This window comes from Pseudomonas sp. P4795, assembly GCF_048822895.1.
Lineage (GTDB): Bacteria > Pseudomonadota > Gammaproteobacteria > Pseudomonadales > Pseudomonadaceae > Aquipseudomonas.
Genome location: NZ_JBMFBT010000010.1, coordinates 1 through 56197, shown reverse-complemented (window position 1 = coordinate 56197; position 56197 = coordinate 1). Strand labels below are relative to the sequence as shown.

Annotated in this window: 52 protein-coding genes and 4 tRNA genes (1 of these 56 cut by a window edge); 25 read left to right on the top strand and 31 right to left on the bottom strand. The window is 59.4% G+C overall.

The annotated features are described in order from the left end of the window. On the bottom strand, window positions 1–486 hold the start of the coding sequence (locus tag ACOI8A_RS24420) for an outer membrane protein assembly factor BamD (protein ID WP_420648430.1). 531 nt of this gene lie to the left of the window's left edge; only the first 486 of its 1017 coding nucleotides appear in the window; its start codon is at window positions 484–486; the stop codon falls past the left edge of the window. A 151-nt stretch (window positions 487–637) separates the two neighbouring features. Between ACOI8A_RS24420 and rluD the strand changes: the two genes are divergently transcribed. From rluD to ACOI8A_RS24385, 7 genes are all read left to right on the top strand, one after another. Next, a complete protein-coding gene (gene rluD / locus ACOI8A_RS24415; RefSeq protein ID WP_420648429.1) occupies window positions 638–1600 on the top strand; it encodes a 23S rRNA pseudouridine(1911/1915/1917) synthase RluD in 963 nt (320 codons plus the stop codon). Further along, a complete protein-coding gene (gene pgeF, locus ACOI8A_RS24410; protein ID WP_420648428.1) occupies window positions 1597–2319 on the top strand; it encodes a peptidoglycan editing factor PgeF in 723 nt (240 codons plus the stop codon). The genes rluD and pgeF overlap by 4 nt, the downstream gene beginning before the upstream one ends. Window positions 2320–2450: 131 nt before the next feature. After that, on the top strand, window positions 2451–5015 hold the full coding sequence (clpB, locus tag ACOI8A_RS24405; RefSeq protein ID WP_420648427.1) for an ATP-dependent chaperone ClpB: 2565 nt from the start codon (window positions 2451–2453) through the stop codon (window positions 5013–5015). A gap of 298 nt (window positions 5016–5313) precedes the next feature. Next, window positions 5314–5389 (top strand) — tRNA-Asn (locus ACOI8A_RS24400). A gap of 9 nt (window positions 5390–5398) precedes the next feature. Beyond that, window positions 5399–5475: transfer RNA gene (locus ACOI8A_RS24395), tRNA-Pro, on the top strand. A 5-nt stretch (window positions 5476–5480) separates the two neighbouring features. Next, window positions 5481–5556 (top strand) — tRNA-Lys (locus ACOI8A_RS24390). Between the two features lie 94 nt (window positions 5557–5650). Further along, window positions 5651–5727: transfer RNA gene (locus ACOI8A_RS24385), tRNA-Pro, on the top strand. 142 nt (window positions 5728–5869) lie between these two features. Here the strand turns inward: ACOI8A_RS24385 and ACOI8A_RS24380 are convergent. The 4 genes from ACOI8A_RS24380 to ACOI8A_RS24365 form a co-directional block, all read right to left on the bottom strand. After that, window positions 5870–7168 carry an NAD(P)/FAD-dependent oxidoreductase gene (locus ACOI8A_RS24380; RefSeq protein ID WP_420648426.1) on the bottom strand — a complete coding sequence of 433 codons (1299 nt, stop codon included), beginning with the start codon at window positions 7166–7168 and terminating at the stop codon, window positions 5870–5872. Between the two features lie 63 nt (window positions 7169–7231). Next, entirely contained in the window at window positions 7232–7405 is a 174-nt protein-coding gene (locus ACOI8A_RS24375) for a DUF3094 domain-containing protein (protein WP_060543358.1), read from the bottom strand. A gap of 51 nt (window positions 7406–7456) precedes the next feature. Beyond that, complete coding sequence (locus ACOI8A_RS24370) at window positions 7457–7984, bottom strand: MOSC domain-containing protein (RefSeq protein WP_420648425.1); 528 nt, start codon at window positions 7982–7984, stop codon at window positions 7457–7459. Then, window positions 7981–8607 carry a DUF1780 domain-containing protein gene (locus ACOI8A_RS24365; RefSeq protein WP_008078503.1) on the bottom strand — a complete coding sequence of 209 codons (627 nt, stop codon included), beginning with the start codon at window positions 8605–8607 and terminating at the stop codon, window positions 7981–7983. Before ACOI8A_RS24365 ends, ACOI8A_RS24370 begins: the two co-directional genes overlap by 4 nt. Before the next feature lie 153 nt (window positions 8608–8760). Between ACOI8A_RS24365 and ACOI8A_RS24360 the strand changes: the two genes are divergently transcribed. Beyond that, window positions 8761–9450 (top strand): energy-coupling factor ABC transporter permease, encoded by a 690-nt coding sequence (locus ACOI8A_RS24360; RefSeq protein ID WP_420648424.1) that lies wholly within the window; start codon window positions 8761–8763, stop codon window positions 9448–9450. Between the two features lie 7 nt (window positions 9451–9457). On the opposite strand, the gene yacG is transcribed toward ACOI8A_RS24360, so the two are convergent. Genes yacG through pilB form a run of 5 tightly spaced genes read right to left on the bottom strand, consistent with a single transcriptional unit; the run spans window position 9458 to window position 14069 of the window. Beyond that, window positions 9458–9658: a DNA gyrase inhibitor YacG gene (yacG, locus tag ACOI8A_RS24355; protein ID WP_420648423.1), complete on the bottom strand. Its 201-nt coding sequence runs from the start codon at window positions 9656–9658 to the stop codon at window positions 9458–9460. After that, on the bottom strand, window positions 9655–10278 hold the full coding sequence (gene coaE, locus ACOI8A_RS24350) for a dephospho-CoA kinase (RefSeq protein WP_420648422.1): 624 nt from the start codon (window positions 10276–10278) through the stop codon (window positions 9655–9657). Before coaE ends, yacG begins: the two co-directional genes overlap by 4 nt. After that, window positions 10275–11147, bottom strand: coding sequence for a prepilin peptidase (locus ACOI8A_RS24345; protein ID WP_420648421.1), 873 nt, complete (start codon window positions 11145–11147; stop codon window positions 10275–10277). Before ACOI8A_RS24345 ends, coaE begins: the two co-directional genes overlap by 4 nt. A 1-nt stretch (window position 11148) precedes the next feature. Beyond that, window positions 11149–12366 (bottom strand): type II secretion system F family protein, encoded by a 1218-nt coding sequence (locus tag ACOI8A_RS24340; protein WP_420648420.1) that lies wholly within the window; start codon window positions 12364–12366, stop codon window positions 11149–11151. A 2-nt stretch (window positions 12367–12368) separates the two neighbouring features. Continuing rightward, the gene (gene pilB / locus ACOI8A_RS24335; RefSeq protein WP_420648419.1) at window positions 12369–14069 is read right to left on the bottom strand and encodes a type IV-A pilus assembly ATPase PilB; all 1701 of its coding nucleotides are present in this window, start codon (window positions 14067–14069) and stop codon (window positions 12369–12371) included. A gap of 228 nt (window positions 14070–14297) precedes the next feature. Here pilB and ACOI8A_RS24330 point away from each other — a divergent pair, with 228 nt between their 5' ends. Both ACOI8A_RS24330 and ACOI8A_RS24325 read left to right on the top strand, forming a co-directional pair. Continuing rightward, the gene (locus tag ACOI8A_RS24330) at window positions 14298–14738 is read left to right on the top strand and encodes a pilin (protein WP_420648418.1); all 441 of its coding nucleotides are present in this window, start codon (window positions 14298–14300) and stop codon (window positions 14736–14738) included. 298 nt (window positions 14739–15036) lie between these two features. Next, on the top strand, window positions 15037–15390 hold the full coding sequence (locus ACOI8A_RS24325; RefSeq protein ID WP_420648417.1) for a BON domain-containing protein: 354 nt from the start codon (window positions 15037–15039) through the stop codon (window positions 15388–15390). A gap of 179 nt (window positions 15391–15569) precedes the next feature. Here ACOI8A_RS24325 and ACOI8A_RS24320 read toward each other — a convergent pair whose 3' ends face one another. The 15 genes from ACOI8A_RS24320 to dksA form a co-directional block, all read right to left on the bottom strand. Then, window positions 15570–15866 carry a DUF2845 domain-containing protein gene (locus ACOI8A_RS24320; RefSeq protein WP_420648416.1) on the bottom strand — a complete coding sequence of 99 codons (297 nt, stop codon included), beginning with the start codon at window positions 15864–15866 and terminating at the stop codon, window positions 15570–15572. Then, window positions 15866–18817: a DUF748 domain-containing protein gene (locus tag ACOI8A_RS24315; RefSeq protein ID WP_420648415.1), complete on the bottom strand. Its 2952-nt coding sequence runs from the start codon at window positions 18815–18817 to the stop codon at window positions 15866–15868. The genes ACOI8A_RS24320 and ACOI8A_RS24315 overlap by 1 nt, the downstream gene beginning before the upstream one ends. 109 nt (window positions 18818–18926) lie before the next feature. Then, window positions 18927–19943: a class I SAM-dependent rRNA methyltransferase gene (locus tag ACOI8A_RS24310; protein WP_420648414.1), complete on the bottom strand. Its 1017-nt coding sequence runs from the start codon at window positions 19941–19943 to the stop codon at window positions 18927–18929. A 54-nt stretch (window positions 19944–19997) separates the two neighbouring features. Continuing rightward, the gene (locus tag ACOI8A_RS24305) at window positions 19998–20867 is read right to left on the bottom strand and encodes an oxygenase MpaB family protein (RefSeq protein WP_420648413.1); all 870 of its coding nucleotides are present in this window, start codon (window positions 20865–20867) and stop codon (window positions 19998–20000) included. A 51-nt stretch (window positions 20868–20918) separates the two neighbouring features. Continuing rightward, window positions 20919–22856, bottom strand: a complete 1938-nt coding sequence (gene acs / locus ACOI8A_RS24300; protein ID WP_420648412.1) for an acetate--CoA ligase — start codon at window positions 22854–22856, stop codon at window positions 20919–20921. Between the two features lie 362 nt (window positions 22857–23218). Then, window positions 23219–24883: a glucose-6-phosphate isomerase gene (pgi, locus tag ACOI8A_RS24295; RefSeq protein ID WP_420648411.1), complete on the bottom strand. Its 1665-nt coding sequence runs from the start codon at window positions 24881–24883 to the stop codon at window positions 23219–23221. A gap of 206 nt (window positions 24884–25089) precedes the next feature. After that, window positions 25090–25950, bottom strand: coding sequence for a pantoate--beta-alanine ligase (panC, locus tag ACOI8A_RS24290; RefSeq protein WP_420648410.1), 861 nt, complete (start codon window positions 25948–25950; stop codon window positions 25090–25092). Next, window positions 25947–26747, bottom strand: coding sequence for a 3-methyl-2-oxobutanoate hydroxymethyltransferase (gene panB, locus ACOI8A_RS24285; RefSeq protein WP_420648409.1), 801 nt, complete (start codon window positions 26745–26747; stop codon window positions 25947–25949). Before panB ends, panC begins: the two co-directional genes overlap by 4 nt. 437 nt (window positions 26748–27184) lie before the next feature. Then, entirely contained in the window at window positions 27185–27670 is a 486-nt protein-coding gene (folK, locus tag ACOI8A_RS24280; protein WP_420648408.1) for a 2-amino-4-hydroxy-6-hydroxymethyldihydropteridine diphosphokinase, read from the bottom strand. 3 nt (window positions 27671–27673) lie between these two features. After that, window positions 27674–29074 carry a polynucleotide adenylyltransferase PcnB gene (locus tag ACOI8A_RS24275; RefSeq protein WP_420648407.1) on the bottom strand — a complete coding sequence of 467 codons (1401 nt, stop codon included), beginning with the start codon at window positions 29072–29074 and terminating at the stop codon, window positions 27674–27676. A gap of 733 nt (window positions 29075–29807) precedes the next feature. Further along, window positions 29808–31244, bottom strand: a complete 1437-nt coding sequence (locus ACOI8A_RS24270; RefSeq protein WP_420648406.1) for a sigma-54-dependent transcriptional regulator — start codon at window positions 31242–31244, stop codon at window positions 29808–29810. A 22-nt stretch (window positions 31245–31266) separates the two neighbouring features. Then, window positions 31267–34221: a sensor histidine kinase gene (locus ACOI8A_RS24265; protein WP_420648405.1), complete on the bottom strand. Its 2955-nt coding sequence runs from the start codon at window positions 34219–34221 to the stop codon at window positions 31267–31269. Then, window positions 34205–34381: a hypothetical protein gene (locus ACOI8A_RS24260; protein ID WP_003176118.1), complete on the bottom strand. Its 177-nt coding sequence runs from the start codon at window positions 34379–34381 to the stop codon at window positions 34205–34207. The genes ACOI8A_RS24265 and ACOI8A_RS24260 overlap by 17 nt, the downstream gene beginning before the upstream one ends. Window positions 34382–34457: 76 nt before the next feature. Continuing rightward, complete coding sequence (gene gluQRS / locus ACOI8A_RS24255; RefSeq protein ID WP_420648404.1) at window positions 34458–35354, bottom strand: tRNA glutamyl-Q(34) synthetase GluQRS; 897 nt, start codon at window positions 35352–35354, stop codon at window positions 34458–34460. Window positions 35355–35457: 103 nt separating this feature from the next. After that, complete coding sequence (gene dksA / locus ACOI8A_RS24250) at window positions 35458–35901, bottom strand: RNA polymerase-binding protein DksA (RefSeq protein ID WP_420648403.1); 444 nt, start codon at window positions 35899–35901, stop codon at window positions 35458–35460. Between the two features lie 335 nt (window positions 35902–36236). Between dksA and ACOI8A_RS24245 the strand changes: the two genes are divergently transcribed. Next, a complete protein-coding gene (locus ACOI8A_RS24245) occupies window positions 36237–37409 on the top strand; it encodes a pyridoxal phosphate-dependent aminotransferase (protein WP_420648402.1) in 1173 nt (390 codons plus the stop codon). Then, on the top strand, window positions 37409–38122 hold the full coding sequence (gene sfsA / locus ACOI8A_RS24240; RefSeq protein ID WP_420648401.1) for a DNA/RNA nuclease SfsA: 714 nt from the start codon (window positions 37409–37411) through the stop codon (window positions 38120–38122). The genes ACOI8A_RS24245 and sfsA overlap by 1 nt, the downstream gene beginning before the upstream one ends. On the opposite strand, the gene ACOI8A_RS24235 is transcribed toward sfsA, so the two are convergent. Then, window positions 38119–38436: a Rieske (2Fe-2S) protein gene (locus ACOI8A_RS24235; protein WP_420648400.1), complete on the bottom strand. Its 318-nt coding sequence runs from the start codon at window positions 38434–38436 to the stop codon at window positions 38119–38121. The genes sfsA and ACOI8A_RS24235 overlap by 4 nt on opposite strands. A gap of 156 nt (window positions 38437–38592) precedes the next feature. Here ACOI8A_RS24235 and ACOI8A_RS24230 point away from each other — a divergent pair, with 156 nt between their 5' ends. From ACOI8A_RS24230 to ACOI8A_RS24215, 4 genes are read left to right on the top strand one after another with little or no spacing between them, the layout of a single operon-like run. Next, window positions 38593–39465, top strand: a complete 873-nt coding sequence (locus ACOI8A_RS24230) for a heme/hemin ABC transporter substrate-binding protein (protein WP_420648399.1) — start codon at window positions 38593–38595, stop codon at window positions 39463–39465. Further along, window positions 39462–40499 (top strand): FecCD family ABC transporter permease, encoded by a 1038-nt coding sequence (locus tag ACOI8A_RS24225; protein ID WP_420651534.1) that lies wholly within the window; start codon window positions 39462–39464, stop codon window positions 40497–40499. The genes ACOI8A_RS24230 and ACOI8A_RS24225 overlap by 4 nt, the downstream gene beginning before the upstream one ends. Continuing rightward, window positions 40499–41266 carry a heme ABC transporter ATP-binding protein gene (locus tag ACOI8A_RS24220; protein WP_420648398.1) on the top strand — a complete coding sequence of 256 codons (768 nt, stop codon included), beginning with the start codon at window positions 40499–40501 and terminating at the stop codon, window positions 41264–41266. The genes ACOI8A_RS24225 and ACOI8A_RS24220 overlap by 1 nt, the downstream gene beginning before the upstream one ends. Window positions 41267–41287: 21 nt before the next feature. Beyond that, window positions 41288–42136: a ChaN family lipoprotein gene (locus tag ACOI8A_RS24215; protein ID WP_420648397.1), complete on the top strand. Its 849-nt coding sequence runs from the start codon at window positions 41288–41290 to the stop codon at window positions 42134–42136. Window positions 42137–42363: 227 nt separating this feature from the next. Here the strand turns inward: ACOI8A_RS24215 and ACOI8A_RS24210 are convergent, their stop codons facing one another. The 4 genes from ACOI8A_RS24210 to ACOI8A_RS24195 form a co-directional block, all read right to left on the bottom strand. Next, entirely contained in the window at window positions 42364–43140 is a 777-nt protein-coding gene (locus ACOI8A_RS24210) for a Crp/Fnr family transcriptional regulator (protein ID WP_420648396.1), read from the bottom strand. Between the two features lie 15 nt (window positions 43141–43155). After that, window positions 43156–43428, bottom strand: coding sequence for a TfoX/Sxy family protein (locus ACOI8A_RS24205; protein WP_053123870.1), 273 nt, complete (start codon window positions 43426–43428; stop codon window positions 43156–43158). 221 nt (window positions 43429–43649) lie between these two features. Further along, complete coding sequence (locus ACOI8A_RS24200) at window positions 43650–43994, bottom strand: pentapeptide repeat-containing protein (RefSeq protein ID WP_420648395.1); 345 nt, start codon at window positions 43992–43994, stop codon at window positions 43650–43652. Window positions 43995–44085: 91 nt separating this feature from the next. Continuing rightward, complete coding sequence (locus ACOI8A_RS24195) at window positions 44086–45642, bottom strand: AAA family ATPase (RefSeq protein WP_420648394.1); 1557 nt, start codon at window positions 45640–45642, stop codon at window positions 44086–44088. A gap of 118 nt (window positions 45643–45760) precedes the next feature. Here ACOI8A_RS24195 and mrcB point away from each other — a divergent pair, with 118 nt between their 5' ends. From mrcB to ACOI8A_RS24180, 3 genes are read left to right on the top strand one after another with little or no spacing between them, the layout of a single operon-like run. Continuing rightward, the gene (gene mrcB, locus ACOI8A_RS24190; protein WP_420648393.1) at window positions 45761–48085 is read left to right on the top strand and encodes a penicillin-binding protein 1B; all 2325 of its coding nucleotides are present in this window, start codon (window positions 45761–45763) and stop codon (window positions 48083–48085) included. 16 nt (window positions 48086–48101) lie between these two features. Continuing rightward, window positions 48102–48851 carry a hypothetical protein gene (locus ACOI8A_RS24185; protein WP_420648392.1) on the top strand — a complete coding sequence of 250 codons (750 nt, stop codon included), beginning with the start codon at window positions 48102–48104 and terminating at the stop codon, window positions 48849–48851. Then, on the top strand, window positions 48851–49186 hold the full coding sequence (locus ACOI8A_RS24180; protein WP_420648391.1) for a YqcC family protein: 336 nt from the start codon (window positions 48851–48853) through the stop codon (window positions 49184–49186). Before ACOI8A_RS24185 ends, ACOI8A_RS24180 begins: the two co-directional genes overlap by 1 nt. Before the next feature lie 118 nt (window positions 49187–49304). Here ACOI8A_RS24180 and ACOI8A_RS24175 read toward each other — a convergent pair whose 3' ends face one another. Continuing rightward, a complete protein-coding gene (locus ACOI8A_RS24175) occupies window positions 49305–49721 on the bottom strand; it encodes a DUF4124 domain-containing protein (protein WP_420648390.1) in 417 nt (138 codons plus the stop codon). A gap of 400 nt (window positions 49722–50121) precedes the next feature. On the opposite strand from ACOI8A_RS24175, the gene ACOI8A_RS24170 reads away from it, so the two are divergent. From ACOI8A_RS24170 to msrQ, 6 genes are all read left to right on the top strand, one after another. After that, the gene (locus tag ACOI8A_RS24170) at window positions 50122–51846 is read left to right on the top strand and encodes an acetolactate synthase 3 large subunit (protein ID WP_420648389.1); all 1725 of its coding nucleotides are present in this window, start codon (window positions 50122–50124) and stop codon (window positions 51844–51846) included. 2 nt (window positions 51847–51848) lie between these two features. Next, the gene (gene ilvN / locus ACOI8A_RS24165) at window positions 51849–52340 is read left to right on the top strand and encodes an acetolactate synthase small subunit (protein ID WP_003176102.1); all 492 of its coding nucleotides are present in this window, start codon (window positions 51849–51851) and stop codon (window positions 52338–52340) included. Window positions 52341–52388: 48 nt separating this feature from the next. Next, window positions 52389–53405, top strand: coding sequence for a ketol-acid reductoisomerase (gene ilvC / locus ACOI8A_RS24160; RefSeq protein ID WP_007948647.1), 1017 nt, complete (start codon window positions 52389–52391; stop codon window positions 53403–53405). A gap of 138 nt (window positions 53406–53543) precedes the next feature. After that, a complete protein-coding gene (gene pssA / locus ACOI8A_RS24155; RefSeq protein WP_186546929.1) occupies window positions 53544–54401 on the top strand; it encodes a CDP-diacylglycerol--serine O-phosphatidyltransferase in 858 nt (285 codons plus the stop codon). A gap of 62 nt (window positions 54402–54463) precedes the next feature. Continuing rightward, a complete protein-coding gene (msrP, locus tag ACOI8A_RS24150; RefSeq protein WP_420648388.1) occupies window positions 54464–55477 on the top strand; it encodes a protein-methionine-sulfoxide reductase catalytic subunit MsrP in 1014 nt (337 codons plus the stop codon). After that, window positions 55477–56100 (top strand): protein-methionine-sulfoxide reductase heme-binding subunit MsrQ, encoded by a 624-nt coding sequence (msrQ, locus tag ACOI8A_RS24145; RefSeq protein ID WP_420648387.1) that lies wholly within the window; start codon window positions 55477–55479, stop codon window positions 56098–56100. The genes msrP and msrQ overlap by 1 nt, the downstream gene beginning before the upstream one ends. Window positions 56101–56197 lie beyond the last annotated feature (97 nt).

Genomic DNA, 56197 nt, shown 5'->3' with positions numbered 1-56197 from the left:
CTTGGCGTCCGGCGCGTAGCGGCTGTTCGGGTAGCGGCTGGTCAACTGGGCGAACTCGTTGTAAGAGTCGCGGGCAGCGCCCGGGTCACGCTTGGTCATGTCCAGCGGCAGGAAACGCGCCAACAGGCCGACGTCCTGGTCGAACGAGGTCAGACCCTTGAGGTAATACGCGTAATCCACGTTCGGATGCTGTGGGTGCAAACGAATGAAGCGCTCGGCGGCGGACTTGGCAGCTTCCGGCTCGGCGTTCTTGTAGTTGGCGTAGATCAGCTCGAGTTGTGCCTGGTCAGCGTAGCGACCGAACGGATAACGCGACTCCAGGGCCTTCAGCTTGGCTGTGGCACTGGTGTAGCTATTGTTGTCCAGGTCCTGCTGAGCCTGCTGGTACAGCTCGGCTTCACTCAGGTTCTCGTCTACGACTTCCTTCGATGAGCAAGCAGCGGTCAATGCGAGGATGGCGATCAGCAGCAGGTGTTTCACTTGCATGGCGGCTTGCGTCCCTATGACGGCCGCTGTCTTGGGCGGGGCCGTCCTGTTATGATGAGCGCCCCGTTGAAAAGCCTCGGGGCAAAAGACGCCGTATTTAACCACAAGCGCGCAGCCGAAACCAAAAGCTGTGCCGACGCACAGTCAGAGCATGTCCGATAAAATTGAACTTCGCGCAGAGGTGCCGTCCGATTTGGGCGGCCAACGCCTCGATCAAGTCGCCGCCCAACTCTTCGCTGAGCACTCGCGCTCGCGCCTTTCCGCCTGGATCAAAGACGGCCGCCTGACTGTGGATGGGGCGGTTATCCGCCCGCGAGACATCGTTCACGGTGGCGCCATTCTTGAGTTGACTGCCGAGCAGGAAGCTCAGGGCGAATGGATCGCTCAAGACATCGAACTCGACATCGTTTACGAAGATGACGACATTCTGGTGATCAACAAGCCTGCGGGCCTGGTGGTGCACCCGGCTGCCGGTCACGCCGATGGCACCTTGCTCAACGCCTTGCTGCACCACGTGCCGGACATCATCAATGTTCCGCGCGCCGGTATCGTGCATCGTCTGGACAAGGACACCACCGGTCTGATGGTGGTGGCCAAGACCATTCAGGCGCAGACCCAACTGGTCACCCAGTTGCAAAGTCGCAGCGTCAGCCGGATCTACGAGTGCATCGTGATTGGCGTGGTCACTGCTGGTGGCAAGATCAACGCCCCGATCGGTCGTCACGGCCAGCAGCGCCAGCGCATGGCGGTGATGGAAGGCGGCAAGCCTGCCGTCAGCCACTACCGCGTGCTGGAGCGTTTCCGTTCCCACACTCACGTGCGGGTCAAGCTGGAAACCGGTCGTACGCACCAGATTCGCGTACACATGGCGCACATCAACTTCCCGTTGGTCGGCGATCCGGCGTACGGCGGCCGTTTCCGCATTCCGCCAGCGGCCAACGTGAACATGGTTGAAACCCTGAAGGCATTCCCGCGCCAGGCACTGCACGCACGCTTCCTGGAGCTGGATCATCCGACGACCGGTAAGCGCATGAGCTGGGAATCGCCATTGCCAGAAGACCTGGTGTGGCTGCTGACCTTGCTCAAGCAGGATCGCGAGGCGTTCATCGGATGAACTGGCTGACGCCGGACTGGCCCGCGCCGGCCAGCGTCAAAGCCTGTGTCACCACCCGCGAGGGCGGCGTCAGTCTGGCGCCGTTCGACAGCCTCAATCTTGGCGATCATGTCGATGACAGCCCCGCAGCTGTCGCCGAAAACCGCCGACGCCTGACTGAGCACTTTTCGATCAAGCCTGCCTGGTTGCAGCAGGTCCACGGAATTGCCGTGGCCCATGCCGATCCGGGTGTGGTTGCGACCGCTGATGCCAGTTGGACGGATACGCCTGGAGTTGCCTGCACGGCGATGACGGCGGATTGCCTGCCTGCATTGTTCTGCAACCGTGCCGGCACTCGCGTTGCCGCAGCCCATGCCGGTTGGCGCGGTCTGGCGGCCGGAGTGCTGGAAGCCACGCTCGACAGTCTGGACGTTGCTCCCGAAGAAATTCTGGTCTGGCTTGGTCCGGCCATCGGTCCGCAAGCCTTTGAAGTCGGCCCGGAAGTCCGGGAAGTCTTCGTCAATCAATTGCCCGAAGCCGCGGCAGCTTTTGTCCCGAGCCACAACGCCGGCAAGTTCATGGCCGACATCTATATGCTGGCGCGTTTGCGTTTAGCTGTGCGTGGTGTCACAGCGGTTTATGGCGGCGGTTTCTGCACCGTCAGCGATCCGCGCTTCTTTTCCTATCGCCGTGCTTCGCGCACCGGTCGATTTGCCTCTCTGGTTTGGCTCACCCGCTAAGCTTGTCTGACTTGCATCAACTCTCCGACGCTTGAATCTTGCAGAATCGACCGCATCTACAGTGGTATCTGGCAGGTTTCTTTATTCAGGATGGTTTCTTAGGTCCGGCCTGCTCAAAAGGAAGGTGACCCATGCGTATAGACCGTTTAACCAGTAAATTGCAGTTAGCCTTGTCCGACGCCCAGTCTTTGGCGGTCGGTCATGATCATCCGGGCATTGAGCCAGCACATTTGATGCAGGCGATGCTCGAACAGCAGGGTGGTTCGATCAAACCCCTGCTGATGCAGGTGGGCTTCGACGTCAACAGCCTGCGCAAAGAGCTGACCAAAGAGCTCGACCAATTACCGAAAATCCAGAACCCGACTGGCGATGTGAACATGTCGCAGGATCTGGCGCGCCTGCTTAACCAGGCTGACCGTCTGGCGCAGCAGAAGGGCGACCAGTTCATTTCCAGCGAGCTGGTGTTGCTGGCGGCGATGGACGAGAACAGCAAGCTCGGCAAGTTGCTGCTCGGCCAAGGCGTGAGCAAGAAAGCTCTGGAAAACGCCATCAACAATCTGCGCGGTGGCGAGGCGGTGAATGACGCCAACCACGAAGAGTCGCGTCAGGCGTTGGATAAATACACTGTCGACCTGACCAAGCGCGCCGAAGAGGGCAAGCTTGATCCGGTAATCGGCCGTGACGACGAAATCCGCCGCACGATTCAGGTTCTGCAACGCCGCACCAAAAACAACCCGGTGCTGATCGGTGAGCCTGGCGTGGGTAAAACCGCGATTGCCGAAGGTCTGGCCCAGCGCATCATCAACGGCGAAGTGCCGGATGGCCTCAAGGGCAAGCGTCTGCTGTCGCTTGATATGGGCGCGCTGATTGCCGGTGCCAAGTATCGCGGCGAGTTCGAAGAGCGCCTGAAATCCTTGCTCAACGAGCTGTCGAAGCAGGAAGGGCAGATCATTCTGTTCATCGACGAGCTGCACACCATGGTCGGCGCCGGTAAAGGCGAAGGCTCGATGGATGCCGGCAACATGCTTAAACCGGCACTGGCGCGCGGCGAGCTGCACTGCGTCGGCGCGACCACGCTCAACGAGTACCGCCAATATATAGAGAAGGACGCGGCCCTCGAGCGGCGTTTCCAGAAAGTACTGGTGGAAGAACCTAGTGAAGAAGACACCATCGCGATCCTGCGTGGCCTCAAAGAGCGTTACGAGGTTCACCACAAGGTGGCTATCACCGACGGCGCGATCATAGCGGCAGCCAAGCTCAGCCATCGCTATATCACTGATCGGCAGCTGCCGGACAAGGCCATCGACCTCATCGACGAAGCCGCCAGCCGCATCCGCATGGAGATCGACTCCAAGCCGGAAGTGCTCGATCGTCTGGAACGACGTCTGATTCAGTTGAAGGTGGAATCCCAGGCGCTGAAGAAAGAAAGCGACGAAGCGGCGATGAAACGTCTGGAAAAACTCCAGGAAGAAATCGTCCGGCTTGAGCGCGAGTACTCCGATCTGGAAGAGATCTGGAACTCGGAGAAAGCCGAGGTGCAGGGTTCTGCGCAGATTCAGCAGAAGATCGAACAGTCGCGTCAGGAGCTGGAAGCGGCTCGGCGTAAAGGCGACCTGAACCGCATGGCCGAGTTGCAGTACGGGGTGATCCCGGATCTGGAGCGCAGCCTGCAAATGGTCGATCAGCACGGCAAAAGCGAAAACCAGTTACTGCGCAGCAAGGTGACCGAAGAGGAAATCGCTGAAGTCGTTTCGAAGTGGACCGGCATTCCGGTATCGAAAATGCTCGAAGGCGAGCGCGACAAGCTGATGAAGATGGAAAGCCTGTTGCACAAGCGCGTGATCGGTCAGGAAGAAGCGGTCGTCGCCGTTTCCAATGCGGTGCGGCGGTCGCGCGCCGGGTTGTCCGACCCGAATCGCCCGAGCGGCTCGTTCATGTTCCTCGGCCCGACCGGTGTCGGTAAAACCGAGCTGTGCAAGGCGCTGGCCGAATTCCTCTTTGATACCGAAGAGGCGATGGTGCGGATCGATATGTCCGAGTTCATGGAGAAACATTCCGTGGCTCGCTTGATCGGTGCGCCACCGGGATACGTTGGCTATGAAGAAGGCGGTTACCTGACCGAAGCGGTACGCCGCAAGCCTTACTCGGTGATCTTGCTGGACGAAGTCGAGAAGGCGCATCCGGATGTGTTCAACATTCTGCTGCAAGTGCTCGAGGATGGTCGCCTGACTGACAGCCACGGTCGTACAGTGGACTTCCGCAATACCGTGATCGTCATGACCTCGAACCTGGGTTCGGTGCAGATCCAGGAACTGGTGGGGGATCGGGAAGCGCAACGTGCGGCGGTAATGGACGCACTGACCACGCACTTCCGCCCGGAATTCATCAACCGGGTTGACGAAGTAGTGATCTTCGAGCCGCTGGCGCGGGATCAGATCGCGGGCATTACCGAGATCCAGTTGGGCCGTCTGCGCAGTCGTCTGGCCGAGCGTGAGCTGAAGCTGGAACTGAGCCCGGAGGCGATGGACAAGCTGATCGCCGTCGGTTACGACCCGGTGTACGGCGCGCGTCCTTTGAAGCGCGCGATTCAACGCTGGATCGAGAACCCGTTGGCGCAACTGATCCTGTCGGGTCGGTTCATGCCGGGCGAGACCGCTACCGGCATCGTGACCAACGACGAGATCACCTTCGACTGACGCTTTATGCTGTCGATGTAACCAAGGCCTCGCATTGCGAGGCCTTTTTTTCGCCAGGCTGTTGAACTCTAAGGAAAAGGCTTGTAAAGTGCGCCCCGCAGTCAGTCACCCACAAGGGTTTCAGCTCACCGAGCAGGAATCTGAAATAAGTTGCAAATCATTAACTTGAAAGCGATTTAGGGGGTTGACAGAGGTGTTCTAGGTTGTAGAATAGCGCGCCTCAGACACACTAACGCAGCGATGCGAAAGCGGTGTCGAGAAGCTGCAAGTTTCACCGTTGTAAATTGAAATATGTAGTTCCGTGATAGCTCAGTCGGTAGAGCAAATGACTGTTAATCATTGGGTCCCAGGTTCGAGTCCTGGTCACGGAGCCAATTTCAAACCGGGGTATAGCGCAGTCCGGTAGCGCGCCTGCTTTGGGAGCAGGATGTCAGGAGTTCGAATCCCCTTACCCCGACCATTTTTGGGTCGTTAGCTCAGTTGGTAGAGCAGTTGGCTTTTAACCAATTGGTCGTAGGTTCGAATCCCACACGACCCACCATTTTTGAAACCAGTTAACACTGGGATCGAATCTTAAGATCAGGCGCCAAAAGCGCTGATCGAAGAAGGCGATCGAAAGGTCGCCTTTTTTTTACCGGGGTATAGCGCAGTCCGGTAGCGCGCCTGCTTTGGGAGCAGGATGTCAGGAGTTCGAATCCCCTTACCCCGACCATATTAAAAATCCTCGTATCGAAAGATACGGGGATTTTTTTTGTGTTTCGTTTATGAACAGACCATGGCGCTGTTCTACAGACATGAAAAAAGCCGCGCTTTTCAAAAGGAAAGCGCGGCTTTTTTATACAGCTGGTTTTACATCAATGCAGTTTCAAACGTGGCTCGGTGCCGCGTCCGATCTTGCTGCCAAGCATCAGCATCGCCGTGCGGAACGGCCCATACAGCGCCACCTGGTGCATGCGGTACAGCGACACGTAAAACATCCGCGCCAGCCAGCCCTCGAGCATCACGCTGCCGGTCAGGTTGCCCATCAAGTTACCCACAGCGGAAAAACGCGACAGCGAAATCAGCGAGCCGTAGTCGGTGTACTTGTACTCCGGCAGTGTCTTGCCTTCGATGCGCAGTTTCAGCGATTTGGCCAGCAACGACGCCTGTTGGTGCGCAGCCTGAGCGCGCGGCGGCACGTTGCGGTCGGTGCCCGGTTGCGGGCAAGCGGCGCAGTCACCGAAGGCGAAAATATTTTCATCACGGGTGGTCTGCAAAGTCGGCAGCACTTGCAGCTGATTGATGCGATTGGTTTCCAGACCGTCGATGTCCTTGAGGAAGCCCGGCGCACGAATACCGGCCGCCCAGACTTTCAGGCTGGCCTTGATCTCGTTGCCATCGGCGGTGATCAGGCTGTCGGCGGTGACTTCGCTGACCGAAGCGTTGGTCATCACGTTGACGCCCAGCTTCTCCAGGGTTTTGTGCACTGGCCCGCCGATACGTTCCGGCAGGGCAGGCAGCACCCGTGGCCCGGCTTCGATCAGGGTGATGTGCATGTTTTCCGGTTTGATCCGGTCCAGACCGTAAGCCGCCAGTTCATGCGCAGCGTTGTGCAGTTCGGCTGCCAGCTCCACGCCCGTGGCGCCAGCGCCGACGATGGCCACGCTGATCTGCTCGACCGTATCGGTCTGCCCGGCATGCGCGCGCAGGTAGTGATTCAGCAACTGCTGATGGAAACGCTCGGCCTGTTTGCGCGTGTCGAGGAACAGGCAATGCTGCGCCGCGCCCTGGGTGCCGAAATCGTTGGTGGTGCTGCCGACTGCGATCACCAGCGAGTCGTAGGCCACTTCGCGCGCGGGCACCAGTTCGACGCCGTTTTCGTCGTAAGTGGCCGCTAGCTGAATTTTCTTCGAGGCGCGATCAAGCCCGCTCATGCGCCCCAGCTGAAACTCGAAGTGGTTCCATTTGGCCTGGGCAACATAGTTGAGTTCGTCTTCGGAAGAGTTCAGCGATCCGGCGGCTACTTCGTGCAGCAGCGGTTTCCAGATGTGCGTCAGGTTCGCGTCGACCAGCATCACGCTGGCCGTGCCGCGTTTGCCCAGAGTCTTACCCAGACGGGTAGCCAACTCCAGACCGCCGGCGCCGCCGCCGACAATAACAATACGATGGGACATAGGGATAACTCGCAAGGTTTTTAAAGGAAATCGGTGCGGTTACCCAAGCGAGCGCGAGGCAGCTCATAGCGTCAGGTAACTGATAAATCGGCTCAACAAGCCCAGACCAATGGTCACTGCCAGCACCAGCACCAGGAGCATCCACGGCCGGAAAGGCCGGCGCTCGACTCGGTGTTGGGACAGATGCAGGTACTCTTCGACATGCTTTTGGTCATCGGGGTTCAGGCGGCTGGTCATAAAGGCCTCGTCAGGTAGACGTTGCTGAATGTGCAGAAGCTACAGCGGTTTTCAACCGGGGTTGAACGGAGCATAGCCGCTGTCCGGCAGCGGTTCGACGAGCACGTTATCGTCGAGGCGAATGATCCCGCTTTGTAACACTCGCGCGGTGATTCCGCCATGCCCGCGCACCGCTTGAAAGGTGCCGGGGCCGAGGTTGTTTTGCAGGCGCGCGCAGGGCTGGCACCAGCCGGTGGTTTCGAAAATCGCCTGACCAATGCGAAAGCGCCGGCCCTTGAGGCTGAACAGGTTGATGCCACTGATGACCAGATTGCGCCGCAGATCTTCAGGTTTGACGGGTTGCTCGCTCGGGCGGCCCATCAAAGCGCTGATCACTGCCAGGTGTTCCCACTGAATCAACGTCACCTGCCGCGCATTGCGTACGCCGGGACGCGCGTGGTCGCCGGTCAGTCCAGCCTCCAGCCGAGCTTCGACTGCATCGAGTTCGATCATTGGCCCACGCGATTCGGGACGCACGCCGATCCAGCGCACCCGGCCAGTCTGTGGAACATCCGCGATCAATTGTTGAAGTGGCGTCACAGGCTGATCCCGACATCGAACACGATGCTGCGCCCGAGGTTGCTGCGCAGAAAGTCCGGTGCATCCGGATGCGCGAACAGCACGCGGGCAAAAGTCGGCCCGACCAGCGACAGCGAGCGCCAGCCTTGGCGCAGATATTCGGTCGGCGGTGGAAAGTGGCTGTTCAAATCGAGCACTTCACGCTTGAGGCTGGCGAAAGCAATGATGTCCAGCTCGCCCAGATCCATCCCGCGTTCCTTGTAGTTGTGCGCCTTTTTACGCAAGGTCGGCGCCAGTCGCATGAGGAACTCGTTGGCCGGAATACGTTTGGGTTTGGCTTCGCGACGCACCAGTTGGCTGAGGGAAAACGCGCTACGCCGCCGTTGCAGTTCATCGCGCCATTCGTCGTTGAGCCGCCGGCCTTCATCCAGAACGAAGAACACTTCGAAGTTGGCGTCACGAAACAACACGTCCGGTGGCTCGCCAGCGGGGGCGAATTCGTCGGCGCGATACGGAATGTTCAAGCCTTGCAGCAGGCGTTGGCAGACCCAACGCTCACGCTCCCATTTGCGGGCATTGGACAGGAACGCGTTGGCTTGCTCGGCCGCGATGGTCAGCAGGCGTAGGTAATCTGAGTCATCCATAGGCCCAAGCTTAGCGTTCAAATGCGACAAGCAGAAAGCTTTGCTTGGGCTGATGCACTCCGAGTAGCGGTGTAGACTTCGACATCACGGACTATCGGCACGATGAAATACCTCCTACACGGGTGTGGGATGTTGTTACGAGGCGAGGGAGTCATGATTGGCGCGGAACTGCTTTCGACGATGAGCCTGACGCTCGGCTGGCTGATTTATCTGCCGGTGCTGCTGTGGGCGATCTGGCGTGCGCCGTGGGTCGAGCTGTTCAGCGACAGTCGCCGGCAGCATTTGCTGTTCGGCACGGTGTTCGCGTTGTTTCTGCTGTGGCTGGTGCGCAGGGATTTTGACACTGGCGTGTCGTATCACTTTATCGGCATGACCGCCGTGACGCTGCTGCTGGACTGGCCGTTGGCAATCATCGGCGGTCTGGTGGCGCAGATCGGTCTGGTGCTGCTCGGGCGTCAGGATCTGGCGGCGCTCGGGGTCAACGGTGCATTGTTTATTCTGCTGCCGGTGCTGATCACCGAGTGCGTGGCGATCCTCGTCGAGCGCGCTCAGCCGCGCAATCCGTTTGTGTATATCTTCTGCTCGGGGTTTCTCGCCGCCGCGCTATCGGCGCTGCTGTGCCTGTTGCTCAGCCTGACATTGCTCTGGTACGACGGCATCTTCGCCATGCCGGAGTGGCTGGAAGATTTCATCGGCTACCTGTGGCTGATCATATTTCCCGAGGCCTTCATCAATGGCATGGTGGTCAGCGCGCTGGTGGTGTTCAGCCCGGAATGGCTGGAAACCTTCAACCGCACGCGCTACCTGTCGGCGCCGTGGAAGGATGACGATCCGAAGTCTTGATCCGCGCTCAGTGACGCGGATCGAAGTCGCCGGAAAACAGTTCATCTTCGGCATCCGGCGCAACCGGAATCTTGTGCTCTTCCGACGCCCAGGCGCCGAGGTCGATCAGCTTGCAGCGATCCGAGCAGAACGGGCGGGCTTTGTTCGCTGGAGTGAATTCCACGGGGGCGCCACAGGTCGGGCATTCTACGGTTGGGATCTGGCTCATGCTTGGCCTCCGGATAAAGTCAGGTAAAAGTGATGCAGGCGTTCGACCTCGCTGTGCAGCCAGGCGAGGTCGCGGTCGTTGACCACCACGTCGTCGGCACGGTTCACTCGGTCTTCGCGGCTGGATTGGGCCTTGAGGATTGCCTGAACCTGCTGCTCGCTGGTCTGGTCACGCTGCAAGGTGCGTTCGATCTGCAGTTGTTGCGGGGCGTCGATCACCAGGATGCGCTGAGTCATCGCGTATTGCCCGGACTCGATCAGCAGCGGCGATACCAGAATCGCGTAGGGCGATTTTGCCAGCGCCAGATGATGGGCGATCTCTTCGCCGATCAGCGGATGCAGCAAGGCTTCGAGCCAGCGCCGTTCCTCGGGGACTTCAAAGATCAGTTTGCGTAGCGCCGCGCGATCAAGCGTGCCGTCGGCCTGTAATACGCCAGCGCTGAAATGCTCGGCTATCTTCGCCAGTGCCGGACGCCCCGGTTCGACTACCCAGCGCGCCGCGTGATCGGCATCCACTACATGGATGCCGAGGTCGATGAAGTGCTGGGCCGCCGCGCTTTTGCCGCTGCCGATGCCGCCGGTCAGGCCGAGAATCCAGGGTTGTTTCACAGAGGTGTTCATTGCAAACCGACAAACTGCCAATAGAAGCCGGTTATTTGACCACCCCAGAGCAAAGCGATCCAGCCGGCAATTGCCAGAAACGGCCCGAAGGGGATCGGCGTTGAGGTTTTTTGCTCGCGCAGGCGCAGAAAAATCACGCCGATCACCGCGCCGACCAGCGATGACAGGAGGATGGTCAGCGGCAGAATCTGCCAGCCACCCCAAGCGCCAATCAACGCCAGCAACTTGAAATCGCCATGACCGATGCCGTCCTTGCCAGTAATCAGTTTGAACAGCCAGAACACCGACCACAGCGCCATGTAACCGGCCACCGCGCCCCACAGCGCGTCATGCAGCGAAGCGAACAGCCCGAAGCTGTTGACGATCAAACCCAGCCACAGCAGCGGCAGCACCAGCACATCCGGTAGCAGCTGATGCTCGGTGTCGATCAGACTCATCGCCAGCAAGCCCCAAGTGAGCACGATCAACCAACCTGCCGGCCAGCCAAACCCCAAGTGCCAGGCGATGAAGGCCGAGAGCAGGCCGCAAGCCAGTTCGGTCAGTGGATAACGCTTGCTGATCGGTGCTGCGCAACTTGAGCAGCGTCCACGCAACAACACGTAACTGAGCACAGGAATATTTTCCCAGGCGCGGATGCGGTGGCCGCAGTGCGGGCATTGTGAATGCGGCAGCATCAGGTTGTAGGTCGGCAGCGGTGTTTCGCCGGGCAAGCCGAGTACGTCCTGTGCCTGCTGGCGCCATTCGCGCTCAAGCATTTTCGGCAGGCGCCAGATCACCACGTTGAGGAAGCTGCCGACCACCAGCCCCAGCACCAGTGCAGTGAGGGTGAAGGCCAGCGGATACAGGCTGAGGAATTCGTCGATGGGCATGTCAGATCGCTGAACCGAGCTGGAAGATCGGCAGATACATCGCCACTACCAGACCACCGACGATGACCCCGAGCACCACCATGATGAACGGCTCCATCAGGCTGGTGAGGTTGTCGACCATGTTATCCACTTCCTCTTCGTAGAATCCGGCGACCTTGTCGAGCATTTCATCCAGCGCGCCGGACTCCTCGCCGATGGCAGTCATCTGCACCGCCATGTTCGGAAACACCCCGGTGCTGCGCATCGAAAAATTCAGCTGCATGCCGGTGGATACGTCCTGACGGACGCGCAATATCGCACGCTTGAACACCACGTTACCGGCGGCACCGGCCACCGAATCCAGCGCCTCCACCAACGGCACCCCGGCGGCGAAAGTGGTCGAGAGAGTGCGGGCAAAGCGCGCCACCGCCGATTTGTACATCAGTGTGCCGACCAGCGGCAGCTTCAACAGCCAGGTGTCGCGCTTGTCGCGAAAAGTCTGCGAGGTTTTCAGCGCATGGCGCGTACCGAAGAACGCTGCGACCAACGCGCCAAGAATTGCCCACCACCATTGCTGCATGAACTCCGACAGACTGATCACCATCAAGGTGAATGCCGGCAGCTCAGCGCCGAAACCGGAAAAAACCGACTGAAACTGCGGCACCACTTTCACCAGCAGAATCCCGGTGACCACCGCCGCCACCAGTACTACGGCAGTAGGGTAGGTCATGGCTTTCTTGATTTTGGCCTTGAGACGTTCGGTCTTTTCCTTGTAGGTGGCGACCCGCTCCAACAGGGTGTCGAGGGCGCCGGATTGCTCGCCGGCATCCACCAGGTTGCAATACAGCTCATCGAAATATTGCGGCTTTTTGCGCAGCGCGGCGGCGAAGCTGTTGCCCGCGGCGACTTCCTGTTTCACCTCGTCCACCAGTTTGCGCATGGCCGGGTTATCGAAGCCTTCGCCGATGATGTCGAACGACTGCAACAGTGGCACGCCGGCCTTCATCATGGTCGCCATCTGCCGGGTGAACAGCGCGATGTCCTGCGCCTTGATGCGTTTGCCCAGGCTTAGCCAGGACGCGGATTTCTTGCGCACTTTGCCGGGGTTGATCCCTTGCTTGCGCAGCTGTGCCTTGATCAGCGCGGGGTTGTGCCCGCTCAACTCTCCGGTGACTTTGCTGCCTTTCTTGTCCATGCCTTCCCAGGAATAGACGCTGATTTTCGCTGCCTTGACCGCCATGTTCAGTCCTTGGTGACCCGGTTGATTTCTTCAAGGCTGGTGATGCCTTGCATGGCTTTGATCAGGCCCGAGGTGCGCAGATCGTTGAAGCCGTCGCGGCGCATCTGCGCGTCGATTTCCAGCGAGTTGCCCGAGGCCATGATCAGCCGTTGCAGCTCGGGGGTGTTCTTCACTACTTCATAAATGCCGATGCGGCCCTTGTAGCCGTTGTTGCAGAGATCGCATCCGACGGGCTCATAGAGGGTAAAACTGCCGATGCGTTCCGCGGGGAAGCCTTCCTTGATCAGGGTTTCGCGCGGAATTTCGATGGGTTTCTTGCAGTGGCTGCACAGCTTGCGCGCCAGACGCTGGGCGATGATCAAGCTGACCGAGGTGGCGATGTTGAAGCCGGGAATGCCCATGTTGTGCAAACGGGTCAGGGTTTCCGCAGCGCTGTTGGTGTGCAGCGTGGACAACACAAGGTGGCCGGTCTGCGCCGCTTTGATGGCGATCTCTGCAGTTTCGAGGTCACGAATCTCGCCGACCATGATCACGTCCGGGTCCTGACGCAGGAACGAGCGCAGCGCCTGGGCGAAATCCAGCCCTTGGCGCGGATTGACGTTGACCTGATTGACGCCTTCCATGTTGATTTCCACCGGGTCTTCGGCGGTGGAGATATTGATGTCGACGGTGTTGAGAATGTTGATCCCGGTATACAGCGAAACGGTTTTGCCTGAACCGGTCGGGCCGGTCACCAGAATCATCCCCTGTGGCTGCTTGAGCGCGGCCATGTACAAGTCTTTTTGCTCCGGCTCGTAGCCGAGGGCGTCGATGCCCATCTGCGCGCTGGACGGATCGAGGATCCGGATCACGACCTTTTCGCCCCACAGCGTCGGCAGAGTATTGACCCGGAAATCGATCGATTTGGATTTCGACAAACGCAGCTTGATCCGGCCGTCCTGAGGTTTGCGCCGTTCCGAGATGTCGAGGCTGGCCATGACTTTCAGCCGCGCGGCGATCCGTCCCGCCAGTTGAATCGGTGGCTTGGCCACTTCGCGCAGGATGCCGTCGGTGCGCACGCGAACCCGGTAGGTTTTCTCGTAGGGTTCGAAGTGCAGGTCGGAAGAGCCGCTCTTGATCGCATCGAGCAGCATCTTGTGCACGAAGCGCACCACGGGCGCATCGTCGGCGTCCATCCCGCCGATAGCGTCCTGTTTGTTGTCATCAATGGATTCGACGTCCAGCCCGTCAAGGTCGACATCGGCCATGTCTTCCAGACCGCTGGTGTGAGTGTCGAAGAATTTCTCGATGGCATCACTGAGCTTGTCGTCCTCGACCAGGATCGCTTCGGTGCTCAGCCCGGTACTGAACTGGATGTCATTGATTGCCTGATAATTGCTCGGATCGGAAATCCCCACAAACAGTTTGTTACCGCGTCGCCACAGGGGCAGGGCGTGGTGCTGACGCACCAGTTTTTCACTGACCAGGCCTTTGGGCTGGGTTTCCTTGTCCAGACAGCTGAGGTCCATGAAGGCCATGCCGAAGTGCTCGGAGGCGATCTCTGCGACCTGGTAACTCTTCACCAGTTTGTTTTGCACCAGATAGCTGACCAGCGACAGTCGATTGCGCTGGGCCTGTTGCCAAGCGTGCTGGGCGCTTTTTTCCGTGAGCAGTTCGGCCTGTACCAGTTGTTTGGCCAGACCGCTCAGAGCGATGTCGTTCATGGGGATTCCGTGCGCTTGCAGTTCATGACTTATAGCCTAGTCAAGTGACAGCACAAAACACGGTGGGTGCAGGTGACAAAAAGCGTCAGATAGTGCGGTTACGGGTTGTAGGACGGCGCCTTGCAGCGCCTTCGCCCCCTGCGTTCGGGGCCTTGCGGCGGTTGGCATGGGCTGTGCTGAGTCCTTGTCAGATCATGAGACTTCGACTCATGCATGGAGAGCCTGTCTATGAACAACCAAAAAGGTTTCACGCTGATCGAGCTGCTGATCGTAGTGGCGATCATCGGCATTCTGGCGACCATCGCCCTGCCACAGTATTCCAAGTATCAGGCGCGCTCCAAGGTGACGGCGGGTCTGGCAGAGATCAGCGCTTTGAAAGTGCCATTTGAAGACACCATCAATCAGGGCACAGATCCGACGCTGACGCTGGTAGCGGGTGGTGCTGCGGCGACGACCTCCAACTGCACACTCGCGGCTACCGGCACAGCTTCTACGGGGGCCGGCTCGATCACTTGCACGTTGCTCAACGCACCCGGCCCGGTGCTGGGTAAAACGATCACACTCAGCCGCTCCGGCGCGGCCACTGGGGCCACATCAGGCGTGTGGACCTGTGCAACGACAGTGAACGCGGAATACTCCCCTAAAGGCTGCACTGCCAGCGGCGCGTAATCCGTCAGATCTCGTAAAACAAATGCCCCGCGTTGCGGGGCATTTTGATTTGTGCAGCACTTAACAAAAGCTTCAATAATTTCAGCGTCTTAGGAACTTTCCCAAAACCTGCAACTTGCATGTCGTTTTATCGAGTCTCATGCAATTTGCATGATTCCGAAAATTTACGGTTTTGTTAACGCATTGATTTATATGAATATTTTGTCTTTTGAAAAGTTGGCACAGCCTTCGCAATATCTACCGTAACCCTGCTGACAAGACACGCAGCAGACTTTCCAGAAAAACAGGAGTTACTCGTATGAAGAAGTTCGCTATCACTGCCGCTGCTGCTACCGCGCTGACCCTGACCATGGCTTCCGGTGCATTTGCCCAGACTCAAGCCACCCAGGCTCCAATGACTCTCGCGGCTGGCGAAGTTACTGAAATGAAACAAGACACCTCCGACACCTGGATCACCACCAAGGTCAAAGCCGACCTGGTTACCGAAAAAGGCATTCCTGGTACCGACATCAAAGTAGAAACCAACAAAGGCGTTGTTTCGCTCTCCTCGACTACTGCTGTCACTGAATCGCAGAAAGACGTGGCTGTAGCTATCGCCAAGAAAATCAAAGGCGTTAAAGCGGTCGCCGCTGACGGCCTGAAAGCCGAGTAAGGCAAGACTTCTCGCCTGAACCGGGAGAAGACGCGACAGCCGGGCCGAGCAATACGTCTGTCGCACCTTTAGAGTTCATGCGAACGGCCACATGGAATGTGGTCATTGCAGGCCCTGACACTTGTGTCGGGGCCTGTTCTATTGGCGAAACAAAAAAGCTCGCAGCCTGCGAGCTTTTTTCAGTTTCCGCGTTTGCTGTTGATCTGTCGCAGACGATTACCTTCGAAGCGCAAGTATTGGTACATGCCGTTGTTCGGGCCGTAGGTCCATTCCTCGACCTGAAACTCCTCGCGCCGATTGACACTGCGCTTGTAGCCAAGCGGATCGCGGCTGACCGGCTCCCCGCATTTCTGCAGCACTTCACTGGAGCGGTCGCCGAGGCTGACCAGTTGACTGCCGCAACGCAAGGTATCTGACGCCGACGCCTCGCCTGTAGCCAGTGTCAGCGCCATTGCAGCCAACCATTTGCAATTCATCACTCGGCATCCAGATGCATTTGCGTGACCACCCGACCGTCGCTTTCAGCTTCGCCGAGAGTGGTGTCGATGAAGTACACGCGATCGTCCGCCAACTGGCCTTTGTCGACCAGATAGTCTTTGATGCTGCTGGCGCGATCCTGGCCGAGTTGGCGCAGCAATACTTCGCTGGAACTCCAGAACTCGATGATCCCGGCGCGCATTTTGGCGGTACGTTCTTCCTTGCCCAGGTCCTTCCATTCGGCCGGAGGCTGGGTTTTCAGGCGAGTGCGGTAGATACCTTCGAGCAGCGGACCTTTCTCGCCGTCCGGCACCTCGATCAACGAAGCCTGCGCCGGTACCTTGTCGCCACGGCGCTGGAGCATTTTGTAATAGTTGTACTGGTATTCGCGTTCCAGACGCTGTTCGGCGAGCAAGGGGCCATCGCTGCTTTTCGCTGCGGTGCCTTCAATTTCCAGACGCAGGGCCGGACGTTCCTTCAGTGCTTGCGAGAGCTTCACCAGCGCCGCTTCGGCGTCTTTGCTCAGGTCACTTGAACCCGGTGCAAACGAGACGGTGCCGAGGTCTTGCGAACCGCCACCACTGACCAGCCCGCCAATCATCTTGAACGGTGCGGCGGCAGCTTTGACGATCAGGTTGCGCAGGGTCTGCCAGACAATCGGCATCACGCTGAACTGCGGGTTGTTCAGGTCACCCGTGACCGGCAGCTCGATGGAAATCTTGCCATCGACGTCCTTGAGCAAGGCGACTGCAAGTTTCAGCGGCAGGCTCACGGCATCCGGGCTGTCGACTCTCTCGCCCAGTTGCAGTTGCTCGACCACCACTTTGTTTTCGGCCTTGAGCTGACCCTTGGTGATCAGGTAATGCAGATCGAGATTGAGCCGGCCCTTGCGGATGCGATACCCGGCGAATTTGCCGGAGTAGGGCGTCAACGTGGTCAGCTCTACCCGTTTGAAACTGGTGGTGATGTCGAGGCTGGCCATCGGGTCGAACGGGTTCACCGCACCTTTGATGGTCACCGGCGCATAACGGTCAACCTTGCCTTTGATATCGACAGTGGCCGGTTTCACCTGGCGGCTGTCGATGGTGCCGATCTGGCCGTTGAGCTGCTGAACCGCAGTGGCGAAATTCGGCGTCAGGCTGAAGTCGGCAAAGTTCGCCGAGCCGTCATTGATTGCGACTCCACCGATACGGATGCCCAGTGGTTTTTCGTTGTTGGCGGTTTTCGCTGTCGCCGGTTTTGCTCCGGAATCCGCAGGCTGCGGGATCAGCAGATCGTCGATGTTGGTGGTGCGATCGTCGTTGATCATGAACCGCACATAGGGCTGGAACAGGTTGACCTTATCGATCGACAGGCTGTCGCCGTGCTGATAATTCAAACCTTCGAGCACTACTTGCTGCCACTTGAGGAAGTCACGGGTTTTCAGGGTGTCGAGGGTGTGCAGTTGATCGATCTGCGCGCGGCCGGTGACGCTGAGTGCCAGCGGATCGGTGCTTTTCAGATTGACCTTCAAGTCACTGCCTAGCATGCCGCTGCGCAGTTCGAGTTTGATGAACGGGTTGATGTAGGACTGGGCGACACGCAGGTCGATGTCCTGGGTTTTCACATTGAGCTGAGCCGTCACTGGCGCCAGATTGACCACGCCGTCGGCGCTGATCTTGCCTTGCTTGCCCAGGCCCGTATCGAGCTTGAGGTTGAAAGGCGAGCCATTGAGGCTGTCGAAATTCTGCAGATCGACGTTCAGCGGACCGACTTCCAGCGCCACCGGCGGCTGTGCCTTGCGGTCGGCGAGGTGCACTTGGTAATTGCGCAGTTGCACGTCCTTGAGCAGCACTTGCCACGGTTTGCCCGGTGCCGTTGGCTCGGGCTTCGGCGAGTCGGCGGCGGCTGGCGTGCTCTTGGGTTCGGCGGCGGCTTTGGCGGCAGGCTTCGACGGCTGGCTGGCGAACAGTTTCTGCCAGTCGAGTTGGCCGTCGGCCTCCAGCGCAGCCCAGGTTTCGAGTTTCTGGCTGCGGATCTTGCCGACCACCACTTGCTGCTTGGCCAGATCGATCGTGGTTTCACTGATGTCGAGGCGCTCAAGCTTCGCCAACTGCCGACCATCCGGCGCCTTGATCGCAAACGGCGCGACGCTGACCGCGACATTGCTCAGCAGCAGTTCGGTTTGTTTCGACAGGTTGAGCTTGTAGTCGGTGCTCAGGTTCAGCACGCCGTTTTCCAGCACCAGCGGCAGCGAGTCGCGAACGTACGGCCACCAGACTTTCATCTGGCCGTCGGTGATTTTCAACTTACCTTCGGAGGCGATCGGGATCAGGCTGAAATTGCCGGTCCAGTCGATCTGGCCGCCAGCGGGGCCGGCGGCGACCAGCGTCATGTCGGCGTTGTCATCGGGCAGGGTGCTGAGGTTTTTCAGCTCGAAGTCGAGTTTGTCGTAGAGAAATTCGATCGGTTCGCTCGGACGCGCGTCCTGGAAATGCACGTTGCCGCTGGCCAGCTTGATGCGCTCGATGCGCAGCGGGAACGGTTTGGCGTTCGGGTCAACCGGCGTCGGCTCGCTCGCCGGGATCTTGAACAGCCCCAGCAGGTTGAGCTTGCCGTCTTTGGCGAACAGGATTTCGGTCTTGGGTTTATCCAGTTCGATATCGGACAGGTGCAGCGCTTTGGTCCACAGGCTGTCGAGTTGCAGGTTGGCGTACAAGCGTTCGAAGCCGACCTGTTCCTTGCCCGGCTCGCCGATGACCAAGCCCCACAGGGTGACCTCAAGGCTGAACGGGTTGAGTTCGATGCGCTGGATGTGCGCGGGCACCGTGGCGTAGTTGGCCAATTGCTGGTTGGCCACCCGTAGTGCAATGCCCGGCAAAATCAGAAACCCCAGCAGGCTGTAGAGGGCCAGAGCGGTCAACAGTGCGCCAATCGCGCGAATCAATCCTTTGGGCATGTGCGGCTTCATCTGTCTGAATCGGAGTGCCTTGGAGTATGGCACGCCATTCCGGTTCCGAAGTACCCGACGGTAGACAGGATTGTTCAGATTGTTCGGTCGCAAAGTTCCGGGATCTGCCTCAGAGCTGCAGGATCAGGGTTTTCAGCGGCGGCTGCTGATCCAGCGAGGGGAAGTCGCGACCCGGCGTCATCACGCTGCACTCACGCACCGGGCGCCCGGCCTTCTCCGCGCAGCGCAGCACCTGATCGCGCCAATCGTCCATGCTGACTTTCGCCAGATTGTTGCAGCAAATCAGCACGCCGTTGTCGGCGGTGCTCAGCAGGGCGGGTTTGAGCAGGCTTTGATAGTCGCGCAGCAAATCGACGGTGCCGAACGCGCTCTTGGCCCAGGCCGGTGGGTCGAGCAGCACCAGATCATATTGGCGCTGTTCGAGGCGCGGATAGCTCGGCAGCTTCTGCCCGCGGCGCTGGCTTATCGGCAGGCCGGCCAGTTGGCGAATCGCCGGGAAGTAGTCGGACTGCACGAATTGCATGCTCGGCAGTTGCTGGTTGAGCAGACCGTTTTCACGGCCGACCGCCAGATTACCCTCGGCGAAATCCAGGTTGCACACTTCGCTGGCGCCGCCGGCCGCAGCGCTCAGGCCAACGCCGCAGGTGTAGGCAAACAGGTTGAGTACGCTTTTGCCTTTGGCGTGGTCCTTGACCCAGCCGCGCGTATTGCGCAGATCAAGGAACAGCAACGGATCCTGCCCGGCATGCCGTCCGCGCACGCGGTAGTTCAAGCCCCATTCGTGCCCGACCATATCCACCAGTGCGGCATCTTCGGCGCGGTAGACGCTGTCTTCACGGTCGATGCGCGAATTGCCACGCGAGCGGTCGTTGTAAACCAGCAGGGTTTGCAGCCCGAGGGTTTCATTCACCGTGGCGTGGAGTTGCAGCAGGTCGGCGAGCTCCAGCGTCTGGTGGAAACTTTGTACCAGCAATTGCGGGCCGTAGCGGTCGATGGTCAGGCCACCGGCGCCTTCCTGGCTGCCATGGAACAACCGATAGCAGTCAGTGCCCTGACTGTGCAGCTCGGCGAGCAGTTCCTGGCGTTGGTCGAGGGCGGCGCGCAGCGCCTGATTCAGGGAAGACATGCTTGCGCCTTGCTGGTGGGAATCGGGGCGCGGGAGTTTAACAGTTACTGCGCCTCAGCTCAGCCCCATCCGCCGCTTGGCCCGCTGCACCGAACCATTGCGCATGGCCCAGCGCAGCATTGGCGCACTGCGCTTGACGCTGGCGCGGATCAGTTGCCGCTGCAACGGGTTCTGGCGCACATCGAGCATGTCGCTGGCCCAGTCCGGCAAGAGGTCGATGCCGGCCTTCATCATCAAGTCGCCAAACGGCCGCACCATCCGGCTCGGCGCCGGCGCATCGAGCAACAGCCGCAGCACTTCGCGACTGCGTTCGTCGCACAGCAATTGCGGGCGCATGCGTTGCAGATAGTCGGCGACTTCCTGGCGGGATTTCGGCACATCGCGCGCACCCAGGCGTTCGGCGATGACGGCAATCTCCGCGTAATAGCAATCCTGATCCGTCAGCGACAACTGCGGGTTGCGATAGCGCAAATGAGCGGCGAGAAAGTTGCTGACTTCAGCCACATGCACCCAGGTCAGCAGATCCGGATCGCTTGCCGCATACGCGCGGCCGTCTGGCGCAGTGCCGACCACTTGCAGGTGAATGGTGCGGACTTTCTCGATCAGCCAGTCGGCGTCGCGGCGCGAGCCGAACGTGGTGCCGGATACGAACTGACTGGTGCGGCGCAAACGCCCGAGCATGTCCTGACGAAAATTCGAGTGATCCCAGACCCCGGCCAATGCCAGCGGATGCAAGGCTTGCAGCAGCAAGGCACTGATACCGCCAATCAACATGCTGCTGAAGTCGCCGTGCACTTGCCAACTGATCGAGTCCGGACCGAACAGGCCCGGATCACCCTTGGGGTTTTCCAGATCGAGCTGACCGAGGGACAGACCGGTCAGGCTCATGAGTTGGTTTTCGATACGGCTGCGGATGAATTCCATGACCACTCATTGGTGAAGGGCGGGCGCGGCCGGATGACCGCGCCACGTAGTTTACTGGTTGAAGCGCGTGTCGATCAGCCCTTGAACCACGCTCGGATCGGCCAGGGTCGAAGTGTCGCCCAGGCTGTCGAGTTCATTGCAGGCGATCTTGCGCAGAATCCGCCGCATGATCTTGCCTGAACGGGTTTTCGGCAAGGCCGGCGCCCACTGGATCAGATCCGGTTTGGCGAAGCTGCCGATTTCCTTGCTGACGTGTTCGAGCAGTTGTTTTTTCAAGGCGTCATTCGGCTCGGCGCCGTTCATGGGTGTAACGAAGGCATAGATGCCCTGACCTTTGACGTCGTGCGGGTAACCGACCACGGCGGCCTCGGCGATGCTGTCGTGCAGCACCAGCGCGCTTTCCACTTCGGCGGTGCCGATGCGGTGGCCGGAGACATTGATCACGTCGTCGATGCGCCCGGTGATCCAGTAATCGCCATCCTCGTCGCGGCGTGCGCCGTCACCGGTGAAGTAGTAGCCGGGGTAGGGTTTGAAATAGGTATCGACCATGCGCTGCGGATCACCGTAGACGCTGCGGATCTGCGCCGGCCAACTGGACTTGATCGCCAGTACGCCGCTACCGGCGCCTTTGATTTCCTTGCCCTGTTCATCGAGCAACACCGGTTGCACGCCGAACATCGGCTGAGTCGCGCAGCCCGGTTTGATCCGTTGCGCGCTGACCAGCGGGCTTAGCATGATGCCGCCGGTTTCGGTCTGCCACCATGTATCGACAATCGGGCAACGCTGCTCGCCGACCACGTTGAAATACCATTCCCAAGCTTCCGGGTTGATCGGCTCACCGACGCTGCCGAGTAATCTGAGGCTCTGCCGGGAAGTTTCCTGCAACGGCCCGGCGCCCTCACGCATCAGCGCGCGCAGGGCAGTCGGCGCGGTGTAGAAAATGTTGACCTTGTGTTTGTCGATCACCTGCCAGAAACGCGAGCTGCTCGGATAACTCGGCACGCCTTCGAAGATCAGCGAGGTTGCGCCATTCGCCAGCGGCCCGTAAACGATGTAGCTGTGGCCGGTGACCCAGCCGACGTCGGCGGTGCACCAGAACACTTCACCGTCGCGGTAATCGAGTACGTACTTGAAAGTCATCGCCGCTTGCAGCAAGTAGCCGCCGGTGGTGTGCAGCACGCCTTTGGGTTTGCCGGTGCTGCCGGAGGTGTAGAGGATGAACAGCGGGTCTTCGGCGTCCATCGGTTCCGGCGGACAGTCGTCGCTGACATCGCGCACGGCCTGGTGATACCAGAGGTCGCGGCCCTCGACCCAATCAACCTCGCCTTGCGTGCGCTCGACTACCACCACGGTGCTGACGTCCGGGCAATTCTGTAGGGCCTTGTCGACATTCTGTTTCAGTGGCACAAATTTGCCGCCGCGCACGCCTTGGTCAGCGGTGATCACGGTGCGGCAGTCGGCATCGAGGATGCGGTCGCGCAACGAGTCCGGAGAGAAACCGCCGAACACCACCGAATGAATCGCCCCGATTCGCGCGCAGGCGAGCATGGCGTAGGCGGCTTCGGGAATCATCGGCATGTAGATGCACACCCGGTCGCCTTTCTTCACGCCACGGCTTTTCAGCACATTGGCCAGGCGGCAGACGTGGTGATGCAATTTCTTGTAAGTGATCTGCGCCGATTCGGCGGGGTCGTCGCCTTCCCAGATGAAGGCAGTCTGATCGCCGCGCTGTTCGAGGTGGCGGTCGATGCAGTTGTAGCTGACGTTCAGCTTGCCCCCGGCAAACCATGCGGCTTCACCGGTTTTCAGGTCATAGCGCTGGACGGTTTTCCAAGGTTTGCTCCAGTCGAGAAACCGCGTGGCCTGCTCGGCCCAGAATTCAGTGGGGTGCTCGATCGATTGGCGGTACAGACGCCGGTAGTCGTCCTGACTCAATTGCGCAGCCCGGCGGACGGCATCGGCTTGCGGGAACGTGCTGATATCGAACATGACGGTTCCTTATTCTTGTTTTGCGAAGAATAAAGATGCGCCGATGAAGGAAAGGGTTCAAGCGCTGCAGCAGAGCCAAGAGCCCCTCACCCTAGCCCTCCCGAAACGTCGGACCGCCCGGAGGGAGAGGGGACTGACCGAGGTGTCATGCGTTATACGCCGACCTGCAATATTGAGTCGAACTCAGGCTCTGAAAACAACCGAGATCCGCTCCCTTTCCCCTCTCCCCCTTTGGGGGGAGAGGGCTGGGGTGAGGGGGAAACGATCTCCCGGTCACCACAAACTTCAGACCAAAAAAAGCCCCTGAATATCAGGGGCTCTCTTCATCATTCATTTACTCAAGCCAGCCACACAGCAACAAATCACCCGCGATGACGACCACGGAAGTAGTTGATCAGACCTTGAGTAGACGGGTCTTCAGCAACCGATTCTTCGCTGCCGACCAGGCGGTTGTAGACGCCTTTGCCCAGTTCTTTGCCCAGCTCCACGCCCCACTGGTCGAAGGCGTTGATGCCCCAGACCACGCTTTGCACGAACACTTTATGTTCATACATTGCCACTAGGGCGCCGAGACGACGCGGGCTGATGCGTTCGACCACCAGGGTGTTGCTCGGACGGTTGCCCGGGATCACCTTTTGCGGCGCGATGCGCTGCACGTCTTCTTCGCTCATGCCTTTGTCGCGCAGCTCGGCTTGAGCTTCCGGCAAGGTTTTGCCGAGCATCAGCGCCTGGCTCTGCGACAGGCAGTTGGCGTACAGCCACTGATGGTGATCAGACACCGGGTTGAAGCTGACGATCGGCACGATGAAGTCAGCCGGAATCAGCTGGGTGCCTTGGTGCAGCAACTGGTGGTAAGCGTGTTGACCGTTGCAGCCGACGCCGCCCCAGATCACCGGGCCAGTATCGGTCGACACCGGGGTGCCGTCCTGACGCACGCTCTTGCCGTTGGATTCCATGTCCAGCTGTTGCAAGTGCTTGGTGATGTTACGCAGGTAGTGGTCGTACGGCAGGATCGCGTGGCTCTGCGCGCCCCAGAAGTTGCCGTACCACACACCGAGCAGGGCCAGCAGCACCGGCATGTTCTGTTCGAACGGCGCGCTCTGGAAATGCTGGTCCATGGTGTAGGCACCGGACAGCAGTTCCTTGAAGTTGGACATGCCGATGGCCAAGGCAATCGGCAAACCGATAGCCGACCACAGCGAGTAACGACCGCCAACCCAGTCCCACATCGGGAAGATGTTTTCTTCGCGGATACCGAACGCCACAGCCGCAGCGTTGTTGCTCGATACAGCGATGAAGTGACGATACAGCTCGGCTTCCGAACCACCCTGAGCCAGATACCACGCGCGCGCGGCCTGGGCGTTTTTCAGGGTTTCGAGGGTGTTGAACGACTTCGACGAAACGATGAACAGCGTGGTTTCGGCGCGCAGTTTCTGCGTCAGTTCGTGGAACTCGCTGCCGTCGATGTTCGCCAGATAATGGCAACGCACGCCTTTCTGCGCGTAGGACAGCAACGCTTCGGACACCAGCTCCGGGCCGAGGAACGAGCCACCGATACCGATGTTGACCACGTCGGTGATCGGTTTCTCGGTGTAACCGCGCCACAGACCATCGTGGATGCGGCCCACGAGATCGGTGATCTGGTTCAGCACCTTGTGCACTTCAGGCATCACGTTGACGCCGTTGACCGACAACTTGTCGCCTACCGGACGGCGCAGGGCTGTATGCAGCGCCGGGCGGCCTTCGGAGGAGTTGACGATTTCGCCGTCGAACAGCGCTTTGATCGCGCCTTTCAAATCGACTTCATTGGCCAGACCCACCAGCAGGTTGCGGGTCTCGGCGTTGATCAAATTCTTCGAATAATCGAGAAACAGGCCGCAGCTGCTGAGGGTGAATTGATTGAAGCGCTGCGGATCGGCGTTGAAGGCTTCGCGCATGCTGAAATCCTGCATGGCTTGGCGGTGATCTTTCAACGCTTGCCAGGCGGGCAGAGCGGTAACGTCGTGAGGAGTGCGGTAGTACGCCATCGCTGCGATTTTCCTTTTTACTTGAACGGCCTTATATACACGGATCAGGCGGCCCCGCCATGTTTGGGCGAGGCGCCAACTGCGTCGAGACGATTACGTGGCGCAGGGCGAATACAGTAAACCTCGCGCCGCCATCTGTCTTGACTTCTTCTGACCTGTTTCCGGTACTTTTCTAACATCGCTGGCAGCGAAAGACTGACCAACGGTCAGGCTGGCGTGTCGAGATTCAGGTGCAAGTTGTCGATCAAACGCGTAGTGCCGAGGAACGCGGCGACCAGAATCACCAGATCACGATCCTCAGCCGTCGCCGGACGCAAGGTCAGGGCGTGGCGAATTTCCAGGTAATCCGGGCGCAGTCCAGCCGCTTCCAGCTGTTGCTGTTGCGCGTGGATCAACGCCGGGAAATCGCGCTCGCCTTGCTTGATCGATTCGGCAATGGCGCTCAACGTGCGATAGACCACCGGGGCCACGGCACGTTGCTCGTCGCTGAGGAAACCGTTGCGCGACGACAGCGCCAGGCCATCGGCAGCACGCACGGTCGGCTCGCCGATGATCTGGATCGGCATGTTCAGGTCGTGCACCAGCGCGCGAATCACCGCCAGTTGCTGGAAATCCTTCTGGCCGAAGATCGCCAGATCCGGCTGGACCATGTTGAACAGCTTGCTGACCACCGTTGCCACACCTTCGAAATGCCCCGGACGACTGGCGCCGCACAGGCCTTCGGAGAGTTGCGGCACGCTGACGCGGGTCTGTCCGGCCATACCGTCGGGATACATCTCCTCAACGGTGGGGGCGAACAGCAGCGAGCAGCCGGCTTCGAGAAGTTTTTCCTGATCCGCCGCGAGCGTGCGCGGGTACTTGTCGAGGTCTTCGCCAGCGCCGAATTGCAGCGGGTTGACGAAAATGCTCGCAACCACGAAATCCACACGTTGCGTGGCTTTGGTCACGAGCGCGACGTGGCCGCTGTGCAGGTTGCCCATGGTCGGCACGAAGCCGATGCGCTTGCCTTCACTGCGGGCGCGGGCTACAGCGGCGCGCAGTTCGCGTACGGTTTTAACGGTGTTCATGCAGAGAATCCGTGTTCGATCCCAGGGAAAGTGACGCTTTTGACTTCGCTGACGTAAGCCTTCAGCGCGGCTTGAATGGTGTCCTGCTCGAGCATGAAGTTCTTCACGAATTTCGGTACACGACCGGTGATCGACAGGCCAAGCATGTCGTGCAGCACTAATACCTGGCCATCAGTGGCGCTGCCAGCGCCGATGCCGATCACCGGGATCTTCACCGCTTGGCTGATTTCTGCCGCCAATTCGCTCGGCACGCATTCGAGCAGCAGCATTGCCGCGCCAGCCTGCTCCAGCGAAATTGCATCGGCGCGCATCTGCCGCGCCTGGTTCTCGTTGCGACCCTGCACTTTATAGCCGCCGAGAATGTTCACCGCTTGCGGGGTCAGGCCCATGTGCGCGCAGACCGGAATGCCGCGCTCGGCCAGCAAGCGGATCGACTCGGCCAGCCACAGTGCGCCTTCGACTTTGACCATGTGCGCGCCGGCCTGCATCAGCGTGGCGCTGTTGAGCATGGTTTGTTCGAGGGTGGCGTTGGCCATGAACGGCAGGTCGGCCAGGATCAATGCATCGCTGTTGCCGCGTTTGACGCTGGCAACGTGGTAGGCCATTTCCGCAGTGGTCACCGGCAGGGTGCTATCGTGACCCTGCAGAACCATGCCTAGGGAGTCGCCCACCAGCAGCACTTCGACACCGGCCTCGTTGCAGGCATGGGCGAAGGTCGCGTCGTAGCAGGTCAGCATGGTGATCTTCTCACCTTTCTGCTTGAGACTCTGGAGCGTGGTCAGGGTGATGGCTGGCATGTAAAAAATCCTCGTTCAGGCGCTCTGGAAACTACTGCGAGTAACGCGCGTGATTCTTCATTAACTCAGGCGCACGCTCTTTATGTCGTGCTTATAAGGCCTGGATTGCGCCCGTATGTGCCGGGTTGGCGGCAGCGGGACGCCTATAGTCGTGAGGAGACATCAGGAAGTCAATTGCGTGTGTTACCGCGTTGTTACGAGGGGAGTGTTACCGGCGTTACTGATGCGATTCAGCGGGGCGGCGGGGCTGATTTGCAGAGATTTTGTCCTACAAATCCCAAGCGTTGGCGGGGCACCTGTGGCGAGGGGATTTATCCCCGTTGGGTCGCGAAGCGGCCCGCCTTTTGATTTGTTCAAAGACAGTTGGGGACTGCTGCGCAGTCCAACGGGGATAAATCCCCTCGCCACACAGGCCCCATTTCACGGGGGGATTGTGGTTAGGGCTGGGAGAGGCGTTCCAGGCCGACGAACGGGCAGGCTGCTAGAAGATCGGGTAGGGAGCGGCCGTCGGGCAGGCGCAGATCCTGTGGGGCCAGCTCTGCCAACGGATACAACACAAACGCCCGCTCCTGAATCTGATAATGCGGCACTTTCAAGCGCGGCTCGTCGATCAATCGATCACCGAACAACAGAATGTCCAGGTCCAGCGTCCTCGGCCCCCAACGCTCCAGGCGTTCACGGCCCTGATCGTTTTCGATGGCTTGCAAGGCATCCAGCAGATCCAGCGGCGCGAGCCTGCTGTCGAGCGCAGCGACCGCGTTGGTGTAACGCGGTTGGCCCGGCAGCAGTGAGTCGCTCTGATAGAAGGCCGAAACACCGATCAGCTCGGTATCCGGCAATTGCCCCAGCGCGTCGAGCGCGCTGCGCAATTGTTCGGCGGGGTCAGCCAGATTGCTGCCCATGCCGATGTAGACACGTTCCATGCGTTATTCGCCTGTAGCGCTCGGTGCGCCGGCGCGTTTGCGCTTGGAGCCGCTGCTACGGCGACGCTTGCGTGGTGCGCCGCTGGCGTCATCGCCCTTGCCGCTGAGGTCGCGGATCATGTCGCGACGTTCGCTGTCATTGGCGTCCTGATAATCGGTCCACCATTCGCCCAAGCCATCGGTCTGCTCACCGGCGCTTTCGCGCAGCAGCAGGAAGTCGTAGCCGGCACGGAAGCGCGGATTGTCCAGCAACAGGTCGGCGCGTTTGCCACTGCGACGCGGCAAGCGTTCCTGCATGTCCCAGATCTCGCGGATCGGCATGGTGAAACGTTTCGGAATCGCAATTCGTTGGCACTGCTCGGCGATCAACTCGTGCGCCGCTTCCTGCATCGCCGGAATCGGCGGCATGCCGCGCTCCTGCAGACGCAATACGCGAGCCGGCAGGGCAGGCCAGAGCATTGCAGCAAACAAGAACGCCGGGGTTACCGGTTTGTTCTGCTTGATCCGCAGATCGGTGTTGCTCAGTGCTTCGCTGATCAGCGTGTGGGTGTATTCCGGGTTGTGTTCCAGCGCGTCGGCACTGGCCGGGAACAACGGCGCAAACAGTTGCAGATCGACCAGCATTTCGAAGGTGATCGCCGCGTGGCCGGAGAGGAACAACTTGAGCACTTCTTCGAATAGCCGCGCCGACGGAATCTCACGCAGCATCGGCGCCAGTTCACGGATCGGTTGCACGGTGTGTTTTTCGATACCAAAGTTGAGTTTGGCGGCGAAACGCACGGCGCGCAGCATGCGAACCGGATCTTCCTGGTAGCGCTGCTTCGGGTCGCCGATCAGACGAATCAGGTGATTGCGAATGTCGTGTACGCCGTTGGCGTAATCGAGGATGCGCTCACTGACCGGATCGTAATACAGGGCGTTGATGGTGAAGTCGCGGCGTTGCGCGTCCTCTTCCAGAGTGCCGTAAACGTTGTCGCGCAGAATCCGCCCACTCTCGTTACGCGAAGACTGATTGCTGTCTTCGTCGTCATCGTTGACCGGGTGATTGGCGCGGAAGGTCGCGACTTCAATGATTTCGCGACCGAAGTGGATATGCACCAGTTTGAAGCGCCGACCGATGATCCGCGCATTGCGGAATTCGGCACGTACTTGCTCGGGGGTGGCACTGGTGGCGACGTCGAAGTCTTTGGGTGTGATACCCAAAAGCATGTCGCGCACGCAACCGCCAACCAGATAGGCCTGGTAGCCGGCGCCTTGCAGACGTTCGACGATATTGACCGCGTAACGGCTGAACTGGCCCTTTTGCAGCGAGTGTTGCCCGCTGTTGAGAACTTCAGGCGTGCTACGGATGTGTTGTGTACGACGAACGGGAGTTCGGAATGACTGGAACAACTTCTTCAGCATGGGATGCACTGTTTGAAGGAATGTTCGGCCAGACCAAAGAATGACCGCATGATGGGCCGGGATTCTAGCATTTAGTCGAGGGATGGTGTAGGGCATGGCTGATTCGAGCTGCAGACCGCAGGCTAAAGGCGTCGAGTCGTCTGGGAGGGGAGATTTTATCGCGGAGGAGAAACTACAAGGGGAGCCGAAGCTCCCCAAGAAGTAGTTGCGTGCTCTTTTTATTATTGATTCGGGCTTCTTGTTTTTGTTGAGTGCCCTTGCCATGAAGCTTTTGCTTCATGGCCCTCCCAATCGGGAGCCAAGAGCAAACGGATTGCTTTGGTCGCTGAATTGCAGTGATCTCTCGATCCAACCAGTACAGGCTCTGTCTTAGGACAGTTTTTGTTGTTCTCGGCCTGGTCGTGGGGCAAGCCCCAAATACAACGCCTCTCCAAAAGAATCAGTTAGCTGCGCCTCTCGCCGTCTTGTTTTTATTGTGCGTGAGTCGATTCGTCTTATTTTTATTGTCTTGTGCATTGCTTGTTATTGTTCTTGTACCAAACATATAGCAGGGGGCGTGCCAACTTTTGCGAAACCCAGTGAAACAAAGGGTTAGGTCGATATAACCGTTTTCTCAGGGCGAAAAAAAGCCGGGGTTTCGTTACCGATAACCCCGGCTTCTGTTACGTGGAAAAACCGAGGTAACAGTTTTTTCACATCTTCAAGCGTTACTCGCACACGCTACAGGTGACGTTCAGCTCTCGCTGGCGACCCCGGTCTTGCGCCGTGGAATGCCCAGACGCTGACGGCGTTCCCACAGACATTTGCGGCTGACGCCCAATTTGCGCGCCAGTTCGGTCTCGGTCATGTGGTCCTGATGCTCAAGCACGAAGTGCTGGAAGTAGTCTTCCAGCGACAGATCTTCGGTTGGCTCGTGGCTACTGTTGCTGGTGTTACCGCCGGTTTGCGCCGGCAGACCGATGAACTCGTCATCGTCAAGATCGCTCAGCTCGATATCGATGCCCAGCAGCTCGGCGGAAATTTCCGAGCTTTCGCTGAGGATCACCGCGCGCTCGACCGCGTTTTCCAGTTCGCGCACGTTACCCGGCCAGGAATAGTGCCGGATCGCCTGTTCGGCATCGGCAGCAAATTTCAGGTCGGTACGGTTGATGCGCGCGCTCTGACGAGCAAGGAACGCCGTGGCGATTTCGTTGACGTCGGCGCCACGCTCGCGCAGAGCCGGCAATTTCAGAGCGATCACGTGCAGGCGGTAATACAAGTCTTCACGAAACTGGCCGATTTTCGCCAGGCTCTTGAGGTCACGGTGAGTCGCGGCGATCAGACGCACATCGACTTTCTGTGATTGCACCGAGCCGACGCGGCGAATTTCGCCTTCCTGCAACACGCGCAGCAGGCGTGCCTGAGCTTCGAGCGGCAGTTCGCCGATTTCATCGAGGAACAACGTGCCGCCATCCGCTGCTTCCACCAGACCGGCGCGACCGGCGCTGGCGCCAGTGAACGCACCTTTCTCGTGGCCGAACAGTTCGGACTCGATCAGGCTTTCCGGGATCGCCGCGCAGTTCACCGAAATCATCGGTGCCTTGGCGCGTTTCGACAGGTTGTGCAGGGCGCGGGCCACCAGTTCTTTACCGGTGCCGGATTCGCCCTGGATCAATACATTGGAATCGGTTGGCGCGACTTTGCGAATCTTGCTGTACAGATCCTGCATCGGCGGGCACGAACCGATGATGCCAATCTCGCCGTTACTATTATCGACGGCGGATTTGCCGCTGCCATTGGCAGGTTTGGCGGTAACACTTTCACCCGCTGCCGGGGCCGATTGACGGTCGCGCAGGATCCGCGCGACGGCTTGCAGCATTTCATCGTGATCGAAAGGCTTGGCGATGTAGTCGACCGCGCCCATCTTCATCGAATCGACTGCCGAACGCAGGCTGGCGTAACTGGTCATGATCAGCACCGGAGTGCCCTGGCCAAGCTTGATCAGCTCGGTGCCTGGCGCACCTGGCAGGCGCAGATCGCTGACGATCAGATCGAATGTTGGAATGGTGAAGCGTTCTTGTGCTTCCTGCACTGAACCGGCTTCGCTGACCTGATACTGGTTACGTTCCAGCAGGCGGCGCAAGGCGGAGCGGATAATTGTTTCGTCTTCGACGATCAAAATGTGCGGCATTGATTCGATACTCTCGACGGTCTCAGTTCACAGCGGACGTCGCTTCGACATGACGCGGCAATGTCACCCGGATTCGGGTGCCGCGCTGGCTCAAGACATCAGCCGGGCTGTCGATGGTGATTTGTCCATAATGCTCTTCAACGATGGAATAGACCAGTGCAAGGCCCAGACCGGTGCCTTCGCCAGGATCCTTGGTGGTGAAGAAGGGTTCGAACAATCTGTCCATGATGTTCTTCGGAATACCGCTGCCTTCGTCCTCGACGATCAGATCGACCGTGTGTTCGCCGGCTTCGCTCTTCACGCGTACCGCACTGCCGGCAGGCGAGGCGTCACGAGCGTTGGAGAGCAGATTGATCAACACCTGGGCGAGCCGCTGCGGATCGCCTTCGACCCAGTGATCCGGGTCGCACAGGTTATAGAACTGCACTTCGAAATTGCGTCGGTTCAGCGCCAGCAGACCGATTGCATCCTGCGCCACTTCGGCCAGACAGACGGGCTCGTCGCTGTGCTGATGGCTGCCGGCATGGGCGAAGCTCATCAACGACTGCACGATGCGCGACACGCGTTTGGTCTGCTCGAGAATCTGGCCGCTGATCTCAGTCAGCTCGCTGTCATCTTCGCGCTCTTCGCGCAGGTTCTGCGCCAGACAGGCGATGCCGGTGATCGGATTGCCGATTTCGTGAGCCACACCGGCCGCGAGCCGACCGATGCTGGCCAGTCGCTCGGAGTGCACCAGTTTGTCTTCGAGCATCTGGGTTTCGGTCAGGTCTTCCACCAGTAACACCAAACCACTGTTACCCGGTGCCAACGGCTCATCAATGGCGGCTTTGTGCAGATTCAGCCAACGGGTCTGGCCGTCGAGCGCCAGATGTTGTTTGTGCAAATGCTCGTCCGGCAGATTGATGAAGCCTTGCAGCAATTCTTTCCACGGATCGGCGATGGTGCTCAGGCGCGAACCGACCACTCGTTGCGCAGCGATCCCGGTCAGCTCTTCCATGGCTTTGTTCCACATCAGGATCTCTTGATCCTTGGCCAGCGAGCAGACGCCCATCGGCAGTTCCTGCAAGGTCTGGCGGTGGTAGCGGCGCAGGGCGTCGAGTTCGGCGGCGAGGCCGGTCAGGCGCGAGTGGTAATCCTCAAGCCTGCTCTCGATAAAGTGAATGTCTTCGGTAACGTAGTTTTCGCCGCCGGCCTTGTAGGGCAGGAAGGTTTCCACCATGTCCTGCGCAACACTCGGGCCCATCAGGCCGGACAGGTTGGCCTCAATGCGATCGCGCAGACGACGCAAGGCGTACGGCCGGCGCTCGTCGAACGGCAGATAAAGGTCCCGCAGCGCTTGCTCGACTTCTTTCTGCGCAGCCTTGGCGCCAAGCGGTTTGGCCAGTTGCGTGGCGAATTCCTGCGGGGACGCGGCGTGCAGTTCGCGTCGCTGCGGACGGCGCACGTTATCCACCGCGCAGGCTTCAGCAGCGCTGGCTTCTTCCGGGCTGGCGTTGGTGAACAGCGAGATCAAGGTGAACATCAACACGTTGGCTGCCAGCGAAGCGATTGCAGCCATGTGCCAACTGGTGTCGTCCAGGACGTAGATCATGTTCAGCAGCGGAATATAGAAACCCTGCAGATTGCCGACCAGCGGCAGCAGCATGGTCACCACCCACACCAGAATCCCCGCTAGCAGACCGGCAATGAAACCGCGACGGTTGGCAGTCGGCCAGTACAGCACCGACAGCACGCCCGGCAGGAATTGCAGGGTGGCGACGAACGCGACAATCCCGAGGTTGGCCAGATCCTGCTCGGCGCCGAGCATCAGGTAGAAGCCGAAACCGGCCATGATGATTGCGACGATCAGCGCCCGGCGCGTCCATTTCAGCCAACGGTAGATGTTGCCTTCGGCCGGCGGCTGATAAAGCGGCAGTACCAAGTGGTTCAGCGCCATGCCGGAAAGTGCCAGCGTGGTAACGATGATCAGACCGCTGGCCGCCGAGAGGCCGCCGACATAGGCGAGCAACGCCAGCGACTTGCTGTTGGCGGCGATGCCGATGCCGAGGGTGAAGTATTCCGGATTGGTCGTGGCACCGAGTTTCAGCCCGGCCCAGAGAATCAGCGGCACCGCCAGACTCATCAGCAGCAGGAACAGTGGCAAGCCCCAGCTCGCACTGACCAGCGAACGCGGGTTGAGGTTTTCGGTGAAGGTCATGTGGTACATGTGCGGCATCACGATCGCCGAGGCGAAGAACACCAGCAACAACGTGCGCCACGGGCCTTCTTGCAGAGGCGTGTGCAGAGCGGCGAGGGCGGTCTGGTTTTGCAGCAGCCACAGTTCCAGTTGCTGCGGGCCGTCGAACACGCCGTACAGCGCGTAGAGGCCGACGCCGCCGATGGCAATCAGTTTGATCACCGATTCGAAAGCAATCGCAAACACCAGTCCTTCGTGTTTTTCGCGGGTGGCGATGTGGCGCGAGCCGAAGAAGATCGTGAACAGGATGATCAGCGCACAGAACGCCAGCGCCACCCGGCTCTGCACCGGTTCGCCAGTGAGGATGCCGATCGAGTCGGCCACCGCTTGAATCTGCAAGGCCAGCAACGGCAGCACGCCGATCAGCATGAAGATCGTGGTCAGTGCGCCGGCCCAGGTGCTGCGAAAGCGAAAGGCAAACAGATCGGCCAGCGACGACAGTTGATAGGTGCGGGTGATTTTCAGGATCGGATACAGCAACACCGGCGCCAGCAGAAACGCGCCCGAAACGCCGAGATAACTGGAGAGAAAGCCGTAGCCGTACTGATAGGCCAGACCGACCGTGCCATAGAACGCCCAGGCACTGGCGTAAACGCCCAGCGACAGGGTGTAGGTCAACGGATGGCGAATGATCGCCCGCGGAATCATTCCACGCTCACTGATCCACGCCACGCCGAACAGTGCGGCCAGGTAGGCGGCGCTGATCAGCAGCATCTGGGTCAGACTAAAGCTCATCGGCATCTTTTTGGCTCTGCAGGATGAAGGTCACGACGATCAGAATCAGCCACAGCAGATATGGGCGATACCAGGCGCCCGTGGCGTCGATCCACCAATCCATGATGGCCGGAGAAAACAGGTAGATCCCCACGACCAGAAGCAGGACCAAGCGATAGATGTACATCCCGGCCTCTCTTTTTATGTGCGTGCCCGAAAACGTGCGGCGATGGTAACGGATGGGCGCGCCACTGCAAGCGCCGTCATGCCAGTTGTGCTTCAGGCAGCGTCAGCGTGCGCGGGATCTTCGCGGCGTCCCAGTGGGCGCTGCCCCAGATCAGCAATTCCTGCGGAGTGGCGTGGGCCAGTTCGGCGCCGGGGTTTTGCCCCAGTGCACGCAAGGCGCGCAGCAACAAAGGCGTGGCCTGATCGGCCTCCAGCGGCGGCGAACGGTAGGACTTGCCGAGCTTGTTGCCGTCCGGCTGGGTGATCAGCGGCAGGTGCAGATAGCGTGGCTGACGCAAGCCCAACAGTTCCTGCAAATACAGCTGACGTGGCGTCGAGTCGAGCAGATCGGCGCCACGCACAATGTCGGTGATACCTTGCCAGGCATCATCCAGCACCACGGCCAGTTGATAGGCGTAGAGGCCGTCGCGGCGGCGAATTACGAAATCACCGACGTCGCGCCCCAGATGCTGACGGAATTCGCCCTGCACACGGTCGATGAAGTGATATTCCAGTTCCGGCACACGCAGGCGGATCGCCGCATCGTCCTGTCCGTGGCCGGCATTGCGGCACAGTCCGGGATAAATGCCGTGATACGCCTCGAGTTGTTTGCGCGAGCAGGTGCAGGCGTACGCCAGGCCATGATTGAACAGGCTGTTGAGCACTTCGGCGTAGGCGTGGTGCCGATCACTCTGGCGCACCATCTCGCCATCCCACTCGAAACCGTAGCTTTCCAGCGCCTTGAGGATTGCCGCCTGCGCGCCGGGTTCTTCGCGCGGAGGGTCGAGATCTTCCATGCGCACCAGCCAGCGGCCGCCGACCGAGCGCGCGTCAAGATACGAAGCCAGTGCGGCAACCAGCGAACCGAAGTGCAGATGTCCACTGGGGGTCGGGGCGAAGCGTCCGATGTAGGCGGGTGAAGTGATGGCAGTCATGGCGGCGATGTTATTTGTGAGGGTCAAAAACAGCTGTGAGAGTCAAAAACAGCAGAAACAAAAACGGAGCGTTCGCACGCTCCGTTTCTCGTTCAGATCGGAATTACTTGCCGACCTGCTTTTCCTTGATTTCAGCCAGATTCTTGCAGTCCACGCACATATCAGCGGTAGGACGGGCTTCGAGGCGCTTGATGCCAATCTCGATGCCGCAGGACTCGCACCAACCGTAATCTTCGTTCTGGATCAGATCCAGCGTCTTGTCGATCTTCTTGATCAACTTGCGCTCGCGGTCGCGGGCGCGCAGCTCCAGGGCGAACTCTTCTTCCTGGCTGGCGCGGTCGGCCGGGTCAGGGAAGTTGGCTGCTTCGTCCTTCATGTGATCAACCGTGCGGTCGACTTCCTGCATCAAGTCCTGTTTCCACTTGTTCAGAATCTTGGTGAAGTGGGCGCGCATCGGAGCGCCCATGTACTCTTCCCCAGCCTTCGGAACATAAGGTTCGAAGCCGCTGATCGTCTGAGTCTGTTGTTGCTTTGCTTGGGTGGGCATGAAATGGACCGCCTCTACTCTTGTAATCCATTGCGCAGGATTGCTCCATCACCGACACCTGCCGGCCCTGCGGCTGCAAGCGGGCGAACTTACCAGATCAATTCGGCCCGCGCTACTCCCGGATGTCGAAGCCCCGGCGGGTGGCGCTTGCAATTGTTGGGCAAGCTATGTCTGACGGTGTGGAAGACCTGTTCAATCACTGATTTTAGTCAATCCTGGAGCGTACGTTCGTATCGTTACAGTCCAGCGTTCTTGAGGCTGTGACCGCTGCGGGTTCTCGCTCGTTCCGGGAGACGGTTAGAATCGTTTTTTTTACCCCCGTCGAAGGAAGGCCAATGGCTCAGCCCTACAGTGCGCGCAGTCGTGCGATCGAACCGTTCCATGTCATGGCGTTGCTGGCGCGGGCCAATGAATTGCAGGCCGAAGGGCACGACGTGATCCACCTGGAAATCGGCGAGCCGGACTTCACCACCGCCGAGCCGATCATTCGCGCCGGGCAAGAGGCGCTGACGGCGGGCAAAACTCGCTACACCGCCGCCCGTGGCATTCCCGAGTTGCGCGAGGCGATTGCCGGTTTTTATCAGACGCGATATGGCCTGAATATCGATCCGCGGCGGATTCTGATTACGCCTGGTGGTTCCGGCGCATTGCTGCTGGCCAGCGCGCTGCTGGTGGATCCGGGCAAGCACTGGTTGCTGGCTGATCCGGGTTATCCGTGTAACCGCCACTTCCTGCGTCTGGTCGAAGGCGCAGCGCAGTTGGTTCCGGTCGGCCCGGACGTGCGTTATCAACTGACGCCGGATCTGATCGCCCGGCATTGGGATCACGACAGCGTTGGCGCGCTGGTGGCTTCGCCGGCCAACCCGACCGGCACCATTCTCACGCGCGATGAACTGGCCGGGTTATCCACAGCCATCAAAGCGCGGCACGGGCATTTGGTGGTGGATGAGATCTATCACGGCCTGACTTATGGCACTGACGCTGCGAGCGTGCTGGAAGTCGATGACAGCGCCTTCGTGCTTAACAGTTTCTCCAAGTATTTCGGCATGACCGGTTGGCGTCTCGGCTGGCTGGTGGCGCCGGACGCGGCGGTCAGCGAACTGGAAAAACTTGCGCAGAACCTCTACATCAGCGCACCGAGCATGGCGCAATACGCGGCACTGGCGTGTTTCGAACCGGCCACCATTGCCATCCTCGAAGAGCGTCGCGCCGAATTCGGCCGTCGTCGCGACTTCCTGCTGCCGGCGCTACGCGAACTGGGTTTCAACATCGCCGTGGAACCTGAGGGTGCGTTCTACCTGTACGCGGATATCAGCAAGTTCGGCGGCGATGCCTTCGCGTTCTGCCGACATTTTCTCGAAACCGAGCATGTGGCGTTCACACCCGGACTGGATTTCGGCCGCTATCAGGCCAGCCACCATGTGCGTTTTGCCTACACGCAAAACCTCCCGCGCCTACAGGAAGCGGTGGAGCGCATCGCGCGCGGCTTGAAGAGCTGGCAAGGCTGATGCGCTTTCATCCTCCCCTCGAACAAGCGCGGCTGATCCGACGTTACAAGCGTTTTCTCACCGATATCGAGACCGTTAGCGGCGAGATGTTGACCATTCACTGTCCGAACACCGGCTCGATGCTCAATTGTCAGGTCGAAGGCGGGCAGGTCTGGTTCAGTCGCTCGAATGACCCCAAGCGCAAATTGCCCGGCACTTGGGAAATTGGCGAAACCCCGCAAGGGCGGCTGTTCTGCGTGAATACCGGCCGCGCCAATACGCTGGTCGAAGAAGCTTTGCAGGCAGGGGTTATCAGCGAGTTGAACGGCTTTACCGCTTTAAAGCGCGAAGTCGCTTACGGGCAGGAAAACAGCCGCATCGATTTCCGGCTCGACTACCCGAGCGGCCCGGCCTATGTCGAAGTGAAAAGCGTCACCTTGGGCTTTGATGGCACAGCGGTAGCGGCATTTCCGGATGCGGTGACCCAGCGCGGGGCCAAGCATTTAAGGGAATTGGCGCACCTGGCCCGCGACGGCATCCGTGCGGTGCAGCTGTATTGCGTCAATCTCACTGGGATAGAAGCGGTGCGCCCGGCCAGTGAAATCGATTCGGCCTACGCCGATGCGCTGCGCGAAGCGGTGGCCAGCGGTGTGGAAGTGCTGGCCTACGGCGTGCGCCTGACCCATGAGGAAATCGTCATCGACCGCCGTCTGGACGTGTTGCTCAACGGTTAAACATCGACCCACAAGCCTTGCGCGTCTTCGCGACAAGGCACCGCACTCAGCGATTGCCCGGCGCACGGCCCGGATACGCACTCACCGTCCTCGATCAGAAACAGTGCGCCGTGGGTGGCGCACTGGATCAGGCTGTTGCTTGGGTCGAGAAACTGGTCGGGCTGCCATTCAAGGCCGACGCCACGGTGGGGGCAACGGTTGAGATAAACGTAGACCTGGCCTGCACGACGCACGGCAAACAGTTTATTACCGTCGATATCGAAACCGCGGCTGGCAGCTTCAGCCAGATCGGCGCCCGCGCAGAGAAACTTCATGGCTATCCTCAGATGTCGTGTCGGGATATGTCCGAGCTTGACGTTTAAATGCAAACAATTATCAAATGGCCGCCTTCGCCCGCTGCGCGGTGGCCGATGCCGAGGATACTTGGCTCGCCGATTCGCTGCCCGGGAAAACCTTCAAGGAAGTCGTGTATGCGCCTGAGTTCCCGCATTGCTGCGCTGTGTGCCGCACTTTTCGTCAGCCAGCAGGCTACAGCCGCCGATCTGCCGCAACGTTGGGTCAGCGCTGGCGGCGCGTTGTCAGAGTGGGTCAGCGCGTTGGGCGGCGAGGCGAAACTGGTAGGCGTCGACACTACTAGCCAGCATCCCGATTCTTTGAAAGCGCTGCCGAGTATTGGCTATCAGCGCAGTCTTTCGGCTGAAGGTATTCTCAGTTTGCGCCCGCAGATTTTGATCGGCACCGAGGAGATGGGGCCACCGCCAGTCATCTCGCAAGTGCGCGCTGCCGGGGTGAGGGTTGAATTGTTCTCGGCGCAGCCTGATTTTCCAACGCTGCAGAAGAATGTTACCCACTTGGGTCAACTGCTCGGCGCTGAACCGCAGGCCGCGCAACTGCTGCAAAGTTATCAGCAGCAACTCGACGCGCAGACGTCCCGAGTCATTGCCGCCCAAGTCAAAGCGAAAGCACCGGGTGTTCTCTTGTTGCTGGGACACGCTGGTGGCAAGCCGCTGATCGCCGGCAAGGACACTGCCGCGGACTGGCTGCTGCAACAGGCCGGAGGCCATAACCTCGCGACTCATACCGGCTATAAACCGTTTTCCGTGGAATCATTGGCCAGCCTCGATCCTGAAGTGCTGGTGGTGTCCGATCGTGCATTGACTGGCGATGCGGCGAAAGCGGCTTTGTTCAAGGAGAATCCAATCCTCAATTCGAGTCGTGCGGCCAAGTCTGGGCGCGTGGTGGAACTGGATCCGACGCTGTTGGTGGGGGGGCTCGGACCACGTTTGCCGGCGGCGCTGACAAGCCTGTCTGACGGTTTCTACCCGACCCAGAGCGGCCAATGACCACGCTGGTCAAACCCCGTGGCTTGTTCATCGGCCTGACGCTGCTGTGTCCGGTAGCTATCTGGCTGTCTCTGGCGTTGGGGCCGGTCAGTCTGCCGCTGTTCGATACCTTGCGTGCCGCGCTGCGCATGATTGGCGTGCCGCTGGCGCCGGATGGGCTGGAGCAGGCTGAGCTGATTCTCGGGCAGATTCGTCTGCCGCGAACGCTGCTGGGGCTGGCGGTTGGCGGTGTGTTGGCGCTGTCCGGGGTAGCGATGCAGGGCCTGTTTCGCAATCCTTTGGCCGATCCGGGTTTGGTCGGGGTTTCCAGTGGCGCGGCGTTGGGCGCGGCGGTGGCGATTGTCGGCGGCTCGGTGTTTGGCGGCTTGCCGGAATGGTTCGGGCCGTATCTGTTGTCGGCGTGTGCGTTTCTCGGTGGGCTTGGAGTGACGGCACTGGTGTATCGCCTCGGTCGGCGCAACGGCCAGACCAATGTCGCGACCATGTTGCTGGCGGGTATTGCGCTGACGGCGCTCGCTGGCTCTGCGGTGGGGCTGTTCACCTATCTTGCAGATGACGCGACGCTGCGCACGCTGACGTTCTGGAATCTCGGCAGCCTCAACGGCGCCAGTTACGCGCGGTTGTGGCCGCTGCTGATCATCAGTGCGGGCGTGGCGTTGTGGTTGCCGCGGCGGGCCAAGGCTTTGAATGCGCTCCTTTTGGGTGAGTCGGAAGCCGGGCATCTGGGTATTGATGTGGAACGGCTCAAGCGTGAACTGGTGTTCTGTACCGCGCTGGGCGTTGGCGCGGCTGTGGCGGCGGCCGGGATGATTGGGTTTGTCGGGTTGGTGGTGCCACATCTGGTGCGCTTGCTCGCCGGGCCGGATCATCGAGTATTGCTGCCAGCCTCTGTACTGGCGGGAGCGAGTCTGCTGCTGCTCGCCGATCTGGTGGCGCGTCTGGCCCTGGCGCCGGCGGAGCTGCCGATCGGGATTGTCACAGCGTTTATCGGCGCGCCGTTCTTTCTGTTCCTGCTGCTGCGAGGGCGTGCCTGATGTTGAGTGCGCAAAATCTGCACATCCGCCGTGGCCGCAAAACCGTGCTGGCCGATGTCAGTCTGCAACTTGAACCGGGCGAAGTGCTCGGAGTGCTGGGGCCGAACGGTGCTGGCAAAAGCACCTTGCTCGGGGCGTTGTGCGGTGAGCTTGCGGCCAGTGACGGCGAGGTTTTGCTCGACGGTAAAGCGTTGAGTCATTGGAGTGGCCCGCGGCGCGCGCAGCGTCTAGCGGTGTTGCCACAGGTTTCGACCCTGGACTTCGCTTTTCGCGTGGAAGAAGTCGTAGGCATGGGCCGTTTGCCGTATCAAAGCGGTCGGGTGCGTGATGACGAGATTATTGCGGCGGCATTCGATGCGGCGGACGCGGCTCATCTGAGTGGTCGCAGTTATCTGGCGTTGTCCGGCGGTGAGCGCCAACGCGTGCATCTTGCGCGGGTGCTGGCGCAGCTCTGGCCGGGGCAGGTTGGGCAGACGTTGCTGCTGGATGAACCGACTTCGATGCTCGATCCTTTGCATCAACACACCACGTTGCAAGCGGTGCGCGAATTTGCCGATCGCGGCGCAGCGGTGCTGGTGATCCTGCATGATCTGAATCTGGCTGCGCGTTATTGTGATCGCTTGTTGCTGCTGCAGGATGGGCGGCCGGTGGCGCTGGATACGCCGCAGGTGGTGCTGCGACCCGAGCCGCTTCAAGCGGTGTTTGGCCTGGAGGTGCTGGTGCAGCCGCACCCGGAGCGTGGGCATCCGCTGATCATCGCCCGCTGATCACGTCGTCGAGGTGCAGACATGCGCAGGATTTTGCTGTTGATGGTGTTGTTGCTCGGTGGCTGTCAGCACGTGCCGCCTCCACCGGTGGCTGGTGAAATCCGCGATCTGCGTAACGGCGAAGTGCTTACCGCGCAGGAGCTGCTGGCGCGCTTGAGCAAACCGGCACGGGTGATCATTGGCGAACAACATGACAATGCCGATCACCATGCTGTTGAGTTGTGGCTATTGCAGAACCTTGGACAAACGCGGCCTCAAGGCAGTTTGATGCTGGAAATGCTCACGCCGGATCAGCAGGTGCGGGTTGATCAAATACGTCATGCATCGCCTCCACCCAACGATATTCCAGCGGCATTGGCCTGGCAGGACGGTTGGGACTGGAATCTATATGGCCCGATTGTTCGTTTCGCCCTGACGCAGCCTTATCCGCTACTGGACGCCAATCTTGATAACAGTGAAATTCGCGCTGTTTATCGCAATCCACCCGTGTTGGATGGCACCCGCAGTAATGCTGCGACGGTGAAGTCCGAGTTATTGGGTGAGATCAGTGATTCCCACTGTGGCCTGCTGCCGCAATCGCAAATGCCGGCCATGCTCGCCGTCCAGCAACAACGTGATCGGCGCATGGCTACGCGTTTGTTAGAAGCGCCCGCCCCCGCACTTTTATTGGCCGGTGGATTTCACGCGCGCAAAAATGTCGGCGTGCCGCTGCATGCGCTCGACCTGGGGGCGCCTGAAGCGCCGACCGTGCTGATGCTCGCGGAGCAGGGCAGTCAGATCACGCCTGCTATGGCCGACTACGTCTGGTTCACTCCGGCCAAAGCGCCGCAGGATTACTGCGCCGAGATGCGCAAACAGTTCGGTAAATGACTTTGTTGCGGGCAAAAAAAGACCCGGTAAAAACCGGGTCAAATAACCGTGATTAGCCTGATGAGGAGATAATCTGAGAGTCCGAACCAAGGGCTTTTCAGAATATCGACTGATCTCGCGACCAGTTGTGATAATCATAGCGATTCTCATTACCAAGTCAACTGCTGTTTTTTGATTTGTTTTGCTTCTTCTTGGAAATGGCCGCAATGCCCTGCAGATGCTGGGCGTCAGATCCCTTTTCTGGGGGCAGTCAGTTGCTTGTTGAGCTGGTCGATACGCCGCGCCATGCTCTCGATCAGGCTGTGGGCGATTTTCGGATTGGTGCGGGTCAGGCTTAAAAACTGCTCGCCGGGGATCAACATCACGGTACTTGGCTCGCTGGCGATGACCGTGGCATTGCGCGGTTCGCGGGTGAACACTGCCATCGCTCCGAAGATCTCGTCCTTGGGCACTTCGCCGACCTTGTGTCCATCGACGAACGCCTCGGCGTGCCCTTCGATGATGACAAATACGTGATCTGCCTCATCGCCCTGGTGAATCAACACTTCGCCGGCCGGTACCCGTTTGAAACCATTGGTGCTGCGAAATTCACGCGGTTTGAGTTCTGCAACCGCGTGGGCAAGTAGTGCCATTTGCCCGAGCAGGTAGTTCAGAAGCGGCTCGCATTGCACCTGCGCAAACAGATCGCTGCGGCGATAGGGCAGTAACCGCAGCGGGCTCTGCGCGCTCAAGCGGCAATCTGCCCATTGCGTACCGCGCTGCAAGCCGATCAGGTCACCTTCCTGCCAGTAGAACAGCGGCCGCCCGGCGAAATAGCCGGTGATCACCCCTTCGACCAGCAGGAACAGTTGATCCTCAGGCAACTCCGTCAGCAGGTCCTCGGCGCCTGCCAGTTCCAGCAGCGGCCCGCACGGCTCAACTGCCTCAAGCCATTGCGCCGGCAGTTTCTGCAAATGGTTGATCAATGTGTCGGTCTGCGCCGATTGCTCCCCGAGCAGGTACATGGTTCAGGCACCCGTTCAGTTCTTGTGGCGAGCGGAAATGGCATCGAGCTGTTTGTTCAGTGCATCTTTGCGTTCGGCGGGAATGTCGTTCCAGTGCACATCCATCAACGCGCCCTCGATTGCATACAGCAACACCTTCGACGCCCGGAACCCGCGCGTACGCACGGCGCGGTAGGCGTCCACCGCCCCCAGGCGACGCAAGTCCGAGGCGCTGTGGATGCCCACGGCATGCAGCCATTGCGCCGACGTCTTGCCAAGATTCTTCAGGTGTTGCAGTTCATCATTCATCAAGCCTCCTTGCGACGGCCGAGCGGGGCGTGGGCGAGCTTCTCAGGAGTGTAGTCATCAGCAGGAAAAGCGTGGTTCTTTGGTCGGATTCGACGCAAACGCTTCTAAGCCCGGTCTGATATTTCAGCGGGATAGAAGTCGGGAAGGGTGTAGGAGGAATTCTAAAGTCACGCAGTCCAGCGCAAAGCGGGGGCGCTGGACAGGTTCAGGTGTTTCGCGGGTTAGCGGGTGCGGTAGCGCAGGCGGGTGCCGAAATTCATCGACATCAGAATCTCGTCGGCACTCAGCTCGGGCGGAAAGTAGGCGCCGGAGATTTGCGCATGGGCCAGGCTCGCGCCTTCCAGCGCCGCTTGGCGAAAGTCGATGCCACGCAAATCAGCGGAACGGAAGTAGGCGTCCCGGAAATCCACGCCATCGGCGTTCAATTCACGCAGGTCGAGACCACGAAAATCGCCACCGACCATATCGATCGGGCCGTCTTGCGGGCGCTCGTTGTTGAAACCGGTTATGTCGTCTTTGTGCAGCAAGGCATACAGCGGGGTGTCGAGAAGTTTCGGCTGGCTCATGTCACATCACCTGTTGGTTTTATGACGCCAGTATAGTGCCACTATTTGGCGGCCGTGAAGCCAGCGATGGCGTCACGGCCGAAATAGTTTCTTACAGACCTGGCAGGCGCTGACGGATCTGCGCGACCACGGTGTCCAGAGTCCCGGATTCGTTGGTCTGTACACGTTTGCTGCGCAGAATTTCTTCCGGGCTCAGCGCTTCGCGATTGGCTTGCTGCGCTTCGATCACGGCCAGCGTTGCGTCGGACGGATCTTTTTTATCTGCCTGACGCGTCGCCAGCCAGCTCTCGATGACCGCTTGCGGTGCGTTGCAGTCGAGGATCAGGAACGGCGTGCCAGTGGCTTCGGCAACCTTGGCGGCGTTGTCGCGCTGCTCACGCTTGAGGTAAGTGGCGTCGATTACCACCGGGAAACCGGCATGCAGGATGACGTCGGCAATCTCGTGCAAGCGAGCATAGGTGGCAGCGCTGGCATCGGCGCTGTAGATCCCGGCCTGCACATCATTGGCCACGGTTTGCTCACCGAACAGACGCTTGCGCTCCACATCGGAACGCAGACGAATCGCGCCCAGCGCTTCGACCAGACGCATGGCCACGTGGCTTTTACCGACAGCGGAAACGCCGTGGGTGATCGCCATGAAGCGCGAAGGAATGGTGCTATAGCTTTCCGCCAGGTTGGCGTAGTTGCGGTACTGGCGCAGGGTGGTAGCGCGCTGCACCGGGGTGGCGTCCGCCGGCATGCTGAACAGTGCGACTTTGGCGCGAACCAGCGCGCGGTAGGCTTTATAGAAGTTCAGCACTTCCAGGCCTTGATAGTCACCGGTCAGTTCCAGGTATTGGCTGATGAAGCGACGGGCGAGGGATTTCAGGCCGCGGTCTTCGAGGTCCATCGCTAGGAAACCGGTGTCGGCGTAGACATCGGTGAAGCGGAACGGCTCGTTGAATTCGATGCAGTCGAAGATCACCACTTTGCCGTCGATCAGCGTGGCGTTGCCCAAGTGGATATCACCGTGGCATTCGCGGGTGAAACCGTCGGCCTTGCGCTGGGCGAACAGCGGCTTGAGGCGTTCGAAGCTGCTTTCAGCCCAGGCTTGCAGCGCTTCGAGTTGCAGCAGATCGTTCTTGTCGCTGAGGAATGGCAGGATCTGTTCGAAGTTCTGCCGCACTGGTGCCATCACGCTGTCCGGGGTGCCGGCGTCGTGTTCGGCCGGGACTTTTGGCGCGCTGAGGTGGAACTTGGCAATCTGCTCAGCCATCTCGTCGATATGCGTGGTGGTCAGCTCGCCGTTGGCTTGCAGGGTGCTGAGCAGACCGGATTGCGGGAACTGGCGCATTTTCAGCACATATTCGATAGCCGGGCCGTCGCCGCCCAGTTGCGGAGCCTCGGCAGTGCCGGTCACCGGCAACACTTCAAGATACAGATCATCGGTCAGGCGCTGGTTCAGACGCAGCTCTTCACCGCAAAAATGCGCGCGGGCTTCGAGGCCGGTGAAGTCGAGAAATCCGAAATTCACCGGTTTCTTCACTTTATAAGCGAACGGGCCGGTGAGCAGCACCCACGAGATGTGGGTTTCGATGACCTGGAACCCGTCGACGGGATGCGGGTAGAGGGCCGGGTTTTGCAGGGCAGCGATCAGAGACTGGCTCACGGGCGATCCTTCAGAGACTGGGGGAAATTCGAGGCGGCCATTATGGCCGCTCGCCAGCCTGACGCAAACCTCGGAGCGCTTCTATCGAGTCTGAATAAAGTGCGTATAATCCGCCGCCATGACTCGAACTCGATCCCCCCGTACCAAGAAAAAACCACCATCCAAGGGCATGAACCCTTGGCTGAGCTGGGCCATTAAACTCAGTCTGGTCGGCCTTGTGGTGCTGGCCGGCTTCGCCGTTTACCTTGATGCCGTGGTGCAGGAGAAGTTCTCCGGCAAGCGCTGGACCATCCCGGCCAAGGTATACGCGCGCCCGCTCGAGCTGTTCGTCGGACAAAAGCTCAGCAAGGACGATTTCCTCACCGAACTCGATGCCTTGGGCTATCGCCGTGAAGCCGTGAGCAACGGCCCCGGCGCTGCGGCTGTCAGTGGCAACACCGTCGATCTGAATACCCGTGGCTTCCAGTTCTACGAAGGCCTGGAAAAACCCCAGCCGGTTCGCGTGCGCTTTTCCGGCGATTACGTCGCCGAGCTGTCGGCGAGCAACGGCTCCAAGCTATCGGTGGTGCGTCTTGAGCCGCTGATGATCGGCGGGATCTACCCGAAAAACCTCGAAGACCGGATTCTGATCAAACTCGATCAGGTGCCGCCCTATCTGCTGGAAACCCTGGTTGCCGTTGAAGACCGGGATTTCTACAGTCACTGGGGCGTGTCGCCGAAGTCGATTGTCCGGGCGATCTGGGTCAACACCTCTGGCGGCAAGATGACCCAGGGCGGCAGTACCCTGACCCAACAGTTGGTCAAAAACTTCTATCTGACCAACGAGCGCAGCCTGACCCGCAAACTTACTGAAGCGATGATGGCGTTGCTGCTGGAAGTGCATTACGACAAGAAAGACATTCTTGAGGCCTACCTTAATGAAGTGTTTGTCGGCCAGGACGGTCAGCGTGCGGTGCACGGTTTCGGTCTGGCCAGCCAGTTCTTCTTCGCCCAGCCATTGTCCGAGTTGAAGCTGCATCAGGTCGCGTTGCTTGTAGGCATGGTCAAGGGACCGTCCTATTACAACCCGCGGCGCAACCCTGAGCGCGCGCTTGAACGCCGTAATCTTGTGCTCGATGTGCTTGAGCAGCAGGGCGTGGCCACTGCCGAACAGGTCGCTGCGGCGAAACTGATGCCATTGGGTGTGACCACTCGCGGCAAGCTGGCTGACAGCTCGTTCCCGGGCTTCATCGATCTGGTCAAACGCCAGTTGCGCGAAGACTATCGCGATGAAGACTTGACCGAAGAGGGTCTGCGGATCTTCACCAGTTTTGATCCGATTCTGCAGATGAAGGCCGAGGCTTCGGTCAACGACACCTTCAAACGTTTGTCCGGGCGCAAGGGTTCCGACGATGTCGAAGCGGCGATGGTCGTGACCAATCCGGAAACCGGCGAAGTCCAGGCCATGATCGGTAGCCGTCAGGCGAGTTTCGCCGGCTTCAACCGCGCGCTGGATGCGGTGCGGCCAATCGGCTCGTTGATCAAACCGGCGGTGTATCTGACGGCGCTGGAGAAACCAAGCCAGTACACGCTGACCAGTTGGCTGTCGGACGATCCGTTATCGGTCAAAGGTGCGGACGGCCAAGTGTGGAAACCGCAGAACTATGACCGGCGTTCCCACGGCACGGTGTTCCTTTATCAAGGGCTGGCGCATTCCTACAACCTGTCGACCTCGCGTCTCGGGCTGGCGGTCGGCGTGCCGAATGTCCTCAAGACGTTGGGGCGTCTGGGTGTAACTCGTGAGTTCCCGGCTTACCCGTCGATGCTGCTGGGTGCCGGTGGCATGACGCCGATCGAAGTGGCGACCATGTACCAGACCTTGGCCAACGGTGGGTTCAACACACCGATGCGCGGGATTCGCAGCGTGCTGACTGCCGAGGGCGAGCCGCTCAAGCGTTACCCGTTCCAGATCGAACAGCGTTTCGACCCGGCCTCGATCTATCTGATTCAGAACGCCATGCAACGCGTGATGCGCGAAGGCACTGGCAGTTCGGTCTACAACGTGCTGCCGAAGACCCTGACGCTGGCGGGCAAGACCGGTACCAGTAACGATTCGCGCGACAGCTGGTTTGCCGGTTTCAGCCAGGATCTGCTGGCGGTGGTTTGGCTCGGTCGCGACGACAACGGCAAGACGCCGTTCACCGGTGCGACCGGTGCGTTGCAGGTGTGGACCAGTTTCATGCGCAAGGCCGATCCGTTGCCGCTGGACATGCCGCAGCCGGACAACGTGGTGCAGGCCTGGGTCGATTCGCGTACCGGACAAGGTTCCGATGCCAACTGCCCGGGCGCGGTGCAGATGCCGTATATTCGCGGCAGTGAGCCGCCTCCCGGCGCCGCCTGTGCAAGCGAAACGCCTGCTTCCGGCGAGTCGGTGATGGATTGGGTCAAGGGCTGGATGAATTAAGCAAAGAGGGTTTCAAGTGAACAAGTGGTTGATTCCAGCGGTGACTGCCGTGGCTTTGCTCAGTGGCTGCTCTACCGTACAGCGTGGTTCGATTCCGGTTGTCGATTCCGGCACCGCCGTGTCCAACAGCGAACGCATTTCGGCCAATGGCGGTTTCCGTCAGACCACCGTCAAGCGTCCTGCGCAGGCCCAGCCTCAAGCTATCCCGCAAGGCGATACCGGCGTTGTGGTGATGGTGCCGGGTGGCGGCGCGACAACATCGGCGCCGATCAGCTCTGCGCCAATCGTGCCTGGCCCATCGACCGGCGGGATTACTTCCGGGCCGTACAATCCGTCGCCAGTCGAGTCTGCGCCGATCAACTCCGGCAGCTACAGCATGCCGTCGTCGCCGAGCGGCATTCCGTCGGCGAGCAGCGGCGGCGGTCTGTCGGCCGATGAGCAACTGGACGGCCCGGTGCTGGCGCTGCTGACCACCGCGCAACAGCAACAGGCCGGTGGCGACCTAAATGGTGCCTCTTCCAGCCTGGAGCGCGCCCAGCGTGTCGCGCCGCGAGAGCCGCAAGTGCTTTACCGTCTGGCGCAAGTACGCATGGCCCAAGGCGATGCGCCGCAAGCCGAGCAATTCGCTCGTCGTGCGCTGACCATGGCCAACGGTCGTCCGGACTTGCAGGCCAACCTGTGGGAATTGATCGCGCAGTCACGTGAGAAACAAGGCGATTCCGCCGGCGCCACACTGGCCCGTCAGAAGGCCAAGGTAGCGTTGTAATGGATGCACGCTTCCCGAAGATCGCCGATCAGCTTCTGCTGATCGAGCGTGAATTGCGCACGCAAGGCTGGTGGGACGAAGTGCAGCCATCTGCCGAAGCCTTGAGCAGTGTCGAGCCGTTCTCGGTCGATACGCTGGATTTCGAGCAGTGGCTGCAATGGATTTTCCTGCCACGGATGAAGATGATCGTCGAGCAGGATCTGCCATTGCCGAACGCCTCGGGCATTCAGGAAATGGCAGAAATGGTCTTCGCCGCACGCAATGTGCAGGGCAAGGATCGCCAACTTCAGGTCTTGCTCAAGGAGTTCGACCTGCTGATCACCGCTTCCCGCTAACTCCGGCTCGTTGTAGGAGCTGTCGAGGAACGAGGCTGCGATCTTTTGACTTTGCTTTTTATAAATGCAAGATCAAAAGATCGCAGCCTCGTTTCACTCGACAGCTCCTACAGTTTTGTTATTGGCAGTTCTCTGCGATCTGCTTCTGCGCCTCGGTCACACGTTCCTGGCGTTGTGTATCGCTCAGTCGCCGCAATTCTCCACCGACTTCCTCTCTCAAGCGCGGGTTGTTCTGCAACTGCGCGAGATTCGTCCGCGCCTGATCGCAAAAAACTTTGAGCTGCGCCTGCTGCTCGGCAACCTGCTCTTTCACTTTACCGTCGATGGCTTTTTGATCGCCAATCGTGCTGCTGCCTGGCATTGCCGGCGGTTTGATTGCAGGCGGGGAGGGCGTCTGTATGGAGGTCGAAGGTTGTCCTTGTGGCGGCTGCGCATCGAAATGCGTGACCCCTTGAGCATCGACCCACTTGTAGATTTGACCGGCCATGCACCACGGGCTGAGGCCGATCAACAGAGTCAGGAGGAACGTTCGCATGCTGATTCCTTGGCAAAACTGCGCAATTGAAGCTAACAGAGTAGCGCTTTCCGGGTTTTTTCTTGCGTTCTCATGTGCTTACCCACAATTAACCACATTGACGGCTTGACTTGCAGAGGGCGAAACAGAAGAATCCAAAGTCCGCTGTAGAGGGACTGCCAGAAGCAGACCCACTCGGTAGATCATGAGGCGCATACCCGCGCCGACCTGTTACACCCGCAACGCGTTACCTCGCGCTGGGTGGGAAAGGCCCGCAACACTTGGGACGATCCCAATACTTGCTCAGTCAGTGCTGACGTAGTCGGCGACCACCGTCGCTCATGCTCTGCCGAGAAGTAAACCTATTAAGACCCGTTCGCTTTTTTGTGGACGGTATTCTGGCGTTTTAGAGGTGAACAACGTGGAGCTTTTATCTGGCGGTGAGATGCTCGTCCGCTTCTTGCGTGACGAAGGCGTCAAATATATCTACGGGTACCCGGGTGGTGCTCTCCTGCATGTTTACGATGCCCTGTTCAAAGAACCGGAAGTGACTCACATCCTGGTTCGTCACGAACAAGCGGCAACCCATATGGCTGACGGCTACGCCCGTGCCACCGGTAAAGCCGGCGTGGTATTGGTGACTTCCGGTCCTGGCGCCACAAACGCCATCACCGGTATTGCGACCGCCTATATGGACTCGATTCCAATGGTGATCATTTCCGGTCAGGTGCCAAGCACCATGGTCGGCACCGACGCGTTCCAGGAAACCGACATGATCGGTATCTCCCGGCCGATCGTGAAGCACAGCTTCATGATCAAGCACGCCTCGGAAATCCCGGAAGTCATGAAGAAAGCGTTCTACCTGGCGCAATCCGGTCGTCCGGGCCCGGTCGTGGTCGATATCCCGAAAGACATGACCAACCCGGCCGAGAAGTTCGAATACACCTTCCCGAAGAAAGCCAAGCTGCGTTCCTACAGCCCGGCCGTACGCGGTCACTCGGGGCAAATCCGCAAGGCAGCAGAGATGCTCCTGGCGGCCAAGCGTCCGGTGATGTACGCCGGCGGCGGTGTGATTCTGGGCCACGGTTCGGAGCCTTTGACCGAACTGGCGCAGATGCTCAATCTGCCAGTGACCAATACTCTGATGGGCCTCGGTGCTTACCCTGGCACCGACCGGCAGTTCATCGGCATGCTCGGCATGCACGGCAGCTACACCGCCAACCTGGCGATGCACCATGCCGACGTGATCCTCGCGGTCGGCGCGCGTTTCGATGACCGTGTGATCAACGGCCCGGCGAAGTTCTGCCCGAACGCCAAGATCATTCACATCGACATCGACCCGGCTTCGATCTCCAAGACCATCAAGGCCGACGTGCCTATCGTGGGTCCGGTGGAGAGCGTGCTGACCGAAATGGTCGCGATCCTCAAGGAAATTGGCGAGACCCCGAACAAGGAAGCCGTCGCCAGCTGGTGGAAGCAGGTTGATGAATGGCGCGGTGACCGCGGTCTGTTCCCTTACGACAAGGGTGACGGCAGCGTCATCAAGCCGCAGACCGTGATCGAAACCTTGTGCGAAGTGACCAAGGGCGACGCCTTTGTGACCTCCGACGTAGGCCAGCACCAGATGTTCGCGGCGCAGTACTACAAGTTCAACAAACCCAATCGCTGGATCAACTCCGGTGGTCTGGGCACCATGGGCTTCGGTTTTCCGGCGGCCATGGGCATCAAGTTGAGCTTCCCGGACGCCGATGTTGCCTGCGTTACCGGCGAAGGCAGCATCCAGATGAACATCCAGGAACTGTCGACCTGCCTGCAATACGGTTTGCCGGTGAAGATCGTCATCCTCAACAACGGTGTTCTGGGCATGGTTCGTCAGTGGCAGGACATGAGCTACGGCAGCCGTCACTCGCACTCCTACATGGAATCGTTGCCGGACTTCGTCAAACTGGCTGAAGCCTACGGCCACGTCGGCGTACGCATCACCGAATCGAAAGATTTGAAGTCGAAGATGGCAGAGGCGTTCGCCATGAAGGACCGCCTGGTGGTGATCGATATTTCGGTCGACACCAGCGAGCACGTCTACCCGATGCAGATCAAAGACGGCTCCATGCGCGATATGTGGCTGAGCAAGACGGAGCGTACTTAATCATGCGGCACATTATTTCCTTGCTTCTGGAAAACGAACCCGGTGCTTTGTCTCGCGTTGTCGGCCTGTTCTCGCAGCGCAACTACAACATCGAAAGCCTGACCGTGGCGCCAACCGAAGACCCGACTCTGTCGCGTCTGACGCTGACCACAGTCGGCCACGATGAAGTCATCGAGCAGATCACCAAAAACCTGAACAAGCTGATCGAAGTGGTCAAGCTGGTCGACCTGTCGGAAAGTGCTCACATCGAGCGCGAACTGATGCTGGTCAAGGTCAAGGCCACTGGCGCCCAGCGCGCCGAGATCAAACGCACCACCGATATTTACCGTGGACAGATCGTCGATGTCAGCGCCAGCGTGTATACCGTTCAACTGACCGGTACCAGCGACAAGCTCGACAGCTTCATTCAGTCCATCGGCACCGCATCGATTCTGGAAACCGTCCGCAGCGGCGTGACCGGTATTGCCCGCGGCGACAAAGTACTCAGCATCTAAACCAATTTAGTGAATGGCCTGAACGGCCTGGATATATAGGGGAATTTCATGAAAGTTTATTACGAAAAAGACTGCGACCTGTCGATCATCCAGGGCAAGAAAGTTGCCATCATCGGTTACGGTTCCCAGGGCCACGCTCAAGCGTGCAACCTGAAAGACTCCGGCGTTGACGTTACTGTTGGTCTGCGTAAAGGTTCGGCCACTGTTGCCAAAGCCGAGGCTCACGGCCTGAAAGTGACTGACGTTGCTTCGGCTGTTGCTGCTGCCGACCTGGTCATGATCCTGACCCCGGACGAGTTCCAGTCTGCTCTGTACAAGAACGAAATCGAGCCGAACATCAAGAAAGGCGCCACCCTGGCCTTCTCCCACGGCTTCGCGATCCACTACAACCAGGTTGTGCCGCGTGCTGACCTCGACGTGATCATGATCGCGCCGAAAGCTCCAGGCCACACCGTGCGTTCCGAGTTCGTCAAGGGCGGCGGCATTCCTGACCTGATCGCGATCTACCAGGATGCTTCGGGCAACGCCAAAAACGTTGCACTGTCCTACGCTGCAGGCGTTGGTGGCGGTCGTACCGGCATCATCGAAACCACCTTCAAGGACGAGACCGAAACCGACCTGTTCGGCGAGCAAGCCGTTCTGTGCGGCGGTACCGTTGAACTGGTTAAAGCCGGCTTCGAAACGCTGGTTGAAGCTGGCTACGCGCCGGAAATGGCCTACTTCGAGTGCCTGCACGAACTGAAGCTGATCGTTGACCTCATGTACGAAGGCGGTATCGCCAACATGAACTACTCGATCTCCAACAACGCCGAATACGGCGAGTACGTGACTGGCCCGGAAGTGATCAACGCTGAGTCGCGTCAGGCCATGCGCAACGCCCTGAAACGTATTCAGGACGGCGAATACGCCAAAATGTTCATCAGCGAAGGCGCAACCGGCTACCCTTCGATGACCGCCAAGCGTCGTAACAACGCCGCTCACGGTATCGAAATCATCGGCGAGCAACTGCGCTCCATGATGCCGTGGATCGGTGCCAACAAGATCGTCGACAAAGCCAAAAACTAAGTCGTCGTCCCTTGTATGAAAAAACGCGGCCTCGGCCGCGTTTTTTCGTATGGGCCGATGGTTCTGGTATAAAGCAGCAGCGTTTGTGGCCGAACCGTCGTCCCAGACACCTGTCCAACCCGTTGCAAGGTAATGTCCATGAGCGAACGTCCCGAAGAGCCGAACAAGGCTTCTGACGCCGAAAGCCTGCTGCCCATCGATGAACATATCGAAGAGGGGCATGACGCAGAAGGTCGTAAAGTCCGGCATCGTGGTATCTATCTGCTGCCGAATCTGTTCACCACTGCGAACCTGTTCGCGGGGTTCTATTCGATCATCAACTCGATGAGTGCCCAGGCTGCGTTGAGCGCCGGGGATAGTGCGAACGCGAGCAAGTATTTCGCCTTCGCCGCCATCGCGATTTTTGTCGCCATGGTGCTCGATGGTCTTGATGGCCGTGTAGCACGCATGACCAACACACAAAGTGCTTTCGGCGCCGAGTACGACTCGCTGTCGGACATGGTTGCCTTCGGTGTCGCGCCCGCGCTGCTGGCATTCGGTTGGGCATTGGGCGACATGGGCAAGGTCGGCTGGATGGTCGCCTTCATCTATGTCGCTGGCGCGGCATTGCGTCTGGCACGCTTCAACACGCAGGTCGGTACCGCTGACAAACGTTACTTCATCGGTCTGGCCAGTCCGGCCGCTGCCGGTGTGGTGGCGGGGATTGTCTGGGCCTTCAGCGATTACGGGATCCAGGGGTCGAAGATGTCGTTCCTGGTCGCGTTGATGGTGGCTGCTGCCGGCATGCTGATGGTCAGCAACATCAAGTACAACAGCTTCAAGGAGCTGGACCTGAAGGGGCGTGTGCCATTCGTAGCCATCCTTGCCGTGGTGCTGGTGTTCGCCGTTGTATTCAGCGATCCGCCACGTATTCTGTTGCTGGTATTTCTTGCCTATGCAGCGTCTGGCCCGGTGCAGTATTTGTTACGTCTTCGTCGTCACAAAAACGCCGAGTGATGTAATTTCCCTCATACTCCGCAGTCAATGGTGCATCTGTCCTCCAAAACTGCGGAGTTGCCATGCTGATCAAAGTCCCTAAAGCGTCCGACTGCCATGAGTCGGACGTCACGTCTGAATCCATTTATCTGTCTCGTCGCCAATTGCTTGGGGCTACTGCTGCCGGTCTGGCAATGACTGGCCTGCCGCGTTGGGCCAGCGCCGAAGATGCTGCGCGCTATGCCGATGTCGATCCTGGAAAACCTCCTGCCTGGTTCAACGAAAAGCTGCCTTCTACCAAATGGGGGGCAGTGAACGTCAAGGATGAGGCGATCACGCCTTTCAAGGACGCGACCCATTACAACAACTTCTACGAGTTCGGTACCGACAAGGGCGATCCGGCGGCCAATGCTGCGTCGCTGAAAACCGAACCGTGGAGTGTGGTGGTGGACGGTGAGGTGGGGAAGCCGGGCCGCTATGCGCTGGAAGATTTCATGAAGCCCTATCAGTTGGAGGAGCGCATCTATCGCCTGCGTTGTGTAGAAGCATGGTCGATGGTGATTCCATGGATCGGTTTTCCCATCTCTGCGCTGTTGGAGCAGGTAGAACCGAACTCGAAGGCTAAATACATTCGCTTTGAAACTCTCCAGGATCCGAAGAGCATGCCGGGTCAGCGTTCCGGGTTTGCCCTGATCGAGTGGCCGTATGTTGAAGGCTTGCGGCTGGACGAAGCGATGAATCCTTTGGCGATTCTCGCCGTGGGCATGTATGGCCGTGAGCTGCCGAATCAGAATGGTGCGCCCTTACGTCTGGTTGTCCCGTGGAAGTACGGCTTCAAGAGCGTGAAGTCGATTGTGCGCATCAGTCTGGTCAGTGAGCAGCCGAAGACAACCTGGCAGAGCATTGCAGCGGACGAGTACGGTTTTTATGCGAACGTGAATCCGACAGTTGATCACCCGCGCTGGACCCAGGCACGCGAGCGGCGTCTGCCGAACAGTCTGTTCAAGCCGAATGTGCGCGATACGCAGATGTTCAACGGCTACTCGGAGGAGGTCGCTTCTTTATATACGGGCCTCGATCTGCGGAAGAATTACTGATGCGATATCCGTTGTGGCGTGTTGGCGTTTTCATTGCGGCGGCGATCTGGCCGTTGCTGTGGTTCTATCAGGCCTTTGCGGATTTGCTTGGGCCTGATCCCGGCAAGGTCCTGGTTGATCGGCTAGGGCTGGGCACTTTGGTGTTGCTGCTGATCACCTTGAGCATGACGCCGTTGCAGAAGCTCACTGGGTGGGCAGGGTGGATTGCTGTGCGTCGGCAATTGGGCTTGTGGTGTTTTGCCTACGTCGTGGTGCATCTATCCAGCTATATGGCGTTCATCCTGGGATTTGACTGGTCGCAGCTGGGTGTCGAGTTGCGCAAGCGTCCCTACATTATTGTCGGGGCTCTGGGGTTTCTCGGATTGTTGGCTTTGGCCGTGACGTCGAACCGCTACAGTCAGCGTCGGCTGGGTGTTCGCTGGAAGAAGCTGCACCGGCTGGTTTACGTGATTCTAGGGTTGGGTTTGCTGCATATGTTGTGGATCGTGCGTGCCGATCTTAAAGAGTGGGCGGTCTATGCCTTTATCGGTGTCGTCCTTCTGGTGCTGCGGATTCCTCCAGTAACTCGGCGAATCCCGCGTTTGCTGGGTAAAAAGCCTGTTTTGCAAGAAAAGCGAAATTAGTGATTGACGGCAGATTCCAGAAGTCTATAATTCGCCCCACTTCCGGCGCAGTCGAAACGGAAAACTCCTTGAGATTCAATGAGTTATGTAGGTTTCA

Coding starts and splice junctions, on each gene's coding strand:
- ACOI8A_RS24325 (WP_420648417.1), top strand. CDS start 15,037: ATGAAGAAGTTCGCTATCACTGCCGCTGCTGCTACCGCGCTGACCCTG.
- pilB (WP_420648419.1), bottom strand. CDS start 14,069: ATGAACGACATCGCTCTGAGCGGTCTGGCCAAACAACTGGTACAGGCC.
- ACOI8A_RS24260 (WP_003176118.1), bottom strand. CDS start 34,381: ATGTACATCTATCGCTTGGTCCTGCTTCTGGTCGTGGGGATCTACCTG.
- clpB (WP_420648427.1), top strand. CDS start 2,451: ATGCGTATAGACCGTTTAACCAGTAAATTGCAGTTAGCCTTGTCCGAC.
- dksA (WP_420648403.1), bottom strand. CDS start 35,901: ATGCCCACCCAAGCAAAGCAACAACAGACTCAGACGATCAGCGGCTTC.
- ACOI8A_RS24315 (WP_420648415.1), bottom strand. CDS start 18,817: ATGAAGCCGCACATGCCCAAAGGATTGATTCGCGCGATTGGCGCACTG.
- pgeF (WP_420648428.1), top strand. CDS start 1,597: ATGAACTGGCTGACGCCGGACTGGCCCGCGCCGGCCAGCGTCAAAGCC.
- ACOI8A_RS24310 (WP_420648414.1), bottom strand. CDS start 19,943: ATGTCTTCCCTGAATCAGGCGCTGCGCGCCGCCCTCGACCAACGCCAG.
- ACOI8A_RS24270 (WP_420648406.1), bottom strand. CDS start 31,244: ATGCCGCACATTTTGATCGTCGAAGACGAAACAATTATCCGCTCCGCC.
- ACOI8A_RS24175 (WP_420648390.1), bottom strand. CDS start 49,721: ATGCGAACGTTCCTCCTGACTCTGTTGATCGGCCTCAGCCCGTGGTGC.
- ACOI8A_RS24330 (WP_420648418.1), top strand. CDS start 14,298: ATGAACAACCAAAAAGGTTTCACGCTGATCGAGCTGCTGATCGTAGTG.
- ACOI8A_RS24215 (WP_420648397.1), top strand. CDS start 41,288: ATGCGCAGGATTTTGCTGTTGATGGTGTTGTTGCTCGGTGGCTGTCAG.
- ACOI8A_RS24225 (WP_420651534.1), top strand. CDS start 39,462: ATGACCACGCTGGTCAAACCCCGTGGCTTGTTCATCGGCCTGACGCTG.
- folK (WP_420648408.1), bottom strand. CDS start 27,670: ATGGAACGTGTCTACATCGGCATGGGCAGCAATCTGGCTGACCCCGCC.
- msrQ (WP_420648387.1), top strand. CDS start 55,477: ATGCGATATCCGTTGTGGCGTGTTGGCGTTTTCATTGCGGCGGCGATC.
- panC (WP_420648410.1), bottom strand. CDS start 25,950: ATGAACACCGTTAAAACCGTACGCGAACTGCGCGCCGCTGTAGCCCGC.
- ilvC (WP_007948647.1), top strand. CDS start 52,389: ATGAAAGTTTATTACGAAAAAGACTGCGACCTGTCGATCATCCAGGGC.
- mrcB (WP_420648393.1), top strand. CDS start 45,761: ATGACTCGAACTCGATCCCCCCGTACCAAGAAAAAACCACCATCCAAG.
- pssA (WP_186546929.1), top strand. CDS start 53,544: ATGAGCGAACGTCCCGAAGAGCCGAACAAGGCTTCTGACGCCGAAAGC.
- ACOI8A_RS24340 (WP_420648420.1), bottom strand. CDS start 12,366: ATGGCGGTCAAGGCAGCGAAAATCAGCGTCTATTCCTGGGAAGGCATG.
- yacG (WP_420648423.1), bottom strand. CDS start 9,658: ATGAGCCAGATCCCAACCGTAGAATGCCCGACCTGTGGCGCCCCCGTG.
- gluQRS (WP_420648404.1), bottom strand. CDS start 35,354: ATGACTGCCATCACTTCACCCGCCTACATCGGACGCTTCGCCCCGACC.
- ACOI8A_RS24220 (WP_420648398.1), top strand. CDS start 40,499: ATGTTGAGTGCGCAAAATCTGCACATCCGCCGTGGCCGCAAAACCGTG.
- coaE (WP_420648422.1), bottom strand. CDS start 10,278: ATGAACACCTCTGTGAAACAACCCTGGATTCTCGGCCTGACCGGCGGC.
- ACOI8A_RS24200 (WP_420648395.1), bottom strand. CDS start 43,994: ATGAGCCAGCCGAAACTTCTCGACACCCCGCTGTATGCCTTGCTGCAC.
- pgi (WP_420648411.1), bottom strand. CDS start 24,883: ATGGCGTACTACCGCACTCCTCACGACGTTACCGCTCTGCCCGCCTGG.
- ACOI8A_RS24210 (WP_420648396.1), bottom strand. CDS start 43,140: ATGTACCTGCTCGGGGAGCAATCGGCGCAGACCGACACATTGATCAAC.
- ACOI8A_RS24320 (WP_420648416.1), bottom strand. CDS start 15,866: ATGAATTGCAAATGGTTGGCTGCAATGGCGCTGACACTGGCTACAGGC.
- ACOI8A_RS24380 (WP_420648426.1), bottom strand. CDS start 7,168: ATGTCCCATCGTATTGTTATTGTCGGCGGCGGCGCCGGCGGTCTGGAG.
- ACOI8A_RS24245 (WP_420648402.1), top strand. CDS start 36,237: ATGGCTCAGCCCTACAGTGCGCGCAGTCGTGCGATCGAACCGTTCCAT.
- ACOI8A_RS24235 (WP_420648400.1), bottom strand. CDS start 38,436: ATGAAGTTTCTCTGCGCGGGCGCCGATCTGGCTGAAGCTGCCAGCCGC.
- acs (WP_420648412.1), bottom strand. CDS start 22,856: ATGTTCGATATCAGCACGTTCCCGCAAGCCGATGCCGTCCGCCGGGCT.
- ACOI8A_RS24275 (WP_420648407.1), bottom strand. CDS start 29,074: ATGCTGAAGAAGTTGTTCCAGTCATTCCGAACTCCCGTTCGTCGTACA.
- rluD (WP_420648429.1), top strand. CDS start 638: ATGTCCGATAAAATTGAACTTCGCGCAGAGGTGCCGTCCGATTTGGGC.
- ACOI8A_RS24375 (WP_060543358.1), bottom strand. CDS start 7,405: ATGACCAGCCGCCTGAACCCCGATGACCAAAAGCATGTCGAAGAGTAC.
- ACOI8A_RS24180 (WP_420648391.1), top strand. CDS start 48,851: ATGGATGCACGCTTCCCGAAGATCGCCGATCAGCTTCTGCTGATCGAG.
- ACOI8A_RS24265 (WP_420648405.1), bottom strand. CDS start 34,221: ATGCCGATGAGCTTTAGTCTGACCCAGATGCTGCTGATCAGCGCCGCC.
- ACOI8A_RS24205 (WP_053123870.1), bottom strand. CDS start 43,428: ATGAATGATGAACTGCAACACCTGAAGAATCTTGGCAAGACGTCGGCG.
- ACOI8A_RS24230 (WP_420648399.1), top strand. CDS start 38,593: ATGCGCCTGAGTTCCCGCATTGCTGCGCTGTGTGCCGCACTTTTCGTC.
- ilvN (WP_003176102.1), top strand. CDS start 51,849: ATGCGGCACATTATTTCCTTGCTTCTGGAAAACGAACCCGGTGCTTTG.
- ACOI8A_RS24345 (WP_420648421.1), bottom strand. CDS start 11,147: ATGCCCATCGACGAATTCCTCAGCCTGTATCCGCTGGCCTTCACCCTC.
- sfsA (WP_420648401.1), top strand. CDS start 37,409: ATGCGCTTTCATCCTCCCCTCGAACAAGCGCGGCTGATCCGACGTTAC.
- panB (WP_420648409.1), bottom strand. CDS start 26,747: ATGCCAGCCATCACCCTGACCACGCTCCAGAGTCTCAAGCAGAAAGGT.
- msrP (WP_420648388.1), top strand. CDS start 54,464: ATGCTGATCAAAGTCCCTAAAGCGTCCGACTGCCATGAGTCGGACGTC.
- ACOI8A_RS24360 (WP_420648424.1), top strand. CDS start 8,761: ATGATTGGCGCGGAACTGCTTTCGACGATGAGCCTGACGCTCGGCTGG.
- ACOI8A_RS24365 (WP_008078503.1), bottom strand. CDS start 8,607: ATGGATGACTCAGATTACCTACGCCTGCTGACCATCGCGGCCGAGCAA.
- ACOI8A_RS24305 (WP_420648413.1), bottom strand. CDS start 20,867: ATGGAATTCATCCGCAGCCGTATCGAAAACCAACTCATGAGCCTGACC.